Genomic DNA, 45,369 nt, shown 5'->3' with positions numbered 1-45,369 from the left:
TGTGGGGGGTTTATTTTTATCTCACCCCTGGGGCGGGGCGGGGGCGGGCCCGGGTATTCCACAAATTCCGGGGGCGCCCCCCCGGGGGGCCCGCGCCACGGGATTCGGGGACTTGCGGGAGCGGTCGCGTCAGCGCGTGCCGACCGCCGCCCGGACCGCCCTGCGGGCCATCCCGCAGTCGTCGTGAAGCCTGCGCAGCAGCAGGCGGTGCTCCTCACCGCTCGACAGCGCGCCCGACGGCAGCGGCTGGGCCGGGGCGGCCGCCAGGATCGACCGCTGGACCGCCGTCTCCGCCATCCGGATCTCCCGGGTCAGCACCAGCATCAGATTGACCAGGAAGGCGTCGCGGGACGCGGGACCCGCCGCCTGCGCCAGCCTGCTGATCTGCCCGCGGGCGGCCGGGGCGTCGCCCAGCACCGTCCAGAGCGTCGCCAGGTCGTAGCCGGGCAGGTACCAGCCCGCGTGCTCCCAGTCCAGCAGCACCGGCCCGGCCGGGGAGAGCAGCAGGTTCGACAACAGGGCGTCACCGTGGTTGAACTGCGGCTGCACCCCGCCCATCTTCAGCCCGTGCAGCAGCTTCTGCAGGTCGCCGAGGTCCCGGTCGGTCAGCAGCCCCAGCTCGTGGTAGCGCGAGATCCGGGAGGCGTACTCCAGCGGCCGGCCGAACAGCTCGCCCGGCGGACGCCACTGGTTGACCCGGCACACCGCGCCCAGCGCCGCCCGTACGTCCGGCCGCGGCGGGGCCTCGACCGGGTGCCGCTGCAGTGCGGCCACCCGCCCCGCCATCCGCTCCACGATCAGGACGCAGTTCTCGGGGTCGGCGGCGATCAGCCGCGGCACCCGGACCGGCGGGCGGTGCCGGACGAAGGCCCGGTACGACGCTATTTCGTGCCGGTACCGCTCGCGCCACTCGGGCGAATGGTCCAGTAAGACCTTCGCGACGGCCGTCATCCGTCCTGTGGTGCCCACCAGGAGGACCGACCGGCCGCTGCGGCGCAGCACCTGCACCGGAGCGAACTCCGGACAGATCCGCTGCACCGAGGCGAGCGCGGTGCGCAGTTGCGCGCCCTGCGGGCCGGAGAGGTCGATTCTTCCGCTGATCGGCTGGGCCCCGTTGCCCGGCATCCGCCGGGCCCGGACGGCGGCCTGGGCCGCGTTCGAGGGACGTCCGGCGTCGAGGTAGGGGCCGCCGCCCGCCTGGAAGGTGCGGTGCGGCCGGACGGGCGCGGACACGGAGGAGGTTGCTGCGTACATGATGATACGGATCCCTTCGTGCGCCGACGAGTTCGTACGCCGCCCCGCTCGATCCCGTACATCACCCTGGGGAGTTCCGCCGGTGACCGGGTCGGGGAGGCGCATTCCTACCTGACACCCGGGTGCGGGTGGCACACCATCTGGCGCACCCTGGCGAACCCTGGCGAATAGTCGCTCGGCATCTGACGGGGGGTTACTGTCAACTCAGCCGAGAACCTGGGGGCTTGACGTGAGCAAAGGACCCAACACCCGCCTGTCCGATCTGTTCGGGCTGGCCGGGTGGTCCAAAGGCGAACTCGCGAGGATGGTCAACCGGCAGGCGGCGGCCATGGGCCACCACCAGCTGGCCACCGACACCTCGCGGGTGCGGCGCTGGATCGACGTGGGGGAGACCCCGCGCGAACCGGTTCCCACCGTACTGGCAGCCCTGTTCACCGAGCGGCTCGGTCGTGTCGTGACCATCGAGGACCTCGGGTTCGTACGGCAGCGGCGCACATCGGCACGACAGCAGGACGGGTTGCAGGACAACCCCGACGGCCTGCCGTGGGCGCCCGAACGCACAGCCGCGGTCCTCACCGAATTCACGGGAATGGACCTCATGCTCAACCGTCGCGGTCTGATGGGCGCGGGCGCCGCGCTCACCGCCGGCTCCGCCCTCACCAACGCCATGCACGACTGGCTGCACTCCGACCCCCTGCCCGCCACCCCCGCGCCACGCTTCGGCGGCGACGGGTTCCAGGCCGACCCCGCGGGCTACGACCGCTACGAGGCCGCGCCCATCGGTTCCCAGGAGATCGAGGCGCTGGAGCGCTCCGTGGAGGTCTTCCGGGCCTGGGACGCCTCCCGGGGCGGCGGTCTCCAGCGCAAGGCGGTCGTGGGCCAGCTGAACGAGGTGGGCGGCATGCTCGCCTACCACCACCCCGACCACCTGCAGCGCAGGCTGTGGGGGGTGGCCGCCAACCTGGCGGTCCTGGCCGGCTGGATGTCCCATGACGTCGGCCTCGAACCCACCGCGCAGAAGTACTTCGTCATCGCAGCGCACGCGGCCCGGGAAGGCGGCGACCGGCCGCGGGCCGGCGAGGCGCTCTCGCGCGCGGCGCGCCAGATGGTGCACCTGGGCAAGCCCAACGAGGCCCTGGACCTGATGAAGCTCGCCCAGTCCGGCTCGGGCGAGGAGACCCTGCCGCGCACCCGCGCCATGCTCCACACCATCGAGGCGTGGGCGCAGGCCGCCATGGGCAAGGGGCAGGCGATGCGGCGCACCCTCGGAGAGGCCGAGGACCTCTTCGTCTCCGACAAGAGCGACGTCCCGCCGCCCAGCTGGATGCAGCACTTCGACGAGGCGGACCTGCACGGGATGCAGGCGCTCGCCTTCCGCACCCTGGCGGACCACGATCCGAGCGCCGCGCCGACCGCCCAGCGGCACGCACGCGAGGCGCTGCGGCTGCGCGCGGCCGGGCACCAGCGGTCGCAGATCTTCGACTACATCTCCATGGCCTCGGCGTGCTTCCTCGCCGACGACCCGGAGCAGGCGGACCGCTACGCGCGTCTCGCCCTGGTCTCCATGAACGAGACCTCCTCGCACCGCACGTGGGACCGGCTGCGCGAGATGTACCGGCTCACGGGCCAGTACGCCGGGTACGGACGGATCGAGGAACTGCGCCAGGAGCTCAAGACGGCTCTGCCGACGCGCACGGTGCGAGGTGGCCGGGGCGCCCAGGCCTGACCGTGATGCCGACGCACCCGCACGATGCCGACGCACCCGCACGCAGAGATCCGCGCCGGGACGGACACGGCCGCGCCCGCCGGCGCGGCCCCGAACTCACCGGAACCACCCGTACCGGGTGAAGCTCACGCACCGACCCTGGCGACCAGGACGCAGGCGTCGCCCTCGCGCCCGGTCTCGCCGAACTCCTCGATCACCGTCCGTACGCAGTCCTGGGCCGAGCGGGCCGCCGTGAACCGCGGCGCGAGGGCCAGCAGCCGCTCGCCGCCGTCCGCCCGGCCGAACTCGATGCTGCGCGGCGTCAGCCCGTCCGTGTGCAGGACGAGGACGTCGCCCACCTCAAGCGGTTCTTCGCGCTGCCCGTACACCGCTCCGGGGGTCGCGCCCAGCAGCACGCCCTCCGGCGGCCGCAGGGCGCGGCCGCGGCCGCCCCGGAAGAGCAGCGGGGCCGGATGGCCGGCCTGGGACCAGGTGAGCGTCCGGCGGGCCGGGTCGTAGCTGCAGCACACGGCGGAGCCGAGCGCGGGCTGTGCGGAGGTCTCCAGCAGCTGGTTCAGCCAGCCCATCAGGGGGCCCGGCTCGATCCCCGCCATCGCCATGCCGCGCAGCGCGCCGAGCGCCATCGCCATGCCGGAGGTGGCGGTGACGCCGTGCCCGGTGAGGTCCCCGACGGTCAGCATAGAGCGGCCGTCGGGGAGTTCCAGCGCGTCGTACCAGTCGCCGCCGATCAGCGCGCTCGTGTCCGAGGGCAGGTAGTGGGCGGCCACGTCCAGCGCGCCCGCGGCGGCGCGCGGCGAGCGCAGGGTGCCGCCCCACGGGGGGAGGACCGCCTCCTGGAGTTCCACCGCCAGCCGGTGCTCGGTCCGGGCGATCTGCCGCTGCTGCTGGAGGGAGTCCCGGGTCTCGCGCACCGCGCGCTCGCTGCGCCGCAGCTCGCTCACATCGCGCAGGACGGCCCACATGGACGCCGTACAGCCGTCGGACTCGTCCACGACGGGCTCGCCGCGCATGTGCAGGGTGCGGACCACGCCGTCGGGACGGACGATCCGGAACTCGCCGTCGATGGGCTTGCCGTCGACCAGACAGGCCGTCACCATCGCGGTGAGCAGGGGCTGGTCCTCCTCGCACAGGGTGGACCCCAGCTCGTCCAGGGAGAGCGGGCCGGCCTCGGGCGCGCGGCCGAAGATCGCGAACAGCTCGTCGGACCAGCTGACTTCGTCCGTGAGCAGGTTCCACTCGGCGCTGCCGATCCGGGTCTGCTGCGGCGCACCCGCGCCGGACTCCGCCGCGGGTCCGGGCGGTGCGGCCGGGAACAGTGCCTCGGCGGCGGACGCGGGCGAAGGGACGGCCGGGAGGCCTTCCTTGAGCTGCCCCAGCTGCTCGCCCAGGTCGTCGAGGTGATGCACGGCGAGGTCGCACAGCGCACGCTGCCAACGGGCCTGGGCGTCGTCGTCGTCCATGACCGCGTCACGGCGGACCGCGTCCACGTCGCCCCGCAACCGCCGGGTCTGCGTGATCAGCGCGTCCACCGACCCGGGCCGGGGGGGCTGCGCGGGGCGGTCCGCGAACAGGTGCGACGGCATGAGAACTCCGATACAGGCGCGGCACGGCCAAGTCTGAAGGAAGGACCGGTTACGACTGTTGCACAGACGGCAATGGGCTGTAAGCCGTTTGGCAACATCCGGGCCGTTCCTGCCGCCGTCATATGCCAAAGGCCTCCCGCCCCCCCTTGGGGTGTACGAACAGTTCCGGTCAGGGCGTCAGACGCTGACCGCGATCGGGTGGATCTCGCTGGCCGGATGCCCGGCGCGCTCGTGGATCCGCTGGACCGCTTCGGCCGAGGGGGCCTCGGAGAGGCAGTACACCGTGCCCGACTCGGGGTCGGCCCACGCGCGCTCGAAGTGCACCCCCTCTTCGGCCTCGATGGCCAGGTCCGCCTTGTGGGCCTCGGACAGCTGCTCCGCGGTGATGCCGTGCATGCCCTGGTGGACATCCATGAACATGGTCACCTCGGTCCACCTCCTTCTTCTTCTTCCCTTGGTTCCCGGGGGCTCCCGTGTGCTCCTTCCATGGTCCGCCCGAGCGGGCCGCGCTGCGCGGTGCGGCCGGAAACCGTCGGCGGGCGGGGCGGGGACCGTTCGTATGAGCGACGTGTGCGACCGGATGGCCGGTCGACGGCCCGCCGGGAGCCTCGGCACGGCGCGCGCCGCGCGCCCCCCGAACGAGTGACCCGGCGCCCCGCGCACGTCTTCCCAGCCCATCCGGTGATCGCTACTCTACGTGTCGGTAATGAGCCATGTGGGGTACGGCGAACAGGGTGGGGCGCGGCCATATGACGGGCACGGCAGGGCCGATGGACACCGGGGGGCCGACGGGAGCGCCAGGAGCGGCGGAGCCGACGGGAGCGCCGGGGCCGGCGGAAGCGGCAGGGCCGGCGGAAGCCCCGGAGCCGGGCCGGAGCCGGAGCCGGCGGAGCTTCCTCACCTACCTGGTCGCCGCGCCCACCCTCGCCCTCGTGACCCGCGCCGGCGCCGACGCCCTCGCCCCGCAGGACGCCCGGGCCGCCGTCCCCACCCTGCCCGCGCCCGCCGACCTGGTCGACCTCGGCGACCTCTTCATCCTGGCCGGGGCGCCGACGTCCGCGCTCCTGCTCCTCACCGTCGAAGCCGAGGGGACCATCCGGTTCCGGCTGCCCCGCGAAGAGGTCGGCCAGGGCCTCACCACGGCCGTGGCGATGCTGGTCGCCGAGGAACTCGACGCCCCGCTGGCCGCCGTCCGCGTGGAGCTGGACGACGCGCGCCCGGAGCTGCTCTTCAACCAGCTCACCGGCAGCTCCAACGCCATCCGCTCGCTGTACGGGCCGGTCCGCCAGTGCGCCGCGACCGCCCGAGCCCGCCTGGTCGCAGCCGCCGCCCGGCGCTGGAACACCCCCGCCGCGGGCCTGACCACGGCGAACGGCGCGGTCCGCGCGCCCGACGGCCGCACCCTCGGCTACGGCGCGCTCGCCGCGGCCGCCGCGGACCCTGGCCTGGTCGTCCTCGGCGCCGCCCCGAAGCCCGCCGCGCGGCAGACCCTGGTCGGCACCCCCACCAACCGGATCGACGCCCGCGCCATGGTGACGGGCGAGCAGCGCTACACCCTCGACCTGGACGTGCCCGGGGCCAAGCCGTGCGTCCTGCGCCGCCCGCCCACCCTCGGCGGCTCCGTCCGCTCCGTCGCCAACCTGGCCGCCGTCCGGGCCATGCCCGGCGTGCTGGACGTCGTCACCATCGCCACCGGGGTCGCCGTCGTCGCCGAGACCTTCGGTCAGGCCCTCGACGCGAAGGCCGCCCTCCAGGTCACCTGGGGCCCCGGCCCCGCCGACGCGCTCTCCGACGAGCAGGTGCGGGCCAGGCTGCGCACCGCCAACCCCGTGCCGCTGCTGCCGCCGCTGCTCACCCCGTACGTGGACGGCGAGTTCGACTTCGCCTTCGTCGGCCACGCTCCGATGGAGACGAACTCGGCGGTGGCCGACGTGCGCGAGGACCGCGCCGAGATCTGGTCCGGGCTCAAGTCCCCGATCGTCGCCCGCCAGACCATCGCCGCCGAGCTCGGCCTGCCGGTGGACAAGGTCACCGTCCACGTGGTCCAGGCCGGCGGCTCCTTCGGCCGCCGACTGTTCTTCGACGCGGCCCTGGAGGCGGCGCGCGTCTCGCGGGCCTGCCGCCGCCCGGTGCGGCTGATGTGGACCCGGGTGGACGACACCCGGCACGGGCGGATGCGCCCGGCCACCCACCACCGGATCCGCGCCACCTACGCGCTCGGCGAGGTGCTCAGCTTCGAACACCGGGTCGCGGCCGTCGAGACGGACTTCCGGCACGGCCTGGGCGAGATCCTCACCGCCACCGCCGCGAGCCTGCCGCCGGGCATCGGCAACGCCACCCTCGCGCAGACGCTGTTCCTCACCACCGTGAAGTCCCCCTACCACTTCGGGCTCACCACCCAGCTGCTCACCGAGGTGCCCACCGGCATCCCCACCGGATCCTGGCGCTCGGTGTACTCCGCGAACACGCGCGGCGCCGAGGAGATCATGGTGGACGAGCTGGCGGCGCGGCTCGGCAAGGACCCGTACGCGTTCCGGCGCGCCTTCCTCAAACACGCCGACCAGCGCGCGGTGCTCGACAAGGCCGCCGCCGAGGGGGAGTGGGGGCGGGCGCTGCCCGCCGGCTGCGCCCAGGGCATCGCCTTCCACGAGGAGTACAAGTCCCGCACGGCCTGCCTGGTCGAGATCGACACCCGCGACCGGGAGCACGTGCGGGTCACCAAGGCGGTCATCGCCGTGGACGTCGGCCGTCCGGTCAACCCGCGCGGGCTGGAGGCGCAGATGATCGGCGGGCTCACCGACGCGATCTCCACCACCCTGCGGGCCGGTCTGCACCTGGACAAGGGCCTGCCCCTGGAGGGCAGCTACAGCCAGTTCCACTGGGCGCTCCAGCGAGACAGCCCGCGGGACGTACGGGTCTTCGTGCTGCCCGCCACCGGGGAGCAGCCGGGCGGAGCGGGCGAACTGGGCGTACCGGCGGCCGTCGGGGCGATCGCGAACGCCTACGCCCGCGCCACCGGCACCAAGCCGCGCAGCTTCCCCCTCGACTTCGACGTCGACTTCACCCCCTACCCGCGCTAGCGCCAGGAGTACGCCGTGCCCTCGCACACCTTCACCGTCAACGGGCGGAGCGTCACCGTGGACGCGCCCGACGACCTGCCCCTGCTGTGGGTCCTGCGCGACCTGCTCGGCATCCGCGGCCCCAAGTACGGCTGCGGCGTCGACGTCTGCAAGGCCTGCACCAGCCACCTCGACGGAGCCGACATCCGGCCCTGCGTGGTGCCGGTCAAGGCCTGCGCCGGGCGGGAGGTCACCACGATCGAGGGGCTCGCGGACGGGGACGTCCTCCACCCGGTCCAGGAGGCCTGGCTCGAACAGGACGTCGCGCAGTGCGGCTTCTGCCAGCCGGGCCAGATCATGGCCGCCGTGGCCCTGCTGAAGCGGACCGCCGCCCCGACGGACGCGGACATCGACGCGATCGCCAACATCTGCCGGTGCGGGACGTACGTCCGCATCCGCGAAGCCATCAAGTCCGCGGCCGCCCGCATGTGAGCCGTGCGCCCGCCACCTCCCCGGGTGCACCGTAAAAAGCGACGAACCGTCACGAATCGCTGATCATGCTTGCATGAGGCGCATCAACGCGAAACGGGTGCTGGTCGGCGAACCGCTCGACTCCGCCCGGCTGGGCGAGACGCTGCTGCCCAAACGGCTCGCCCTGCCGATCTTCTGCAGCGACCCGCTCTCCTCGGTGGCCTACGCCACCGAGGAGATCCTGCTGATCCTCGCCCTCGGCGGCGTGACCCTGCTGCACCTCGCCTGGTACGCGGCCGCCGCCATCGTCTTCCTGATGGTGGTCGTCGTCGCCTCGTACCGGCAGACCTGCCACGCCTATCCGGGCGGCGGCGGGGCCTACGTCGTCAGCGCCGAGAACCTCGGGCCGGCCGCCGCGCTCACCGCCGCCAGCGCCCTGCTCGTCGACTACGTCCTCACCGTCGCCGTCTCCGTCGTCTCCGGAGTCGCCGCGATCACCTCGGCCGTCCCCGCCCTGCACGACCACATGGTGCTGCTGTCGGTCTGCTTCGTGGTGCTGCTGACCCTGATGAACCTGCGCGGCGTGCGCGAGTCCGGCCGCGTCTTCGCGATCCCCACCTACGGTTTCGTCCTCGTCATCTACCTGATGTTCGCGGTCGCGGCGGTCCGGCTCGGCACCGGCGCCACCCTCCGCGCGGAGTCCGCCGAGCTGCCGATCACCGCCTCCGGGACCTATACGGGGCTCGCCGTCGTCCTGCTCGCGCTGCGCGCCTTCGCCTCCGGCTGCACCGCCCTCACCGGAGTCGAGGCGATCAGCAACGGCGTCCCCGCCTTCCAGAAGCCCAAGGCCCGCAACGCCGCCACCACCCTCGCGGCCATGGGCGCCCTCTCGGTGACCATGTTCGTCGGGATCACGGTGCTCGCCATGTCCTACAAGGTGCACGTCGCCGCCGACCCGACCGAGCTGGGCCTGCCCGCCGGCACACCGACCTCCACCGCGCTCGCGCAGATCGGCCGCGCCACCTTCGGCAGCTGGGACTTCCTCTTCTACCTGCTGCAGGCCGTCACCGCGGGCGTCCTGGTCCTCGCCGCGAACACCGCATTCAACGGCTTCCCGATGCTCGCCTCGATCCTCGCCAAGGACCGCTACGCGCCGCGCCAGCTCTACAACCGCGGCGACCGGCTCGTCTACTCCAACGGCGTCGTGCTCCTCGCGCTCGCCGCCATCGCCCTCATCGTCGCCTTCGACGCCGAGCTGACCCGTCTCATCCAGCTCTACATCATCGGCGTCTTCGTCTCCTTCACCCTCTCCCAGGCCGGCATGGTCCGGCACTGGCGCCGCGCCCTCGCCTCCGCCGCGACCCCCCGCGAGGAGCGCGTCCACATCCACCGCCGCCTCGCCATCAACGCGGTCGGCGCCGTGATGACCGCGCTGGTCCTGGTCATCGTCCTGATCACCAAGTTCACGCACGGCGCCTGGCTCGTCGTCATCGCCATGCCGCTGCTCTTCCTCGGCATGAAGGGCGTACGCCGGCACTACGACCAGGTGGCCCGCCAGGTGGCCGTCGCCCCCGGCGTCAAACCCCGCCGACCCGCCCGCCACCACGTCGTCGTCCTGGTCGCCTCCGTGCACGCCCCCACGCTCAAGGCCCTCGGCTTCGCCCTGGGCCTGCGCCCCGACACCCTCACCGCGCTCAGCGTCGCCGCCGACGAGGAGGACGCCGATCGGCTGCGCGCGGCCTGGGCCGAGCACGACCCGGGGATCCCGCTCAAGATCCTGCACTCGCCGTACCGGGAGGTCGTCCGCCCGGTGCTGGCCCACATCCAGGAAGAGGCCGCCCGGGAGGGTACGGACATGCTGTCGGTGGTCATCCCGGAGTACGTGGTGGGCCACTGGTGGGAGCAGCCGCTGCACAACCAGAACGCGCTGCGGCTCAAGGCCCGGTTGCTGTTCACCCCGGGGGTCGCCGTGATCGACGTACCGTACCTGCTCGAATCGGCGCGGCACGACGAATCCGCCCCGTAGGCCGTCCGGGAGCGCCGCCGGGCGGCCTATCCGACGGCGGTGTCCACGATCACCGCGCCCCGGGCGGTGAGGTGGCGGTCGGGGGAGAAGTTCGGCGAGAAACCGAAGGGGAAGCCGTCGTTCTTGTCCGGGCTGTCGCACGGCACGTCGTACGTCCACTCCACCACGTACCGCCCCGAGTCCACGGGCAGGGTGAAGGACAGCTCGCCCCCGTACCCGCCCGTCGCGCACCGGCCGTGCGTGCGGGTCACGGTGTGGGGCGCGGTGCCCGGGGCGTAACGGGTCCGGTGCCCGGCCTCGGTGCGCACCTCCGCGGTGACGACGTAGCGGTGGTCGCGCCACTCCCAGAAGAGGCTCTCCCAGCTGAAGGTGTCCGCGCAGACGGCCACCTTCACCGTCCACTGCGCCGCGTCCCGCTCCGGCAGGTCCATGGTCACCCGGCACCGCGCGTTGACCTTCTCCCGGCCGCGGTAGGAGCGCTGCGTCCGGCACGAACCGTCGGCCGGGTCCATGGCCGTGCGCCGGACGACGACGTCGGCGAGCATGCCCGGACCGTCCTGCGCCTCCCCGCCGCCGAACACCTCGAAGTCCTCGTACGTCCCGTACTCCCCGTACCCGCCGTACACCGGCCACGGCTCCGACAGCCCCTGCGCGGGCGGCACGGTCTCGTCGTCGGACGGCAGCCGCCCGCCGTCGTCCGGGAGCACCCGGATCCCCGAGATGTCCTGGTCCTCGGAGAGCGCCAGCGTGGCGAAGTTGTCGCCGTCCTCCGCCGGGCGGGGCACCCCGCCCCGGCTGAACTCGTGGTCCGAGGGGCACCGGCGGAGCACGAAGAACTCCTCGCTCTCGTGCTTCTCCCAGAACAGGTTCGCGTAGCGGGTGTGGCGCCGGTCCGGCGCCGCCGCCGTCAGCTCCGTCGGCTGGGTCTCCACCAGGTCCCCGTACTCCGCGCGGACCACCGGCCGCCTGCCCTTGAGCAGATCCCGGCGCCGGGTGTCGTGGGTGAGCGCGCTGTAGTCGCGGTCGCCCCCCGCGACCAGCAGGCAGTGCTCGCGGGCCAGCCGGTAGAAGGGGTGGCCGCGCAGCTCCTCCAGGGCCGGGCCGTCCAGGCCCTGCGCGCCGTAGCGCTTCGCCTGCATCGCGACGTCGCTCAGCAGCATGTCCAGCTCGTACTGGAGCTGGCGGGCGCGGGCCTGCTCGCGCTCCGCCGCGTAGAACTCGTGGGCCGCCTTCAGCTCGGCGGTGCGGGCGGTGGCCGCCGTGAGCTCCGCCGCCAGTTCGTCGACCCGGCTCACGTCGGTGTCGTGATTGGCCAGGGTGACGAAGAAGTCGGTCGTCTCCCCGTACGGCTGGGCCGATTCCGCCCCGAAATGGGTCCAGTGCAGCAGCGTGAGACGGCCGCTGTAGAGGTCCTTGAACACCACGTACCGGTGGTCGTCCTCCCGCGGACTGGTCGGACCGTAGTACCGGGCCCGGATCTCCTTCTCGAACGTGATCCGCCGGGCGTCCGGGGTGATCCGCAGCTGGAACATCCGGCGGCCGTCGCCGCCCGGCCGCTCCAGCTCGCGCAGCAGCTCGGCGGTCGGCTCGTCGAAGGTGGGGGGAAGGAAGCCCTGGGGCATGGAGTCTCCCGGTGTGGGGGGTCGGTGCGGTGCCTCACCGAGCCTGACCGAAACACGGCCGCCCGCGGGAGCCGGTCGCAGGAGCCTGACCGGATCGCGTCCCCCGGTCAGGGGCGGGGACCACCCGGCTGATCACCCGGCCGGGCCGGACCGGCGCGGCGTGCGCGGCGGCGACTTTGGCGCGGATGCGCCCTGCCCGTCGGCCGCCCGCTGGACCACCGCCGCGTGGGCGAGCGCCAGCTCCACCACGTGCGCCGGGTCGGTCAGGGAACGGCCGGTCAGCTGTTCGAGACGGCGCAGCCGGTTGGAGACCGTGTTGCGGTGGCAGTACAGCCGCTGCGCCGCGTACGTCGTCGAACCCTGGCAGGCCAGCCAGGTGCCCAGCGTGGTCAGCAGCACCCGCCCGTCCTCGGGCGCCAGCGCCAGCACCGGACCCAGCACCACCTGCCGCAGCCGCCCCGCGAGTTCCCCCTGGCCCGCGACCAGCGCCGCCGGGAGCCGCTCGTCCAGCAGGGCGGTGCGCGGGCCGCCCGGACCGGTCGTGGTCCGCAGCGCGAGGAGGGCCAGCCTCCGGGCCCGGGCGCATTCGGCGGGCGCGGCCACCACCGGGCTCACCCCGGCCCGTACCCCCAGGGGCGCCAGCAGCGCGCGCACCGCCTCCAGCGGATGGTGGCCGAGCTCCACCAGGGCGCTCTCGCCGTCCGCCCGGATCCGCCACAGCACGCGCGGCCCGGCCGCGGAAACGGGCGGCCGGTCCACCGGGTCGGCGCCGGAAGCCAGCACGAGCACCGCGAAGCGGCCCTGGCCCGGCAGCCCGAGCTGAGCGGCCGCGGCCGCCGCCTCCTCGGCAGGACCGCCGTCCAGGAGGGAGTCGAGCAGGGCGGCCCGGCGCTCCCGGTCGCGGCCGCCGCGCGCGCTCTCCGCCTGCCGGTACGCCTCGGCGGTGGCGTCCGTCTGCTGGTCCAGCACGTCCCACAGCACGCTCGCACCGGGCAGCAACCGGGGCAGAGCCGCGCGGTCGTGCGCCGTCACCGCCTCGGTCAGGTGCTGCCACAGCAGTCGGCCGGCCTGCCGGTGGGACCGGATCAGCGGGGTGAGCGGCAGCCCTTGCTCGGCCCGCAGCGCTCCCACCGACCGCGCCTCCGTCAGGTCCACCGGCAGCCCGCGCGCGCTGCGGACCACCCCCTCGACGGTCTGGCGCAGCTGCCGGTGGGCGCGCTCGCGCAGCTCGGCCCGGCCGAGCGGAGCGGCGTACGCGGGATCCTCGGTCAGCGTCCGCTCGGCGAGCCGGTCCGCCGCCACGGCGATCCGCCGGTCCAGGTCCTCGCGTATCTCCTCGATGATCCGCTCCATCGGGGCAGCGTGACACGGGAACCGCTCCGGTGGGGAGGCCCTGGAGCTCCCGCGCTTCAGCGGGGTGCGGCGGACCGGGGGCTACGAAAGTTGGGCGGCGCGGGCCGCAGTTGTCCCCTAAAGTCGCGGAACGGGGCACCGGAAGCGGGACGCCCGGCCCCGGCCCCGCCGCCTACCGTCAGGGACATGACCACCTCGACCTCCCGCTCCCCGCTCGGCGACCTGCTCGCCCTCGTCGGGTTCGTCCTCCTCGTCGGCGGCGCGAGCGGCCTGCTCCACGAATGGTGGGGCTGGATCCGCATCCTCGGCTTCCTCGGCCACTTCATCCCCTCCGGGTACGAGATCCTCTCCTACGTCGTCATGCTCGCCCTCGGCACCGCCGCGAGCGTGGCCGCCTCCGTCGCGGGCGGCCGCCGGACGGACTGACCCGGGCGCAGGGCGCGGCAAACCGTTTTGCCCCCGGAGGGTCCCGCTTGGGAGACTGCCGGGGTGAATGCGACCGACTTGTTCCATCAGATGCTCCGCGAGCGCATAGCCCCGGCACTGCGCGAAGCGGGCTTCACCGGCGCAGGCCGGGAGTACCGGCTCGCGGTCGCCGTCCCCGATCACGCGCTGATCGGCTTCCAGCGCAGCGCCGCCTCCACCCCGGAGCGCTGCCGCTTCACCGTCAACCTCCGCGCCGTCGGCTACCAGGAGCACGAGGACCTGCGGCGGCTGCGCCCCGCCCTCGGCACCCGGCTCTCGGCCAACCGCGTCGGCCCCGTCGGCTGGCACGCCCGCATCGGAGCGCTCCTCGGCCACCCGCACGACCACTGGTGGACGATCACCGACGAGCGCAGCTCGCTCGCCGTCGCCGAGGACGTGGTCGACCTGGTCCAGCGCCACGCCGTGCCCGCGCTGTGGGGCAGGCTCACCGGCCACGCCCCGGTCCCCGGACCCCGCGTCGACCCGCTCGCCGAGTGCCTGGACACCGGGTGCGCGCACCACCCGGCCGCCGACGGCGGCGACGGCGCTGCCGATGGCGAGGAACCGGACGGATACGCGTTCGACGCCGCCGACCTCGTCGGCACCGTCGTCTACGAGGTGGGCGAGCGCCGGGCGCGGCCCTACCTCGTCTTCCACGACGAGGACGAGGAGGCGGAGGGCCGGATCACCCTCGACGCCTCATGGCGGCTGGAGCTGCCGGACTCCGGCTGGATCCGGGTGGGCCACGACCCCTCCGGCGGCGAGCGGATCGTCCGCTCCCCGGGCGCCACGCTGCCCGCGCACAAGACGGCCGTCCTCGGCGAACTGGGCCTGCGCCGCGTCTCGGACGCCGAGGTCACGCCCGACGGATCGCTGCACGTCCGCTTCGAGACGGGCACCCCGCGCGAGGCGAGCCTCACGGTCTCGGGCACCCCGCACGCCCGGACCGTCGCCGCGCCCTGGCACTTCGACGGCTGGACCAGGGCCTGAGCGCGCCCCGCCCCGGCCCCGGCCGATCCCGTCCCCGGGTTGACGCGAGTCAGCTGGTATTGGGGTGGGCGAGCGACTTTGATGGGTTTGCCAGGCCGCCTACCGGAGCAGGGGGACTACTCATGGGCACCGAGCAGACTCAGAACGACAGCGCGCACCACGGCGCACCCCACAGCGCACCCACCCTCATCGGCTCCGTCCAGCGCGCGCTGCGCCTGGTGGAAGCGATGTACGCGGAGGACGGCGCGACGGCGAAACGGCTCGCGCGGATCACCGGGATCCCCCTGCCGACCGTCTACCACCTCCTGCGCACCCTCACCCACGAGGGCTACGTCCGCCGCGAGGGCGGGACCTTCAGACTCGTCGACGGAATGCCCCTTCCCCTGGCTTCCTGATCACCTGTGAACGGGAACGACCGGTCCTGGTCGGCATCCGGCCAACCCTGCGCAGGCATCCGGCGCATGTTCCAGGAGAAAATGCCAGAACGCCCTTTCGCCGTGCGGAACTTCAGTAAGTTCCTCTCTGTCGCGCCGCACGACCGTGCACCACGCACGACCGGCCGGGAGGGGAACCCGCGTGCCCGGGATCGACGAATGCCTGCTCGAAGCCATGACGCTGCCCGGCGCGCGCGGGGCGGCGCTGGTGGACTGGAGCAGTGGACTGGCCCTCGGCACCGCGGGGGAATCACCGGTGGGGGACCACGAGACGACCGCCGCCGAGACCGCCGAGCTGGCCCGCGCCGCCGCCGAATACGAGTCCTTCGCCCCCGACGCCCCGTCCACCGGGACGGCGGACGCGGGCCCGGGCCCCGGTGCCGGTGACGAGGACGGGCCGCCCATCGAGGACCTCATCGTCACCACCCGGACGGGCTACCACGTCCTGCGCTTCGTCGAGACGAGCTTCGACAGCAGCGTCTTCCTGCACCTCTGGCTGGACCGCTCGCACGGCAACCTCGCGCTCGCCCGGATCAGACTCCGGGACCTCGCGGAAGGGCTGGTGCTCAGGTGACCACCGCGACCCCCGCCGCCGACCGCGTGCCCGGCCACGCCGCGGTCTCGCCGCTGCTCACCCGGCTCGCCGCCGAGCGGGCCACCGGAGCCCTCTTACGCGACCGCGGCACCCTCTTCCTGGAAGACGGCCGGATCGTGCACGCCGAGAGCCCGGCCACGCCCGGCCTGGAGGTGCTGCTCACCACCGGCGGCGGCCTCGCCCCCGAACGCTGGCGCGAGGCCGTGGACCGGGCCGGAGCCCGCCGCCAGGTCGCCCGGTTCCTCGTCGACAGCGGCGGCCTCGCCGGGGGCGAACTGGAGATATGCCACCTCGCCGCCATCTTCGACGCCGCGTTCTTCGCGCTCTCGCCCGGCAGCGGCCCCTCGCGCTTCCGGCGCGGCGCCACCCACTGGATCGGCTCCGTGCGCTCCGTACCCGCCGCCGCCGTCGAGCGCGAGACCCGGCGGCGGCGCGAGCTGCTGGACTCGGTGTGGCCGTACCCCCTGCTCGACACCGCGCCCGTGGTGCCCCGCACCGCCGCTCCCGGCCAGACGGTCACCAGCCGCCAGCGCCTCCTGCTGCGACAGGCAGACGGGGTGCGCACCCCGGCCGCGCTGGCCTGGGCGATGGGCCGCCCCGCCTTCCACACCCTGCTCGACGTACGGCGGCTCGCCGCGGCCGGACTCGTCGAGACCCCGCACGCACCGGTCCCCGCGCCCGCCGCGGCGCCGCTGCCGGACTGGCTCACCGACGCCCAGTCCCCGGATGTGGCCCTGCTGCGGCGGCTGCGCGACGCGCTGGAGGCAAGCCTGTGAGGCTCCCGCTGCGACCGCGCGCCGAGCGGCGCCAGGACGGGCGGGGGCGTCCCACCGAAAGGAAACCGCCCATGGTGCCCGCCGAAGCCGAAGCCGAGATCCTCGCCGAGCTGCGGCGGCTGCGGGCGCGGATCCCGCAGCTCACCGGCGCCCTCGCCGCCAGCGCTGACGGGCTGGTGCTCGCGCAGGACACGGCCGCCACCGAAGCGGAAGCCGTGGCGGCGCTGACCGCAGCCGCCCTCGGGGTGGCCCAGCGGCTCAGCGACAGCACCGGACAGGGCGACTTCCGGGAGCTGCTCGTCCGGGGCGAGCACGGGTACGTCGCCACCTACGCCGCGGGCGACGCGGCGGTCCTGACCCTGATCGCGGAACCGCGCGCGAACGTCGGCAGGCTCCACCTGGAGGCCCGTCGCTCCAGCCTGCGGATCGCCGAGCTCATAGACGGCGTCCTCGGCCGGCGCGGCCCCGAGGCCCCCGAAAGGCCCCGGTGACCCCGGGCGTCACCCCCCGTGCCACCCATGACCCATCACCCTCACCAGCAGGAACACCGGAAAGGAACTCCCATGGCCAACGTGGAGACCGCTCTCAAGGAGACCACCACCATCGACGGAGCCCTCGGCGCCGCCCTGGTCGACTACGGCAGCGGCATGGCCCTCGGTACCATCGGCGGCAGCAAGGAACTCGACCTCGCGGTGGCCGCGGCGGGCAACACCGACGTGGTCCGCGCCAAGGTCCGCACCATGGAACTGCTCGGTCTGAAGGAAGAGATCGAGGACATCCTCATCACCCTCGGTTCGCAGTACCACCTCATCCGGCTGCTGCGCGGCCGCAACTCCCAGGGTCTTTTCCTCTATCTGGCGCTGGACAAGGACCGGTCCAACCTCGCGATGGCACGTCACCAGCTGAAGCGGATCGAAGCCGAACTGGAGGTCTGACCGCACGAGCGGGCACAGTGGGGAGGCGGGCGGTTGAATTCTTTGCCGTTCGCCCCACCACTTGCGACGCTTTGTCCGGATTGGGTGGAGTTTATAAGCCCGTTACAGAGTAAGATGCTGTAATTAGCTGATCATTTGACTGATAAACCCGCTGGAGAATTCGTCACCCATGCCCCCGCGCCTGAGCATCGTCGTCCCCGTCTACAACGTCGAGCTCTACCTCGACGAGTGCCTGGAGTCTCTCGCCGCCCAGACGTTCGGCGACTTCGAAGTCGTCATGGTCGACGACGGTTCGACGGACACGAGTGCCGTCATAGCCAAGGCCTTCGCCGCACGGGACAGCCGTTTCCGGCTGGTCCTGCAGGAGAACGCCGGCCTCGGCGCCGCCCGCAACGCCGGAGCCCGGCACGTGTCCGAGGGCAGCGAGTACCTCGCCTTCGTCGACAGTGACGACACCCTGCCGGCCAACGCGTACCAGCTGATGGTCGACACCCTCGACGAGACCGGCTCGGACTTCGTCGGCGGCAACGTCCTGCGCTTCCGCTCCGTGGGCATGAACCAGTCCTGGGGGCACAAGGCGCCCTTCGCCAAGACCCGGCTGAAGACGCACATCTCCAAGTTCGCCCCGCTCGTCACCGACCGGACCGCCTGGAACAAGGTCTACCGGCGCACCTTCTGGGACGAGCACGGTTTCCAGTACCCGGAAGGCATCCTCTACGAGGACGCCCCCGTCAGCATCCCCGCGCACTACTTCGCGGCCAGCGTCGACGTCCTCAGCGACGTCGTCTACCACTGGCGCGTCCGCGAGACCGGCGAGCGCTCCATCACCCAGCGCTCCACCGACCCCGTCTCGCTCATCGACCGGGTCACCTCCGTCCGCCTGGTCCGCGACGCCCTCAAGGCCAAGACCGGCGCCAAGTACGCCCGTTACCTGCGCGAGTACGACCACAACGTGCTGAGCGAGGAACTCCCGCTCATCTACAAGTACGTGCCCGAGGGCGGCCAGGACTTCCGCGACGCGTTCGTCCGCGAAGTCGGCGGCCTCGTCCGCGAGATCGGCAGCGAGCCCTGGAGCGACCTCACCGTCGCCGACCGGCTCAAGGCGTACCTCGCCCGCGAAGGCCGCGTCGAGGACTTCATCGCCCTCCTCAAGCACCAGGGCGACTTCTCCTACAGCGTGCCCGTCAAGGGTCTCGCCCGTCCGCAGGCCGACTACCCCTTCCTCCAGGGCCGTCCGCCCGTCCCCGCCAAGGTGCTCACCCTCGGCCAGCGCGAGCTCCGCGTCGTCAGCCGGCTCGAACAGGCCGCGTGGAGCGGCGGCAAGCTGCTCCTGCGCGGCTACGCGCTGCCCGGCCACCTGGGCGCCGAGAGCCGCCTGGGCTCGCGCAAGATGCTGGTCTTCCGGGAGAAGGGCAAGCGCCGCCGCACGGTCGTCAACACCCGTACCGTCGCCGCGCCCATGGCCACCGTGAACGCCGCGCACCTCGCGCTGCGGCACGCCGACTGGGCCGGTTTCACCGCCGTCGTCGACCCCTCCGTCTTCCAGCAGGGCGGCAAGTGGCGCGACGGCACCTGGACCACCTCGGTCGCCGTCACCGGCGCCGGCGGCCTGCACCGCGCCCGCCTCAAGGGCGGCGACCACGACAGCGGCCTGACCCCGCCCGCCCACTGGGTGGCGCCGGACGTCCGGATCGTGCCCGCCGTCAGCGGTGCCTTCACCGTCACGGTCGAGGTCGTACGGGCCCGGGTCCTGGACGTCCGCCCGGCCGCCGACGGCAGCGGTTTCGACATCAGCGGCGAACTCGCCGCGGACTTCGGCCCCGGAGCCGCACTGCGCGCCCAGCACCAGAACACCGGCACCGTCCTGACCCTGCCGCTGGAGACCACCCCGGGCAGCCAGGGCGGCCGCGCCGCCTTCACCGTGCACGTGCCCCTCGCCGACCTGGCCGCCGTGCCCGACGCGGTGCCCGCCCCCGGCGAATGGCTCCCCGAGCCGTGGAACCTGTCCGTGACCCGCGCCGACGGCACCTCCGCCGACCTGGCGCACGACGAGCGCGGCGGTTTCACCGGACTCGTCATGCCGGTCCCCGGAGACGACACCGGCCGCTCCGTGTTCGTCAAGCGCACCCCCGCCGGGCACCTCTGCTTCTCGCTCCAGCCGTCGCCGCCGCTGGTGGACACCGTCAGCGCCGAGGACGGCACGCTGACCCTGGGCGGCACCTTCCTCCCGCCCGCGAGCGCCGCCGACGAGCCGTACGAGCTGGTCCTGCACAACTGGCACGGCGAGGAGTACACCTACCCCGTCACCCACGGGAACGGCCGCTTCCAGGCCGTCTTCACCCCGATGCTGCCCGAGCCCTTCGCCGGGAAGACCTCGCTCCCGCACGGCCGCTGGTGGCCGACGCTGCGCCCGGTCAGCCAGGGCGGAACGACCGCGAGCCTGCTCGGCGTCGACCGGGGCGCCCCGGTCCAGCTGATCGCCCCCGCGCTCGGCAAGGGCCCCGTGGCCCTGACCGTCGAGGGCCGCCGGATGCGCGTGGAAGCCCGCTTCTACGACCGCATGGCGCTGGTCACCGACCCGCTGCTGACCCCGCACGACCGCTCCCGGTACGCCCAGCGCATCGCCCGTGACGTGACCTACCCGACGCAGCGCCGCGCGCCGCTCAAGGACATGGTCGTCTACGACACCTTCCAGGGGAACGGCGCCGGTGACTCGCCGCGCGCCATCCACGAGGAGCTGCTGCGCCGGGGCGAGAAGCTGGAGCACGTCTGGCTGGTCCGCGACGGCCGCGCCGAGGTCCCCTCCACCGCTCGCGCGGTGCAGTACAGCAGCCTGGAATCGTGGGACGTGCTGGCCCGCGCCCGGTACTACGTCGTCAACGACAGCGTCCCCTCGCAGTTCTTCCGCCGCGAGGGCCAGGTCGTCGTCCAGACCTGGCACGGCACGCCGCTCAAGCAGATCGGTCACGACTTCATCCACGACTACTACTCGAGCCCCGAGGTGCTGGAGTCGCTGGCGCACGACAGCGCCCAGTGGTCCCTGCTCGCCTCCCCGAGCAGCTTCGCCACGCCCGTCCTCAAGCGGGCCCTCGGCTTCGACGGCGAGGTCCTGGAGGTCGGCAGTCCGCGCACGGACGCGCTGGTGCGTCCCGACGCCGACCGGATCGCCGAGGTCCGCCGCCGGCTCGGCCTGCCCGAGGGCAAGAAGGTCGTGCTGTACATGCCGACCTGGCGCGAGAACAACGAGGGCTGGAGCGGCGGCTACAAGCTCGACCTGCGGATCGACCTGGACGAGGCCCGGCGCGAGCTGGGCGAGGACCACGTGCTGCTGGTCCGCGGCCACTACCGGGTGACCGAGCAGGTCCGCGACGGGGTCCGCGACGGTTTCGTGGTGGACGTCTCCCGTTGGCCCGACACCACCGATCTGCTGCTGGTGGCCGACGTCCTCATCTCGGACTACTCGTCCGCGATGTGCGACTTCGCGCTCACCGACCGCCCGATCCTGCTGTTCACCTACGACCTGGCGCACTACCACGGCACGCTGCGCGGCCTCACCATCGACCTGGAGGCCAAGGGTCCCGGCCCGCTGCTGGAGGACTCGGCGAGCCTGATCGCGGCGGTGCGGAACGCGGACGCGGTGGGCGCGGAGTACGCCGCCCGGCGCGCGGCCTTCCGCGCCGAGTTCTGCGACCTGGACGACGGCCGGGCCGCCGAGCGCGTCGTCGACCGCATGCTGGAGATGTAGCCCGTACGGGTGCTTCGCGGACAGGTCCCGGGCCCACCGATGAGAATCGGGCCCGGGGCCGGTCTGTATGGGTGGACAACAGCCCGCACCCGATGGAGGCAGTCATGATCAGCAACGGTTTCACCACGTGCCTGTGGTTCGACGGCAACGCGGAGGAGGCCGCCGACTTCTACCTCTCCGTCTTCAAGGACGGCAAGCGCGGCCGGACCGGTCGCTACACCGACGCGGGTCCCGGCGAGGCCGGCTCGGTGATGGTCGTCGAGTTCGAGATCAACGGGCAGAAGTTCGTCGGCCTCAACGGCGGCCCCCAGTTCACCTTCAGCGAGGCCGTCTCCTTCCAGATCCACTGCGACGACCAGGCCGAGGTGGACCACTACTGGCAGGCGCTGACCGCGGGCGGCGGCGAGGAATCGGTCTGCGGCTGGCTCAAGGACCGCTTCGGCCTGTCCTGGCAGGTCGTTCCGGCCGAGGTGATCGACCTGATCAGCGACCCCGACCCGGAGAAGGCCGCCCGGGCCAGCGCCGCCGTGTACACGATGAAGAAGATCGACCTGGCGGCGGTGAAGAAGGCGCACGCGGGCGGCTGATCCGCGCGGTGCGGGGCGGTTCCGCCCGGCGGGCCGGACCTACACCTGGACGTCCTGGAGCCGGTCGAGGAGGCTGGGCAGCGCGCTCCCGATCGGCTCCCTGATCAGCTCGTCGGCGAGCGCGTCGTACGGGGTCTCCTCGGCGTTGACGATGATCAGACGGGCTCCGTGCTCCGCCGCGATCCCCGCCAGCGAGGCGGCGGGCTGCACCTGGAGCGTGCTGCCCACGGCGATGAAGACCTGGCAGCCCTTGGCGACCGCCACGGCCTGCGCCAGCACCTCCGGGTCCAGCCGCTCGCCGAACATCACCGTCGCCGCCTTGAGGATCCCGCCGCAGGTCAGACAGGCGGGGTCGGGCTCGCCCGCCGCGACCCGTTCCAGGGTCTCCGCCATCGGGGACCGGACGTGGCACCGGGTGCAGACGACCGCCCGGGCGGTGCCGTGCAGCTCGAAGACCTTGCGGTCGGGCATCCCCGCGAGCTGGTGCAGCCCGTCGACGTTCTGGGTGACGACCCGGACCGGGGTCCCGCCGCGCTCCAGGGCGGCCACGGCCAGGTGCGCCGCGTTGGGCCGCGCCCCGAGCGCCGCGATCTCGGCCCGCATCAGCCAGGAGCGCCGCCGGATCTCCGGATCCGCCATGTAGTACTCGTACGTCACCAGCTTCTCCGCGCCGGGCTCCCGGCGCCAGAGACCCTGCGGCCCCCGGTAGTCCGGAATCCCGGAATCGGTGGACATCCCGGCCCCACTGAACACGACGACAAGCGGCTTCCCCATGCCCCGACCCTACGCAGGCCGGGGGCGCCGGGGCGACCCATTACCCGGCGCGCCGGACAGCCGGGCGGGGCCGGGCCCGGCCGTCCGGCGCGCGCTCACTGCACGCAGAACTCGTTGCCCTCGGGGTCCGCCATCACCAGGTGCGCGCTGCCGTGCTCCTCCACCGACCGCAGCACCGCCGCCCCCAGGGCGGTCAGCCGCTCGCTCTCCGCCACCCGGCGCTCCGGGCCGAAGTGCAGGTCGATGTGCAGCCGGTTCTTGCCCTGCTTCGGCTCGGGGACGGCGTTGAACAGCACCCGCCGCCCCAGCCCGACCCCGGTCGTCGGATCGACCGGGTCGTCGGGGTGGCGGACGGCGGCCGCGCCGCGCCAGACCGTGCGGCCGTCCACCACCTTCCAGTCGGCTTCGGTGACGGCGCCGAAGCCGATCAGCCGGTCGATCAGTTCGCTGTGGTCCTCGCGTGCGTAGCCGAGCGCGGCGGACCAGAAGTGCGCGAGGCGCAGCGGATCGGCGCAGTCGACGACGAGCTTCCATTGCACCGGGGTCATGACAGCCTCCAGGGAACGCACGGACCGGATCTCGCTCCCGTTATAACCGGGCGCACTGACAACGGCCCTCCGGCGCCCGGCTGAGTACCCGTACTCAGGTGCCCGCGGGCCGCGGTGGTGATACTGGTCGCTCCAGCCCCGCCCCCGGGGGACCGCCCGCAGGACCTGGAGATGCCGTGACACCCCGCCGCGCTCGCGCCGCCGCCCTCTTCGTCTCCGCTCTGCTCGCGCTGACCGGCTGCGGAACCACGGTGACCACGGGGAGCGGCGGACCCGGCCCGTCGGGGTCGCCGTCCGCGTCCCCGTCCGTGGACTACGCCGCCCTGGCCAGGGAGGCCGCCGTCCGGCACGACCGGGACCACCCGGAGATCGCCGCCCGCTGCGCTGGCCGGGCCACCGCTCTGCCCCCGGCACCCGGAGCCACCACCGGGACCGATCCGGAGGCGAACAAGTACGCCGAGAACAACGCCTTCAAGCGGGAGCTGCCCGACACCCCCATGGAGGAGTGCAAGGGCGCGGCCCACGCCGAGCGCATCCGTGCCGCCCTGACCGGCGCCGGCAAGACCGTCCCGCACACCGAGGCGCAGCTGCGGACCGCCCTGGAGGGCCTCGGGTACACGGTGGGACCGGGCGCCATCGTCGCCGACGCCGCAACGCCCGACAGCGGCAGGCTCTGGTTCCAGCTGCGGGTCCACGAGGGGGGTCCTTGCGTCGGCGGCCAACTGCACGACCCGGTGCGGATCGAGACCCACGGTTCGTACATGGAGGGCGGCTGCTGGCAGCCCAAGGGCGGCCACTGACGGCCTGTCACCCCGCAAGCTCCCGTGGGCCGTCCGGATCGGCACCGTACCGGCCGGCGCCGTTCCTCTGGTAGAACACCGCTCATGACGGCATTCGAGATCGCCGGCGCGAGCGCCGCCGACATGGAACTGTTCCGGGCCTGGGCCGACGACGAGGGGTGGAACCCGGGCCACAGCGACCGGCTGGCCTTCGTCGTGGCCGACCCGGGCGGCTTCCTCGTGGGCCGCCTCGACGGGGAACCCGTGGCCTGCGTCTCCGCGGTCCGCTACGGCGCCGGGTTCGGGTTCATCGGGTTCTACATCGCCCGCCCCGCGGTGCGCGGCCAGGGGTACGGCATCCAGCTCTGGAACGCCGCGATGCAGCGGCTCGACGGGCGCCTCATCGGCCTCGACGGGGTCGTCGCCCAGCAGGACAACTACCGCAAGTCCGGGTTCCGTTCCGCGTGGAACAACGTCCGTCACGAGGGCGTTCCGAGCGCGGAGGCGGCGCGGGACGCCGCCTCGGGCAAGGAAGCCGAGGGCATCGAGGTGATCGACGCCCGCTCCCTGCCCTTCGCCCAACTGGCGGCCTACGACCGGCGGTTCTTCCCCGAGGCGCGCGACTCCTTCCTCGCCGCCTGGACCGGACTGCCCGGCCGCACCGCCCTCGCCGCCGTCCGCGACGGGCGGATCGAGGGCCTCGGCGTGATCCGGCCGTGCAGCGGGGCCTCGCGGATCGGGCCGCTGTACGCCGCCGGGCCGGCCGTCGCCGCCGCCCTGGTCCAGCGGCTGGCGGCGACGGTGCCCGGGGGCCCGGGCGGGGGAGCGGGAGCGGTGGCGGTGGACGTACCCGACACCCATCCCGACGCCCTCGCCCTGATGTCCGGACTCGGCCTCGTCCCCACCTTCGAGGCCGCCCGGATGTACACGGGCCCCGCGCCCGAGGTGGACCTCCCCGGTCTGTACGGGGTCACCAGCCTCGAACTGGGCTGAAATGGCTGCCGATCGCCATGCCGGGCCGGTCAGAAGGAGAAGACGACCCCGCTGCCGTTCCGCAGCGCGCAGCGGTTGGCGAAGGTGTGGTCGTAGGTGAACCGCTTGCCCTGCCAGACGCCGTCGGCCGTCACCGTCACCGGGTCCCACTCGCGGGTGCACATCGCCCCCGCGCCGCCCGACGTGATGAGATCCGGCTGACCGGCGGCCGACAGTAACTCCTTACACGCGCCGGCCGGGTCCGGGTGCGTCCCGCTCGGCCGGGGGGCGCAGCTGAGCGTCACGGCGCGCAGGACCGTACCGTCCCGGGCGTCGTCGCCCGCCGTGATCCCGAGCACCAGCGCGGACGGCGCGTAGAGGCTCTCGGTGCCGGAGGGCGCCGCGTCGGCCGCTCCCGAGCCGGCCAGCGACGTGAGCGCGGTGAGCGCCATGGCCGCCGTAGCGAGACCCATACCCCTTGCGATGGACCGCATTTCGAACACTCCCTTGGGTGGTTGTTTCGGATAACGGACACGAGTGTTGCCCACCCAGGGCATGGCCGCAGACCCGTACCCCGATTTCGCGTCACCCAAAGCGACCGGATGATCGCAGGTTGTGTCGGCGAGGTGGCCTGTGACCTGTAGGAAAACCTGTATAGAACCTGTATACGAAACGGCCGAAGATCGGTCCGTCGACATCGGGCCACCGGCGGCCCGCGAGGGGTCCGGTCGGCAGCGCTAGTGAGGGGCGTACAGGTCGAGCAGACGGGTGCGGGTCTGGTGCAGGCGGTGGGCCAGGACCCGGCCCACCCACTGGCCCACGGCGGAGCCGAAGGCGGGGTCGGCGTCCATCAGCATCCGGACGGTCATCCCGTCGAACTCGTACGCCCGCACCGGGGTCATCGCTTCGGCGCACAGCTGCCAGACGTACGGCGGGAACAGCCACGACCAGCCCACCAGCTCGCCGGGGCCGAGGCTCTCCACGGGAGCGGAGCGGTGTCCGGGCACCGGGATCTCCAGGGTGACGGTCCCGGAGCGCACGATCCAGAAGGTTTCGGCCCGGTTTCCTTCGTCGAAGATCCGGAAACCTTCGGGGAAGTTGACCTCACGCGCGTGGCTCATCAGCCGTCCACGGTGTTCGGTGGACAGGGCGGCAGCGAGTCGGATGGGGGAAGGATTGCTCACGACGGCCTCCGATCGGGACCCCCCTGTTCCACCAGTGTCGCCGACCGCGGGCCCGATGGCTGTCCTGCGTCGCGATCCGGGTCTCATTCGTCCGCGTCGGCCTCCAGGCAGGCCAGCTCCATCGCGTCGAGCACCGCCTCGTAACTGCGCTGGCTCAGCTCCGCGACGTTCTCGATCTGCGCGGTCGCCCACGCCGACAGCGTCATGACCAGGACGCGGAGCCCGTCCGTGCCGTGCTCGGCGAGGATCGCGTCCGCCAGGACCATCGCGTCCTCCGGCACCCGCTCCGGGGGCTCCAGCCCGGCCAGCTCGCGCAGCAGGGTGATGGTGCGGCGCGAGATCTCCGGGGTGATCCTCGCCAGCCGCATGTCTTCTTCCCTGTCCATCCGCCCCCGCTTTCCGCCGACCGAGCCGAGCGCCCTGCAGGCACCGTAGAGGGACCCGGCCCACGGCGTGGCGCTTTCGCCAGGGTGGCCGCCGCCCGGTGTCCCGCCCCGGGGCCGCACGCTCCTTCCCCCGGGGACGACCGGCCGGCAACTCGACCGCGCTCCATCGGGGCGACAACCGGCCACCGGGCGCACCGGGCGGAGAGTTCGCCGGCGGTGCCGTTCGGCATCCGATCGGTCAAGTGTGGTGAACGGCGACCGGATCCCCCCTAAGGTGCGCCCGTACGCATGGTTTCGGATCGGCTGTTTCCAGCCATGCGCTCACCCGCACCACCATCACCTCGCTCAATGAACTGGGGGGTTCATGCGTAGATCCACAAGCATGGCGACCGCGCTCGCCGTCGCCCTGTCCGGCGGCGCCGCAGCCATCGGACTCGGCCTCGTACCGCAAGCCGCGGCGCTCACGCCGCCCGTCGCCTTCACCGCCGACGCGCTGTCGACCTGGCAGCCCAACGGCGTCGTCTGGGCGCTAGCCGAGGCGAACGGCACCGTCTTCGCGGGAGGCACCTTCTCGGCCGTCCGGCCGCCCGAAGGCGGCGCCGGGGCCGAGCAGTCCGCGGTCAACTTCGTCGCCCTCGACGCGGCGACCGGCGCCCCGACCGCCTGCAAGCTCTCCTTCACCGTCGGCGGGGGCACCGCCACCGTCCGTGCGCTGGTCCTGTCGCCCGACAAGCAGACCCTGTACGCGGGCGGGTACTTCGGCGCCGTCAACGGCACCCCGGTCTCCAGCCTCGCCGCGATCGACGTGGCGACCTGCACCCCCAAGGCGTCCTTCCACCCGTCCTTCGCGGCCACGGTCCGCGCGCTCGCCGTCACCGGCGACACCGTCTACGCCGGCGGCGACTTCCTGACCGTCCAGGGCCAGCCCCGCCAGCGGTTCGCCGCCGTCGACGCGGACGACGGAGCCCTCAAGCCCTTCACGGCCGACGCTGACGAACCGGGGCGCGCCGTCGAGGTCACCCCCAACGGCCAGAACGTGCTGATCGGCGGCGACTTCTTCACCGTCAACGGCGCGAACACCCACGCGCTCGCCGTCGTGGACGCCACCAGCGGCGCGCTCACCAAGTCCTACCCGGGCTTCATCGACACCAACTCCGTCGTCAAGGACATCGCCACCGACGCCACCGGCTTCTACACCGGCAACGAAGGCACCGGCGGCGGGGTGTTCGACGGCCGCATCGCCCTCAACCTCGGCGACTTCAACCAGCGGTGGCGCGACACCTGCCTCGGCGCCACCCAGGCCGTCCTGCCTTACCAGAACGTCCTCTACAGCGCCTCGCACGCGCACGACTGCTCCAGCGTCGGCGAGTACCCCGACGGCCAGCGCCACCACCTGCTCGCCGAACCCACCAGCGGCACGGCGAAACTCGGCTGGGCACCCGACACCAACGACGGCATCGGCGAGGGCATCGGCCCGCGCGTGATGACCGTCGGATCCAAGGCCGGGGTCCAATACCTTTGGGTCGGCGGCGAGTTCACCGCCGTCAACGGCTCGGCCCAGCAGAGCCTGACCCGGTTCGCGTCCACCGGCGACACCGGGGCGCCGACCGTCCCGGTCGCGAGCGCGGTGAGCTACAAGCCGGGCCAGGTACAGGTCCGCTGGCGCACCAGCCTCGACCTCGACGACAGCACGCTCACCTACAAGGTGTACCGGAACGGCTCGGCCACCCCGATCGCCACGGTCGGCGCCGACTCGCTGTTCTTCCGGCGCCCCCAGGCCTCGTGGACCGACACCACCGTCTCGGCGGGCCAGACGTACAGCTACCGGGTGAGCGCCACCGACGGCGCGGGCAACACCAGCGCCCTCTCCGCGACGGCCTCGGTGACCGTCCCGGCCACCGTGGACGCCTACCCGAACCAAGTCCGCACGGACGGCGCCGCGCAGTACTGGCGCTACGACGAGAGCGCGCTGCCCTTCGTCGCCGACTCCTCCGACGGCGGCAACTCCGGCGGCGTCCACCTCAATGCCCCGGCGCTGCGCCAGAGCCCGGGCGCGGTCACCGGCGCCAGTACGGCGATCGGCTTCAACGGCGCGAACACCCAGGTCTACGGCGACCGCCGCTCGACCGTCGGGAACACCTACACGCTGGAAACCTGGTTCAGGACGAACACCACCCGCGGCGGCAAACTCCTCGGCTTCGGCAACAACCAGGCGAACAACAGCAGTCAGTACGACAAGCACCTCTACATGACCAACGACGGCCGCCTCGTCTACGGCGTCTACATCGGCAGCACCCGCACCATCACCACCGGCGGCAGCGCCCGTTACAACGACGACCAGTGGCACCACGTCGTCGCGACGCAGGGCGCCGGCGGCATGGTCCTGTACGTGGACGGAGCGCAGCAGGGCACCCTGAACGTCACCACCAACGAGAACTTCGCCGGTTACTGGCACGTGGGCGGCGACAACCTCAACGGCTGGCCGGATCGGCCCCTCAGCGACTACTGGGCGGGCCGGCTCGACGAGACCGCCGTCTACCCGACGGTCCTCACCCCCGCCCAGGTGCAGAACCACTTCGCCCTCGCCACGGCCCCGGCCGACTCGGTCGTGCAGGTCCAGGCCGCCGAGGACACCTACGCCAACGCGGGCGCGCCCGGCACCAACTTCGGCGCCTCCGGTTCGCTGGCGGTGGGCGGCAGCGCGCTCTACCAGAGCTACCTGCGCTTCAACCTGCCCGCCGCGCCCGCCGGTACGGTCCTGAAGTCGGCCACGCTGAGCGTCAAGACCAGCACCATGAGCGGGGCGGGCACCACCGACACGGTGTCCGTGGTTCCCGTCACCGGCGCGTGGACGGAGACGGGCACCACCTACACCAACCGTCCGGCCCTGGGCGCCACCGCCCTCGGCGCCTTCGCGGGGATCGCGGACGGCTCGGCGGTCGCCACGACCGCCCTGGACACGGCCACCGTCGCGGCGGCCCTGAACAGCGCCTACAGCCTGGCGCTGACCAACGGAGGCAGTGACCCGGCGTGGCTGTGGTCCTCCGAGGCCGGCGCGAACGAAGGGACGCCGCAGCTGTCCCTGACCTTCGGGCCCCAGTAGCACCGGGGCGGTACGGGGGTGCGGGCCCCGGCGATCCCGGGGGCCCGCACCCCCGCGTCCGGCGCGCTACCCGCCGGCCCGGGGCGCCGCCCGGAGCCGCCAGCGGACCTCGCCGTCCACCGCCTCGCGGGTGGGGGCGAGCCCGCAGGCGGCGGCCACGGCCGCCGAGGCGCGATGGTCCGGGTGGATGTGCGCGACGACCGTGTGCACGGCGGCGGCCCCCACCGGCTCCGTCAGCCGGGCCACCAGGGCGCGCGCGGCCTCCGTCGCATAACCGTGGCCCTGCCAGGCGGTGCCGATGACCCAGGCCACCTCCGCGACGCCGTCCTCGACGGTGGCCTGTACGGTCCCCACCAGCCGGCCCGTGGCACGCGGTCGCAGCACCCAGTTCCCCCACAGCACCGCCGGGTCGGGGGAGCCCGCGCTCTGCCGGGCGTAGCGGGCGCGCAGCGCGTCGAGGTCCGGGGGAACGCCGCCGATGAAGCGGTGCAGCGCGGGGTCGGCCAGTACCCCGGCCATCTCCTCGGCGTGCGCGACGGCCAGCGGCACCAGCTCCAGCCGCGCCGCCGGGATCAGCCCGGGCAGCGCGGCGGGACCGGCGGCCGGCCCGGGCTCCGGACGGATCCGGTCCGCGGCGCCGGGCCGCGGGACGCCCCCCACCGCCACGCAGATGCCGTAGACCCGCTCGCGGCCCGTCCACCCGTTGTCGTGGCCGCGGTTGTTGCCGATCCGCACCCGTCCGCGCGGTGCGTCCACCGCCGAGACCAGGTGCAGGTACACCCCGCCGCCGACCCGGGCGAGGACGATGTCGCCCACCTCGATCCGCGCCGGATCCACCGGCGCGACGACGACCGGCTGCCGGTCCTGGACGAGCGGGACCATCGAGGTCCCCCGGGGCCGGAACTCCACCGTCTCGCCGCCGCCGACCCGGGCCGCGACCGCGTCCATCATGCTCATCCGACGAGCCTGCACCACCCCGGGCGCGCACGACACCGGATTTCCCGGCGGCGGCGCGACCCCGATGGCGGACGCCCCACCGCCCAGCGGGCGCTCAGCGGCGCGGTTCCACCTCCAGGAAACGGCGTCGGCGCGGGCCCCGGTACAGCAGGCACTCCCAGCCGTGGCTCCGGAGCACCCGGGCGCAGGCCGTCAGCCGCTCCTCTTCCTCCCCGGCGGCCCCACCGCCCGGCGGGCCCACCCAGCTCACCTCGACCCGTTCCGGGTCCCCGGCCGCCCGCACCCGGTAGCCGGTGGCGGCGCGCCCGCCCGCCGCGTCCAGCGCCGACGGCGCGAAACCCGACGCCTCCAGGACGAGCGCCACCGCGCGCGGCATCCGCCGCAGCTCCCAGGGGGCCGGGACGGCCTCCGGGCCCTCGCCGTCCACCGGGTCGGTCGCCCCGGTGCCCGAGGGGCCGCCGGCCACGATCCGGCGCACGGCGAGCAGCCCCTCGTAGGCCGTACGCACCTCCGCGGCCCGGGCCTTCGCCGCCGCCGGCCCGCCCGTGGGCGCCGGTCCGTCGCCCGTCGCGGGCTCGAACCCGCCGCCGTCCGCCACGTCCGCCATGCCGTTCCCGCCCTTCCGGTCCGCGGCGTCCGGATACCGCGCCGCCTGGATGGCGCACCGCCCGAGCGCCGTACCCCATGAGTACCGCACACCCCGGGACCTGAGTACGCCGCCCGATGTCCCGCACGGCTGTCCCTGGTCGAATGAGGCCATGACACCCGACGCCGCTCCCCGTACCCGCCACCCCCGCCTGCGGAACGCCACCACCGCCGGGTCCGCCCTCGCCGTGGCCCTGCTCCCGCTGGTCGTCGGCGTCCTGGTGGCCAAGGGGATGGCCGCCGACCCGCACGCCCCGGTGAACGCCCTGATCACCGGGGGCGGGCCGCGCGCGGGGATCCCGCGCGCCGAATGGCGGCGCCGCGGGCAGCACGCCCGTAGCGCCCTGCGCCGGCTGCGCCCCGCCCCGCGGGCGGCCCGCCTCCCCGCCTCCGGCGCCGCGTCCGCCCGGACGCCCCTCGCGACGATCCGGCCGCTCCGCCGGAGCCGGTCCGTCTAAGGGGTGTCCGGTGGGTCCCCTCCCGCCGCTCCCCGGCGGGCCTCGTCCGATCGCCCCAGCCAGGCCGTCACCGCGTCCTGGTCGCGCAGCCGGACGAGCCGCAGCGGGGCGAAGCGGGGGTCGGCGGCGCGGCGGGCGATCTCGGCGCGCCGGGCGCCGTACTGCGACCAGGCCCACCACGCCGGGTGGTCGGCGCGCAGCCAGCCGCGCCAGCCCTCGACGTTCCCGCCGAAGATCCGTTCGCGCCGCACGGTCCTGCGCAGGGAGCGCCGCACCACCCGCCACATGATCACGCGACGGGGATGGTCCAGCCAGACGACGGTGTCGGCCCGCTCCCACAGCAGGTCCCGCACCGCGGGATAGCCGAGCGAGTCGAAGATCCAGCCGTTCCCCGCCGCAAGGCGGGCCGTATCGCGCACGAAGGAGTCGTTGACGGCCCACCCCGGACCGGTGAAGTGCAGTGCGTCCATCTCGTGGTGCGGCACCCCGAGCCGCCGGCTCAGCTCCGCCGCCAGCGTCGACTTGCCGGCGCCACTGATCCCGACCACCAGAACGCGTCTCATCGGAGCAGCCTACGCACCGGCGGGGCGGAACTCCGGCCGGGCGGCGGTCGATCGGTCGACCGGTCTCCGCGAACCGCCCGGCAGCGCCCGGGGCGTTCAGTCGGCGGACCGGCCCACGCACAGGTCCATGACCGAGGGAGGGACGGTCCCCTCGGCCGCTTCCGCAACCGAGCACAGGTCGTCCATGTCCTGCTGCCCGGGGACGCGGGCGGGCGGCGGGGCCGCGTGCCGGCGCGGATGGGACGGCGCGGGCTTGTGGGGGGACGTGCGCCGGGGCGCCGACGGCTTCCCGGCGCGCTCCGCGGCCCGGCGCGGCGGCGTGGGCCCGGACGCGTCGGGGCCCACGCCCGCATCGGTCCCGGGGGAGTGCCGGACGGTCGGCGCCGGCCCCGTCTCCCCGAACAGCGCACCCGTGGGTTCCCCGGCGCGGGCGGGCGGGGTGATCCCGCCGGAAGGGGGCGCGGGAGTCTCGGCGGTACGGGAGGGAGCCGGTTGCGGGGCCCCTCCCGTACCGCCGGAGACGCATCCGGTGCCGGCGAGGAGGACGGCGAGGGACAGGGGGACGGCCCGGCGCAACTGCATCCCACCACCATGCCGCATGCGGGCCCCGGACGACGGGGTCCGTACCGCTTACGGGTGACGGCGGGACGGTCGGGCCATAGCCCGGCACCCGGCTCACGGTCGGCCACCGCACCACCGCACGGGCGGTGACACCCCTCCGGTTGTCTTCCCTGTGACGGGCCGCCACCAACACACCACTGGTCAGCGGGTCGCGAAGGGGAAAACCGCAGTAGATCTCGGATTCCGGACAACGGGCTTGACCCGGGTGCCTCCCGGGAGAAAGAGTGCGGCCGATCACCCGCCCCCCAGGCACGCGGAGGTCGGCGAGGGAGCCCGGCCGATGTGAACGAAACGTTCCGGCCCCGCCGTCGGGGCCGCGCCGGGTGCGCGCTACGTTGACCCCAGGGGCCGGCCCCTGACCGCTGTCCCTGCCTGGAGACGACCGTGCCCCACCACCCCGACGAGGACGGTTCCGTCGTCGACGACCGGCTGCTCGTACGCCCCTACGTCGCCCCCGGTGGCCGGCCGGGCCGCCGGCCGGCCCCGCGCCGTACGGGCGACCCGCTGTGGCCGCAGCACGACCCGGCCGCCGTCCCCCTCGACCGGGGGACGGCCGGGGACCTGACGCCCGGTGACGGCACGGCGGCCGCCCCCGCCTTCGCCCCCGACCGGGCCCCCGGCATGCGCCCGCTCCCCGGCGCAGCCCTCCCCTACGTCCCGCCCGGGGGCAGCGCACGGTCCGGCACGCCCGGGGCCGCCCGCCGCGAACGCGGTACGCGCAACGCCCTGCTGGCCCTCGGCCTCCTCGCGCTGCTCACCACCGGCACCCTGCTGACCCTGCTCCACTCCCCGCCCGAGGACCCGCCGAGCCCGGTCGGACCGCCCGGGGTGAGCGCCCCGGGACTGCTGGCCCGCAGCCCGGGGGCCGGGGAACCCGCCGCGTCCCCGACCCGGTCCGTGCGTCCTTCCGCGTCCGCCCCGTCGGCCGGCACCGGTTCCGCCGCCCCGGCACCAAGCCGCTCGGCGCACCCCGTCGCCCCGGCCTCCGCGACCCCGACCCCGAACCCGGCCGCGTCCGAATCCGCCGGCGACGGCACCCTGCGGCCCGGCGACTCCGGGGCCGCCGTGCGCGCCCTGCAGGAACGGCTCTTCGGGCAGGGGTTCACGTACGTCTCCGCCACCGGCGTCTACGACAACCGGACCCGGCGCGGAGTCGCCCAGTTCCAGAGGGACCGCGGCCTGACCGGCGACCCCATGGGCGTCTACGGACCCCGGACCCGTGCCGCGCTGGAAGGGCGCTGACCGTGCTCGCCGGTGCCCGGCCGGCACCTCACCCCACGGGAGAAGACCCCACATGACCACGTCACCAGGGACCACCGGAGCGGTACGGGCCGAAGGGGACGGTTCGCCCGTCCGGATCGGCGCCCTCGTTCCGCTCACGCGGCCCGGCTGGACTGCCGCGGGCCGCCACCTGCTCGCGGGACTGGAACTCGCCGTCCGGGAGGTCAACGACGCCGGCGGCATCGCCGGACGGCCGCTCGAACTGGTGGTCCGGGACACCGCCGCCGATCCGCTGCGCGCCGCGGCGGCCGTGGACGAGCTGGTGGACCTGGGCGCGGCCGCCCTGGCCGGCGAGTACCACAGCGTCGTGGCGCGCGCCGTCGCGGCCAGGGCCGACGCCCTCGGCGTGCCGTTCCTCTGCTCCTCGGCGGTCATCGACGCGCTCACCGACGGGCCGACGCGGTGGGTCGCCCGCCTCGCCCCGGTGCAGTCCCGCGGCTGGCGGACGTACGCGGACTTCCTCCTCGGCGCGGGCCACCGCCGCATCGCCGTGGCAGCCGATCCGGGCGCGTACTGGACGTCCGGGAGGCGGATCCTGCGCGAGCACCTGGCGCCGCGCGGCGCCACCGTCATGGAACTCGATGCGCGCGAGCGCACCCCCGCGGCGGTGTGCGACGCACTCGTCGACCACGGCGCGACCGCCCTGCTGCTGCTCGCCGGCCACCCGGAACCGGCCGTACCGCTGGTCCGGGCCGTCCGAGCCGACCGGCGCCTCGCGGACGTGCTGATCGGGGCTCCGGCCGGGCAGCCGGAGTTCGCCGACTGGGCGGAGCTGCTGGGCGGCGCCGGGGCCGCGGTCCCGTTCCTGCGCTACCTGCCCGACCGGCTCGGCCCGACGGGCGCACACGTGGCGTCGGCCCTGCGCGAACGGCTCGGCGAGGCGCCCTCGTTCGTCGCCTTCGAGGGCTACGACACGGTCGCCGTCCTCGCCGGTCTGCTGCGCACCCACGGCGCGGACCGCGCGAGCGTCGCCGCGTCCTGGCCGCACGTCGACGTCGAGGGCACCCGGGGGCGGATCCGCTTCGCGCGCACCGCGGACACCGGCGTGTGGCAGTGGGAGTGGGCGCCCGTCCAGGTAGTCGACCGGGATCCGGCGGACCCGGAGCGCTTCCGGATCCTGCACACGGGCTGAGCGGGCGGGGTGGCCGGGCGGCGGGGAGGTGGACCCACCGGACCCGCCCGGTGCGCCGGGTCAGCGCCCGCCGGAGACGCGCAGCACGGTACCGGTCGTGTACGAGGCGTCGGCGGACAGCAGCCGGGCGACCGCCGCCGCGACCTCCTCGGGCCGCCCCCGCCGCCCGAGCGGGATGCCGGGGCCGGAGCGGGCCGCGCGGTCCGGGTCGCCCATGGCCGCATGCATGTCGGTGTCGATGATGCCGGGCGCCACGGCGTTCACCCGGATCCCGTCCGGCCCGAGTTCCTTGGACAGGCCCACCGTCAGCGCGTCGGTGCCCGCTTTGGAGGCGGCGTAGTGGATGGACGTAGTCCCCGGGCGCCCCGAGGGTGGCGGCTGCCGAGGAGACGTTCACGATCGCCCCGCCGCCCGAGGCCGCCAGATCGCGGGCCGCCCGGCGGCAGCACAGCAGGTAGCCGAGCAGGTTCACGTCCAGCACGCGCCGCAGGTCCGCGGTACGGGCGTCCGCGAGACGGCCGAGGGGGCCCGTCACCCCGGCGTTGTTGACCAGCCCGGTCACCGGGCCCAGTTCGGCCCGCGCGACGTCGAAGAGGCGGTCCACGTCCTCCTCGACGGAGGTGTCCCCGCGTACGGTCACGCACCGCACGCCGGCCGCCCGTACCGCCGCCGCGGTCGCCTCCGCGGCCGCGGCGTCACCGACGTAGCCCAGTGCCACGTGGTGCCCCTCGGCGGCCAGCCGCCGGCAGACCGCCGCGCCGATGCCCCTGCCGCCCCCGGTGACGACGGTGACCGGAGCGGTGCCCGCTGCGGGGGCCGGAGCCGGGACCGTACCTGCCATCTGCTGCCTCCCACGGGACGGTGTGCGCGGGACCCGCCGCCGCGGCCCGGGCGGCCATGATCACCCGTCGAGCGCCGGCGGCACACCGCGGGCCCCGTCAACGGGGCCGCGTCAACGGGGGCCGCGTTTCGTCACGTCGGGTTCACTCCATAGGGTGAAGCCATGTCCGACGAGTCCCACGAGTCCCCCCTGATCCGGAGCCTGCGCGCGGCGGTGGCCGCCGCGCCCGAGGACGTCCCGCTGCGCCTGCACCTCGCCGAGCTGCTGCTCGCGGCGGGCCGCGCCGACGCCGCCGTGGCCGAGGCCGCGGTGGCCCTCCAGCACGCCCCCGGCGACGCCGACGCCCGCGCCCTGATGGCCCGTGCGATGGGCCTGCCCCCGGCCGGACCCGCGGCCGCGCCCGCCGCCCCCGCGAACACCCCCGCACCGGCCCCCGCGCCGACGGAGACCGCCGCTCCGGCCGTGCCCCCCGCCGGACCGGCCCCCGCGCCCCGCTTCGACTGGGCCGCCGCGGAACAGGAACTCGGCGGGGTCGTCGGCCCCCGCTTCGTCGCGGACCCCACCGGCGACGCCCCCGAACGCCCCCTCACCAGCGACGGCCAGGACGACAGCGACGGGGACGACTCGCCCTGGGACATCGACGCGCCCGGGACCGTGCGCCTCGCCGACGTCGGCGGCATGCAGGAGGTCAAGGACCGCCTCGAAGCGGCCTTCCTCGCCCCCATGCGCAACCCGGAACTGCGCAAGCTCTACGGCAAGAGCCTGCGCGGCGGCCTGCTGCTCTACGGTCCGCCCGGCTGCGGCAAGACCTTCATCGCACGTGCCGTCGCGGGTGAACTCGGCGCGAGCTTCATGTCCATCTCGCTCTCCGACATCCTCGACATGTGGATCGGCCGGTCCGAGAAGAACGTCCACGACATCTTCGAGACCGCCCGCCGACAGGCGCCCTGCGTGGTCTTCCTCGACGAACTGGACGCCCTCGGCGCCAAGCGCAGCCGTACCGCCCACAGCGGCCTGCGCAACGTCGTGAACCAGCTGCTCACCGAACTGGACGGGGTCGGCAGCGGCGCCCACGAGGGCGTCTTCGTCCTCGCCGCCACCAACGTCCCCTGGGACGTCGACATCGCGCTGCGCCGCCCCGGACGGCTCGACCGGACGCTGCTCGTCCTGCCGCCCGACGCCGCCGCCCGCGAGGCGATCCTCCGCTACCACCTGCGCGAACGCCCCATCGAAGCCGTCGATCTCGGCAAACTCGCCAAGGCCACCGAGGACTTCTCCGGCGCGGACCTCGCCCACGTCTGCGAGACGGCCGCCGAGACGGCCCTGCTCGACTCCGCCCGCACCGGCACCGTCCGCATGATCGGCATGAAGGACCTGCTCTCCGCCGCGAAGCAGATCCGCCCCTCCAGCGAGCCCTGGTTCGCCTCCGCCCGCAACGTGGCCATGTTCGCCAACGACGGCGGCATGTACGACGACCTGCTCGCCTACCTGAAGAAGAAGCGCAAACTGTGACCGGACAGCGCACCGTGCCACCGCGGCCGGGGCGGGACCCGCTCGCCGAGCAGGGCGTGGCCCTCGTCGAGGCGGGCCGCGCCGACCGGGCCCTGGAGGTGCTCGGGCGCCGCCTGGCCGAGGATCCCGAAGACCTGTTCGCCCGGGTCTGGTTCGCCCGCGCCCACTTCCAGCTCCGGGACTACCAGCAGGCGTACGACGCCACCGCCGAGGTGCTCGTCCGCGACCCCGAGCACTACGACGCCTACTTCGTCCGCTCCTTCTGCCTGCGCCGCGTCGGCCGCTACGCGGACGCCCTGGACATGATGGAACGGGCCGTCCGGATCAACCCGGACAACTGGCTCGCCCGCGCCGGACGCGCCGAGATCCTGATGCTCGTCGAACCCAAGCGCCCCGACGAGGCCTGGGAGGAGGCGCTCGCCGCCGCCCGCCTCGGACCCGAGGAGACCTGGGTCTGCGAAGTGCTGCTCTACGTCGCCACCGAGACGGGACGCGAGGAAGCCGCCGCCAAGGCCCGCGCCACCCTGCTCGGCATGGACCCCTCCAACACCTTCGCCGTGCCCTACCTCGCCCGCCGCGAGGCCGACAAGCCGGGCACCAGCGCCGCGCGGGCCGCCGACACCTTCGCCGCCGCGCTGGCCGCCGTACCCGGCTCGGCCGACCTGCGCTCCGGGCTCGACGCCGCCGTCTACCGGATGCTGCGCGGCACGCGCTGGCTCGCCCTCGCCTGTCTGGCCATCGCCGCGGCCGCCCTGGACGTCTTCCCGACCGAGGGCGAGACGCCCAAGGCGCTGCCGCTGCCGATCGGCATGCGGCTGTGGGCGCTCGTCCTCATGAGCGCGGTCTGGGGTTTCGGCGCCTGGCGCCGCTACCGGCGGATGCGGCTCGGCGCACGGCTGAGCGTGCGCCCGCTGATCGCACGCGAACCCTGGGCCCGCGTCGTCCTGGCGCAGGCGGCCTGGGCCACGCTCGCCGGCGTCCTGCTCGCCGTCGTCCCCTGGACCCAGCGCGGCGTGCCGCAAGTGGTGTTCTGGACCGGACTCGTCCCGGCGCTGGTGACCGTCCTCCATGACCGGAAGAAGATCGCATGACCGCCGAACCGCCCCGCGCGGACCCGGTCGACGACGGCGGCCTCGACCGCGCCGACGCGCTGCACGACCTCGGCCGCTTCGCCCAGGCCGCGGCGCTCGCCGGTGCCCGTCTGGCCCAGCATCCCGACGATGCGCGGGCGTTGATCCTGCTGGCCCGCTGCCGGCGCTCCCTCGGCGACCTGCCCGGCGCGCTGGCATGCGTCGACGACGCCCTGCGCGTCGCCCCCGACGACACCTACGCCTGGCTCGTGCGGGTCGACACCCTCGTCCGACTGGGCCGGTTCGCCGAGGCCGAAGAGGCCGCGCACCGCTGCATCGCCCTCAGCCCGCACTTCTGGGGCGGCCACCACTGCCTCGCCGTCGTCCTGGAGCAGAGCCGTCAGCGCGGCCGCCGCCACGAGGCCTACCTCGCCGCGCGCCGGGCCACCGAACTCGAACCCCAGGCCGCGAGCGCCCACTTCATGGTCGGGCTGCTCGCCCACCGCCTCGGCGACCGCGCCACCGCCCGGCTCGCCTACGAGACCACCCTGCGCCTGGATCCGGAGAACAGCGAGGCCCACAACAACCTGGCCACGCTCGACATGCGGCGCAGCTGGTTCAGCCGGGCCGCCTGGACCCGCGCCGCCGAGGGCTTCGTCGCATCGGCCGCCCTCGACGTGGAGGACCGGCACGCCCGGTTCAACCTGGAGGCCATGGCCTGGGGCATCGCGGCGGGCGGGCGCTGGCCCGCCCTGCTGGGCTTCGTCGTCTCCCTCGTCGGCCGCGCACCGCAGAGCGCCGGTGGCGGGGCCCGGGCCGCCGCCACCGTGACCGGTGCGGTGCTGTTGCTCGCGTTGTGGTCGGGCTGGGCGCTGTGGCAGCGCGGCAAGCTCTCCCCGAGGCTGCGGCGGCCCCTCCTGCTCACCGCGCGCGGCTGCCCGCCGGTCGTCGCGATGGCGGTGGCCGTGGCGGTGATGGCGGCCTACTCGGTGGTCGTCATGGCCCTGCCGTCGCTCGGTGCCGGGGTGGTCGGCGCACTGGCCGTCCCGCTGTTCTGGGGGCTGATCCTGACCTACTGGATCAGCCGCGCGGCACTGAACCGGCGCTCACCGGACCGGCGCGGGCGGTAAAGCCCGAGCCTGCTGGGCGGACGAAGCCGCGGATCCCTGGGGGAGGCGGATCCGGCCATGATCGAGTCGACACGCGCCGATGGGGGTCCGTAGCATCGGAGCCGCGTCAATCGCCGCATGGCGGTGGTTTTCGCTCCACATGGGGGAGTCCGTCACGACGGGAGTCCGATGTGAACACCACACCGACCGACCTGCGCCCTCCGTACGACCCGCGAACGCCGTGCGCGCCGCACGGCCCGGGCGCGCGACGGCTGCGGATGGCCGCCGTCGCCGCCCTGTCGGCGGCCCTGCTGGCGGCCGGAGGGGCGGGTACCTTCGCCTCCGCCGCGGCGACCCCCAAGCCGACCGCCTCCTCGTCGCAGTCGGCCACCGCGGCAGTGACGCTCACGGCGACCCCCGCCACGGTGAAGAGGGGCGAGAAGGTCAGCTTCACGGGCCGCACCAAGGGAGTGCCGGTCGGCACCAAGGTGGTGCTCCAGCACAAGTACGGCGCCAAGTGGACGACGCTGCGGGCGAGTACGGCCGTCAAGCAGGGGAGCAGCTTCGCGTTCGACAACACCTTCCGCGACAAGGGCAAGGAGCAACTGCGGGTGATGGTCGGCGATGCCGTGTCGCCCACCGTGACCGTCACGGTCAACTGAGCGTCGCGCGCTGCGCGTTCGCCGCCATTGACAGTGCCTGCGGAGCCGCGGATGATCTGGGAGAGCGCTCTCCCAGATCATCCGACGTGAAGGGGCCCGCATGCGCGGCGGTGGCGACGACGAGGAACGGCTCGCCGGTAAACCGGATCTGCATCGGCAGGTCCGGCTGCTGACCGGCGCGGACACCTGGCGGACCGCCGCCGAACCGGAATTCGGGCTGCGGCAGATGGTCTTCTCGGACGGGCCGGCCGGGGTGCGCGGACCCGGTTGGGAGGAGCGCGACACCTCGGCCCTGCTGCCCTCGGCCACCGCGCTCGCCGCCCTCTGGGACGAGGACCGGGTACGCCGCCTCGGCGCGCTCCTCGGTGACGAGGCCCGGAGCAAGGGCGTGGACGTCCTGCTCGCGCCCACCCTCAACCTGCACCGCAGCCCCCTCGCCGGACGGCACTTCGAGTGCTTCTCCGAAGACCCCCTGCTCGCCGGGCGCACGGGCGCGGCGCTGATCCGGGGCATCCAGTCCCGGGGGGTCGCGGCGACCGCGAAGCACTACGTGGCCAACGACTCGGAGACCGACCGGCTGACCCTGGACGCCCGGATCGGCGAACGGGTGCTGCGCGAGCTGTACCTCGCCCCCTTCGAAGCGGCCGTGCGGGCCGGGGTCTGGCTGGTGATGTCGGCGTACAACGGGGTCAACGGCGCCACCATGAGCGAGAGTTCGCTCCTCGCCGACCCGCTCAAGGGGGAGTGGGGCTTCGACGGGGTCGTGGTCTCCGACTGGGGCGCGGTCCGCTCCACGGCTGCCGCCGGATCGGCGGCCCAGGACCTCGCGATGCCGGGGCCCCGCGGGCCGTGGGGCGAGGAACTGGTCCGGGCCGTCCGCTCGGGCCTGGTCCCGCGGGAAGCCGTGGCGGACAAGACCCGCCGCCTGCTCCGCCTGGCGACGCGCGTGGGCGCGGTGGGCGGTCCCGGCGGGGAGGGGGAACGCGACCCGGGGGCGCCCGGGTCCGGCCCTTGCGCGGCGGTGGCGACAGCGGGCGCGCGCGCCGGGGTCGCCGGAGTCGCGGGGGGAACTGCCGGCGTCCCGAGGTGCGCCGAGGCCCAGGTCCCCGCTCCCGGCGCGTCCGGCGGGGCCGAGGCGGATGCCGTGGCGGCGGTGTTGCGGGATGCCGTGGCGGCCAGTGCCGTGCTGCTGGAGAACCTGGGGGTGCTGCCGTTCGACGCGGGGCGGCTGCGGAGCGTGGCGGTCATCGGGGTGCACGCCGCGGCGCCCCGGGCGCAGGGCGGCGGCAGCGCCGAGGTGTTCCCGCACCGCGTGGTGAGCCCGCTGGACGGGATCAGGGAGGCGCTGCCCCCGCACGTGCGGGTCCTGCACGCGCCGGGCCCGGTCCTGCGGGGAGCCGGTCCGGTGCCCGTGGGGCGGGGGCTCGCACGCGATCCGGAGACGGGCGAGCCGGGAGTGCGGTTGCGCGTCCTCGATGCCCGGGGAGCCGTCCTGTACTCGGTGTGCCGGCCCTTCGGCCGGGTGCTGGAGCCCGAACTGCCTCCCGGAGCCGACACGATCGAGCTGGCCGTCGTACTCCGTCCCTCCGTGAGCGGCGACTGGGCGCTCGGCCTGGGCGGCTTCGGGAGGATGCGGCTGACCGTGGACGGCGGGACCCTGCTCGACGGGGTGTTCCCGCCCGAGACGGACGATCCGGCCGTCGTGCACGTGCGGCCCCCGCTGCGCACCGCCCGGGTCCACCTCACCCGGGGCCGGGAGGTGCGCGTGTGCGCCCGTCGGCACCTCGCGCCCGGCACGGGACGGGCCACGGTACTGGCCGCCGCACCGCCCGCGCCTGACCCGGCCGCCGCGCTCGCCGAAGCGGAGGCGGCGGCCCGGACGGCGGACGCGGTCGTCGTGGTCGTCGGCACCACCGACGACACCGAGTGCGAGGGCCGCGACCGCGAGAGCCTGCGACTTCCCTCCCCGCAGGACGAGTTGGTGCGGACGGTGCTGCGCGCCAACCCGCGCACGGCGGTCGTGGTCAACGCGGGCGGCCCCGTCGAGCTGCCCTGGCGCGCGGAGGCCGGCGCCGTCCTGCTGACCTGGTTCCCCGGCCAGGAGGCGGGCGGCGGGATCGCCGACGTCCTCTTCGGCCACCGCGAACCCGGTGGGCGCCTCCCGACCACCTGGCCGGCCGCCCTCGCCGACGCCCCCGTCCGGGACACCCGCCCCGGCCCCGATGGCCGACTGGCGTACGCCGAGGGCCTGCACATCGGCCACCGCGCGTGGCTGCGCACCGGCCGCAGTCCCGCCTACTGGTTCGGCCACGGACTCGGCTACACGGACTGGGAATTCGAGTGCTTGAGCAGACTGCCCGCCCAAGGGGCTCCGGACGAGGTGGGGTTCACGGTTGTCGTGCGCAACACCGGTGCCCGGCGCGGCCGTCAGGTGGTCCAGCTGTACCTGTCCCGTCCGGACTCGGCGGTGGAACGGCCCGTGCGCTGGCTCGCGGGCTGGACTGCGGTCGAGGCGGAGCCGGGGGAGCGGGTGGCGGCGGTGGTACGGATCCCCGCGCGGGCCCTCCAGTACTGGTCCCCGGCGGCCGGTACCTGGGTGACGGAACCCGGCGGGTACGAGGTGTTCGCCGGGCCGACGGCGGGAGACCTCCCGCTCCGGACGCGGCTGGAGGTGTAGCGCGCCCGGCTGCGGGACCGGGGGATACAGTGCCGCCATGGACACGGGGCGGCACACGGGCGGGAGCGGCGGCACGGGATCCGGGGCGGGCGCGGCGCCGACCCTGGAGGACGTCGCCCGGGCCGCCGGGGTGTCCCGCGCCACGGTGTCCCGCGTGGTCAACGGCATCCGCAACGTGGACCCCGCGATCCGCCGGGCCGTCGAGCGCGCGGTGGACGCCACGGGGTACGTGCCGAACCGGGCCGCCCGCTCGCTGGTGACCCGGCGGGCCGGCGCGGTCGCGCTGGTGGTGTCGGGGGCGGGCACGGACGCGCCGGACGACTTCGCCGCGCGGGTCTTCCAGGACCCGTTCTTCGGCCGGGTGGTCAGCGGGGTGGTGCGCGCGCTGCGACCGCGCGGGGTGCATCCGGTACTGATGTGTGCGGAAACCGGTGCCGACCGGGCGCAGTTGGTCGCTTACCTCGCCCAAGGCGGCGCGGACGGCGCGCTGTTGGTCTCCACCCATCCGCGCGACCCGCTGCCGGGCCTGCTGGCGGGGGCCGGACTGCCGGCGGTCCTCTTCGCCCGGCCGGAGCCGGATGTGCCCCTGCCCTCGGTGGACCTGCGGCACCGGGACGGCGGCGCGCTCGCCGCTCGGCACCTGATCGCGGGCGGTCACCGCCGCATCGCCGTCGTCTCGGGCCCCTCCGACGTACCCGCGAGCCGGGAACGGGTGGCGGGCTGCGCGGACGCCCTCCGCGAGGCGGGACGGCGGTCGATCGCCGTCGCCGAGGCCGACTTCACGGTCGAGGGGGGCGAGCGCGCGATGCTGCGGCTGCTCGCCGAACACCCCGACCTGGACGCCGTGTTCGCGGCCAACGACCTGATGGCCCAGGGGGCGTGCCTGGTGCTGCGGGAGCACGGCCGCCGGATCCCGGACGACGTGGCGGTCGTCGGCTTCGACGACTCCAGCGCCGCCACCGCCTGCCGCCCCCGGCTGACGACCGTACGCCAGCCGGTGGAGGACATGGCGGCCGAGATGGTCCGGCTGCTGCTCGACGAATCCCCGGCGCCGGGTGGTCCGGGGGGCCCGCCCGGACCACCCGGAGCGCCCGGGCTCGCGGTGGATGCCGCCGTGCCGGTGGGGTGCGCGCCGGTGCTGTTCGCGCCGCGGCTGGTCGTCCGCGATTCCGCCTGACCCGGCCGGGTCGCTGGACCCGTCCCGGGAAGCCGGTGGATACGATTCCGGCAGGCCGTTGCGGCACAGGTCCGGCTTTCCACCGTGACCCCGGCCCGCCGCGCCGGGGCGCATCGGCGCTGACCCCGAGGGAGCGTGCGCATGGAGTCCGGTCCGTCCTCATGCGCACGGCCGGCCCCCCGCGGGGCCGCCCGGCACGAGGCGCGCCCGCCGCGCCGCGCCCAGGGGGACCGTACGGGCCGGGAGCGCCGCGGATGAGCGCGCCCGGCCGCGGAGTGCTGCGCGTGCTGACTTGGCTCGGCGGGTTGCTCTTCCCGGCGCGCGCCGGGGAGGCCGGGTCGGCGGCGGGAAACCCGCACGGGGTGCTGCCGCCGCTGCTGATCGCGCTGACCTTCGTCAGCGGCCTGGTCGACGCGGTCAGCTTCCTGGGCCTCGACCACGTCTTCGTCGCCAACATGACGGGGAACGTCGTCTTCCTCGGCTTCGCCCTCGCCGGTGACCGCGAACTGTCCGCCGGAGCCTCGGCGGTGGCCCTGGGCGCCTTCGTGGTCGGCGCGCTGGCGGCCGGGAGGCTGGGCCGCACCCGGGAACCGGCGGCCCTCGCCGGTCCGCTGGTGGCCGTGCAGGCCGCGCTGGTGGGCGCCGCGTTCGCCACCCGGCAGGGCGGCGGCGGGCAGCTCGCGCTCGTCGTGCTGCTGGCGCTCGGCATGGGCCTGCAGAACGGCGTCGTGCACCGCCTCGCCGTGCCCGACCTGACCACCACGGTCGTCACCCGCGCGCTGACCGGGCTCGCCGCGGACCGCTGGGGCCCGGCCTCGGCGCGCCGCCTGATCACCGTACTGACCCTGCTCGCCGGGGCCCTGACGGGCGGCGCGCTCACCCTCGACCGCGACCCGCGCGGCGCCCTGGCCCTGGCGACCGCCCTCCTGCTCGCCGTGGCCCTGACCGCCACCCTGGCCAGCCGAACGGCCGCCCGCCCCACGGGATGAGGGGCGGGCCCCTGTCCGTCAGGGACGCGGGGAGACTGGAACGCGCAAACGCCGCGTCTCGACACCTGCCCTGCCCGCGACGCACCACCGGGAGCCGGAATGAGCCGCACCACCCCGCCGCGACCGCTCGACATCACCGCGGTCTTCGCCGAACTGGCGCCGCTGGCACGCCCGGCGATCCGGTTGCACCCCCGCTCCGGGTCTCCGGCACCACAGGACAGCTCCGTCGGGGGGGGCCCGGGGGGGGCCCCCCCCCCGACCCCCAGGCCCCACCGCGCCGGGGGCCCGCACACGGGGGGCGCCGGCGC

39 protein-coding genes and 2 pseudogenes are annotated in these 45,369 nt (G+C 74.4%); 26 read left to right on the top strand and 15 right to left on the bottom strand.

Annotated features, from left to right (window positions below; genetic code table 11):
* Positions 1-129 precede the first annotated feature (129 nt).
* Positions 130-1,254: an aminoglycoside phosphotransferase family protein gene (locus ABZY31_RS26735; protein ID WP_356414937.1), complete on the bottom strand. Its 1,125-nt coding sequence runs from the start codon at positions 1,252-1,254 to the stop codon at positions 130-132.
* A gap of 229 nt (positions 1,255-1,483) precedes the next feature.
* Between ABZY31_RS26735 and ABZY31_RS26730 the strand changes: the two genes are divergently transcribed.
* Positions 1,484-2,980, top strand: a complete 1,497-nt coding sequence (locus ABZY31_RS26730) for a hypothetical protein (protein ID WP_356414934.1) — start codon at positions 1,484-1,486, stop codon at positions 2,978-2,980.
* A gap of 125 nt (positions 2,981-3,105) precedes the next feature.
* On the opposite strand, the gene ABZY31_RS26725 is transcribed toward ABZY31_RS26730, so the two are convergent.
* On the bottom strand, positions 3,106-4,563 hold the full coding sequence (locus tag ABZY31_RS26725; RefSeq protein ID WP_356414931.1) for a SpoIIE family protein phosphatase: 1,458 nt from the start codon (positions 4,561-4,563) through the stop codon (positions 3,106-3,108).
* A 177-nt stretch (positions 4,564-4,740) separates the two neighbouring features.
* The gene (locus ABZY31_RS26720; protein ID WP_356414929.1) at positions 4,741-4,989 is read right to left on the bottom strand and encodes an SCO4226 family nickel-binding protein; all 249 of its coding nucleotides are present in this window, start codon (positions 4,987-4,989) and stop codon (positions 4,741-4,743) included.
* A gap of 506 nt (positions 4,990-5,495) precedes the next feature.
* Between ABZY31_RS26720 and ABZY31_RS26715 the strand changes: the two genes are divergently transcribed.
* The 3 genes from ABZY31_RS26715 to ABZY31_RS26705 all read left to right on the top strand — a co-directional run bounded on the left by ABZY31_RS26715 (position 5,496) and on the right by ABZY31_RS26705 (position 10,119).
* Positions 5,496-7,643, top strand: a complete 2,148-nt coding sequence (locus ABZY31_RS26715; protein WP_356414926.1) for a molybdopterin cofactor-binding domain-containing protein — start codon at positions 5,496-5,498, stop codon at positions 7,641-7,643.
* A 15-nt stretch (positions 7,644-7,658) separates the two neighbouring features.
* Positions 7,659-8,114, top strand: a complete 456-nt coding sequence (locus tag ABZY31_RS26710; RefSeq protein WP_356414923.1) for a (2Fe-2S)-binding protein — start codon at positions 7,659-7,661, stop codon at positions 8,112-8,114.
* Between the two features lie 73 nt (positions 8,115-8,187).
* A complete protein-coding gene (locus tag ABZY31_RS26705) occupies positions 8,188-10,119 on the top strand; it encodes an APC family permease (RefSeq protein WP_356414920.1) in 1,932 nt (643 codons plus the stop codon).
* A 26-nt stretch (positions 10,120-10,145) separates the two neighbouring features.
* Here ABZY31_RS26705 and ABZY31_RS26700 read toward each other — a convergent pair whose 3' ends face one another.
* Together ABZY31_RS26700 and ABZY31_RS26695 are read right to left on the bottom strand one after the other, a co-directional pair.
* The gene (locus ABZY31_RS26700) at positions 10,146-11,741 is read right to left on the bottom strand and encodes a hypothetical protein (RefSeq protein WP_356414917.1); all 1,596 of its coding nucleotides are present in this window, start codon (positions 11,739-11,741) and stop codon (positions 10,146-10,148) included.
* 132 nt (positions 11,742-11,873) lie between these two features.
* Positions 11,874-13,094, bottom strand: coding sequence for a helix-turn-helix domain-containing protein (locus ABZY31_RS26695; protein ID WP_356414915.1), 1,221 nt, complete (start codon positions 13,092-13,094; stop codon positions 11,874-11,876).
* Positions 13,095-13,280: 186 nt separating this feature from the next.
* On the opposite strand from ABZY31_RS26695, the gene ABZY31_RS26690 reads away from it, so the two are divergent.
* The 9 genes and pseudogenes from ABZY31_RS26690 (at position 13,281) to ABZY31_RS26650 (ending at position 21,621) form a co-directional block, all read left to right on the top strand.
* A complete protein-coding gene (locus ABZY31_RS26690; protein ID WP_356414913.1) occupies positions 13,281-13,520 on the top strand; it encodes a hypothetical protein in 240 nt (79 codons plus the stop codon).
* Between the two features lie 63 nt (positions 13,521-13,583).
* A complete protein-coding gene (locus ABZY31_RS26685; RefSeq protein WP_356414911.1) occupies positions 13,584-14,549 on the top strand; it encodes a DUF4304 domain-containing protein in 966 nt (321 codons plus the stop codon).
* A gap of 122 nt (positions 14,550-14,671) precedes the next feature.
* Positions 14,672-14,911 (top strand): annotated as a pseudogene (locus tag ABZY31_RS26680) (helix-turn-helix domain-containing protein); the annotation flags it as partial.
* A gap of 214 nt (positions 14,912-15,125) precedes the next feature.
* Positions 15,126-15,557 carry a hypothetical protein gene (locus ABZY31_RS26675; protein WP_356414908.1) on the top strand — a complete coding sequence of 144 codons (432 nt, stop codon included), beginning with the start codon at positions 15,126-15,128 and terminating at the stop codon, positions 15,555-15,557.
* A complete protein-coding gene (locus ABZY31_RS26670) occupies positions 15,554-16,354 on the top strand; it encodes a transcriptional regulator (RefSeq protein WP_356414906.1) in 801 nt (266 codons plus the stop codon). Before ABZY31_RS26675 ends, ABZY31_RS26670 begins: the two co-directional genes overlap by 4 nt.
* 71 nt (positions 16,355-16,425) lie before the next feature.
* Positions 16,426-16,845: a roadblock/LC7 domain-containing protein gene (locus ABZY31_RS26665; RefSeq protein ID WP_356414903.1), complete on the top strand. Its 420-nt coding sequence runs from the start codon at positions 16,426-16,428 to the stop codon at positions 16,843-16,845.
* A 72-nt stretch (positions 16,846-16,917) separates the two neighbouring features.
* Positions 16,918-17,289, top strand: a complete 372-nt coding sequence (locus ABZY31_RS26660) for a hypothetical protein (RefSeq protein ID WP_356414900.1) — start codon at positions 16,918-16,920, stop codon at positions 17,287-17,289.
* A gap of 169 nt (positions 17,290-17,458) precedes the next feature.
* Positions 17,459-21,034, top strand: coding sequence for a bifunctional glycosyltransferase family 2 protein/CDP-glycerol:glycerophosphate glycerophosphotransferase (locus ABZY31_RS26655; protein WP_356414897.1), 3,576 nt, complete (start codon positions 17,459-17,461; stop codon positions 21,032-21,034).
* Between the two features lie 104 nt (positions 21,035-21,138).
* Complete coding sequence (locus ABZY31_RS26650; RefSeq protein WP_356414894.1) at positions 21,139-21,621, top strand: VOC family protein; 483 nt, start codon at positions 21,139-21,141, stop codon at positions 21,619-21,621.
* A gap of 39 nt (positions 21,622-21,660) precedes the next feature.
* Here ABZY31_RS26650 and ABZY31_RS26645 read toward each other — a convergent pair whose 3' ends face one another.
* Together ABZY31_RS26645 and ABZY31_RS26640 are read right to left on the bottom strand one after the other, a co-directional pair.
* Positions 21,661-22,395, bottom strand: coding sequence for a Sir2 family NAD-dependent protein deacetylase (locus ABZY31_RS26645; RefSeq protein ID WP_356414891.1), 735 nt, complete (start codon positions 22,393-22,395; stop codon positions 21,661-21,663).
* 95 nt (positions 22,396-22,490) lie between these two features.
* Positions 22,491-22,943 carry a VOC family protein gene (locus ABZY31_RS26640; protein ID WP_356414888.1) on the bottom strand — a complete coding sequence of 151 codons (453 nt, stop codon included), beginning with the start codon at positions 22,941-22,943 and terminating at the stop codon, positions 22,491-22,493.
* A 176-nt stretch (positions 22,944-23,119) separates the two neighbouring features.
* On the opposite strand from ABZY31_RS26640, the gene ABZY31_RS26635 reads away from it, so the two are divergent.
* Positions 23,120-23,743, top strand: a complete 624-nt coding sequence (locus tag ABZY31_RS26635) for a hypothetical protein (RefSeq protein WP_356414885.1) — start codon at positions 23,120-23,122, stop codon at positions 23,741-23,743.
* A gap of 84 nt (positions 23,744-23,827) precedes the next feature.
* Complete coding sequence (locus ABZY31_RS26630; RefSeq protein WP_356414882.1) at positions 23,828-24,715, top strand: GNAT family N-acetyltransferase; 888 nt, start codon at positions 23,828-23,830, stop codon at positions 24,713-24,715.
* Between the two features lie 29 nt (positions 24,716-24,744).
* On the opposite strand, the gene ABZY31_RS26625 is transcribed toward ABZY31_RS26630, so the two are convergent.
* From ABZY31_RS26625 to ABZY31_RS26615, 3 genes are all read right to left on the bottom strand, one after another.
* Positions 24,745-25,167: a subtilase-type protease inhibitor gene (locus tag ABZY31_RS26625; RefSeq protein WP_356414879.1), complete on the bottom strand. Its 423-nt coding sequence runs from the start codon at positions 25,165-25,167 to the stop codon at positions 24,745-24,747.
* A gap of 264 nt (positions 25,168-25,431) precedes the next feature.
* Entirely contained in the window at positions 25,432-25,815 is a 384-nt protein-coding gene (locus ABZY31_RS26620; RefSeq protein ID WP_356414877.1) for a Crp/Fnr family transcriptional regulator, read from the bottom strand.
* 146 nt (positions 25,816-25,961) lie between these two features.
* Entirely contained in the window at positions 25,962-26,246 is a 285-nt protein-coding gene (locus ABZY31_RS26615) for a hypothetical protein (RefSeq protein ID WP_356414874.1), read from the bottom strand.
* A gap of 400 nt (positions 26,247-26,646) precedes the next feature.
* Between ABZY31_RS26615 and ABZY31_RS26610 the strand changes: the two genes are divergently transcribed.
* Complete coding sequence (locus ABZY31_RS26610; RefSeq protein ID WP_356414871.1) at positions 26,647-29,367, top strand: DNRLRE domain-containing protein; 2,721 nt, start codon at positions 26,647-26,649, stop codon at positions 29,365-29,367.
* A gap of 66 nt (positions 29,368-29,433) precedes the next feature.
* On the opposite strand, the gene ABZY31_RS26605 is transcribed toward ABZY31_RS26610, so the two are convergent.
* A complete protein-coding gene (locus ABZY31_RS26605) occupies positions 29,434-29,952 on the bottom strand; it encodes a GNAT family N-acetyltransferase (RefSeq protein ID WP_356414942.1) in 519 nt (172 codons plus the stop codon).
* A 466-nt stretch (positions 29,953-30,418) separates the two neighbouring features.
* Positions 30,419-30,931, bottom strand: a complete 513-nt coding sequence (locus tag ABZY31_RS26600) for a hypothetical protein (protein WP_356414940.1) — start codon at positions 30,929-30,931, stop codon at positions 30,419-30,421.
* Positions 30,932-31,082: 151 nt separating this feature from the next.
* Here ABZY31_RS26600 and ABZY31_RS26595 point away from each other — a divergent pair, with 151 nt between their 5' ends.
* Positions 31,083-31,427 carry a hypothetical protein gene (locus tag ABZY31_RS26595; RefSeq protein WP_356414868.1) on the top strand — a complete coding sequence of 115 codons (345 nt, stop codon included), beginning with the start codon at positions 31,083-31,085 and terminating at the stop codon, positions 31,425-31,427.
* On the opposite strand, the gene ABZY31_RS26590 is transcribed toward ABZY31_RS26595, so the two are convergent.
* Both ABZY31_RS26590 and ABZY31_RS26585 read right to left on the bottom strand, forming a co-directional pair.
* Positions 31,424-31,990, bottom strand: coding sequence for an adenylate kinase (locus ABZY31_RS26590; RefSeq protein WP_356414866.1), 567 nt, complete (start codon positions 31,988-31,990; stop codon positions 31,424-31,426). The two genes, ABZY31_RS26595 and ABZY31_RS26590, sit on opposite strands and share 4 nt — an antisense overlap.
* A gap of 96 nt (positions 31,991-32,086) precedes the next feature.
* Complete coding sequence (locus tag ABZY31_RS26585; protein ID WP_356414863.1) at positions 32,087-32,572, bottom strand: hypothetical protein; 486 nt, start codon at positions 32,570-32,572, stop codon at positions 32,087-32,089.
* A 423-nt stretch (positions 32,573-32,995) separates the two neighbouring features.
* Between ABZY31_RS26585 and ABZY31_RS26580 the strand changes: the two genes are divergently transcribed.
* Entirely contained in the window at positions 32,996-33,853 is an 858-nt protein-coding gene (locus ABZY31_RS26580; RefSeq protein ID WP_356414861.1) for a peptidoglycan-binding protein, read from the top strand.
* A gap of 52 nt (positions 33,854-33,905) precedes the next feature.
* The gene (locus tag ABZY31_RS26575; protein ID WP_356414858.1) at positions 33,906-35,024 is read left to right on the top strand and encodes an ABC transporter substrate-binding protein; all 1,119 of its coding nucleotides are present in this window, start codon (positions 33,906-33,908) and stop codon (positions 35,022-35,024) included.
* Positions 35,025-35,084: 60 nt separating this feature from the next.
* Here ABZY31_RS26575 and ABZY31_RS26570 read toward each other — a convergent pair.
* Positions 35,085-35,865: pseudogene (locus tag ABZY31_RS26570) on the bottom strand (SDR family oxidoreductase).
* A gap of 162 nt (positions 35,866-36,027) precedes the next feature.
* Between ABZY31_RS26570 and ABZY31_RS26565 the strand changes: the two are divergent.
* The 7 genes from ABZY31_RS26565 to ABZY31_RS26535 all read left to right on the top strand — a co-directional run bounded on the left by ABZY31_RS26565 (position 36,028) and on the right by ABZY31_RS26535 (position 45,061).
* Positions 36,028-37,377: an ATP-binding protein gene (locus tag ABZY31_RS26565; RefSeq protein ID WP_356414856.1), complete on the top strand. Its 1,350-nt coding sequence runs from the start codon at positions 36,028-36,030 to the stop codon at positions 37,375-37,377.
* Positions 37,374-38,468, top strand: coding sequence for a tetratricopeptide repeat protein (locus ABZY31_RS26560; protein WP_356414853.1), 1,095 nt, complete (start codon positions 37,374-37,376; stop codon positions 38,466-38,468). Before ABZY31_RS26565 ends, ABZY31_RS26560 begins: the two co-directional genes overlap by 4 nt.
* Complete coding sequence (locus tag ABZY31_RS26555; RefSeq protein ID WP_356414850.1) at positions 38,465-39,577, top strand: tetratricopeptide repeat protein; 1,113 nt, start codon at positions 38,465-38,467, stop codon at positions 39,575-39,577. The genes ABZY31_RS26560 and ABZY31_RS26555 overlap by 4 nt, the downstream gene beginning before the upstream one ends.
* 170 nt (positions 39,578-39,747) lie before the next feature.
* Positions 39,748-40,218, top strand: a complete 471-nt coding sequence (locus ABZY31_RS26550) for a hypothetical protein (protein WP_356414847.1) — start codon at positions 39,748-39,750, stop codon at positions 40,216-40,218.
* A gap of 100 nt (positions 40,219-40,318) precedes the next feature.
* Positions 40,319-42,895: a glycoside hydrolase family 3 C-terminal domain-containing protein gene (locus tag ABZY31_RS26545; protein WP_356414844.1), complete on the top strand. Its 2,577-nt coding sequence runs from the start codon at positions 40,319-40,321 to the stop codon at positions 42,893-42,895.
* A gap of 37 nt (positions 42,896-42,932) precedes the next feature.
* Positions 42,933-44,072 carry a LacI family DNA-binding transcriptional regulator gene (locus ABZY31_RS26540; protein WP_356414841.1) on the top strand — a complete coding sequence of 380 codons (1,140 nt, stop codon included), beginning with the start codon at positions 42,933-42,935 and terminating at the stop codon, positions 44,070-44,072.
* A gap of 254 nt (positions 44,073-44,326) precedes the next feature.
* Positions 44,327-45,061, top strand: a complete 735-nt coding sequence (locus ABZY31_RS26535) for a YoaK family protein (protein WP_356414838.1) — start codon at positions 44,327-44,329, stop codon at positions 45,059-45,061.
* Positions 45,062-45,369 lie beyond the last annotated feature (308 nt).

The sequence above is a fragment of the Streptomyces sp. NPDC006529 genome, from assembly GCF_040611795.1.
In the GTDB taxonomy this organism is placed as follows: domain Bacteria; phylum Actinomycetota; class Actinomycetes; order Streptomycetales; family Streptomycetaceae; genus Streptomyces.
Note: the sequence above shows the minus strand (reverse complement) of the source record. Positions and strands in the feature narration are given on the sequence as shown.

Excerpts from the sequence above, each read along its gene's own strand:
- ABZY31_RS26585 (WP_356414863.1), bottom strand. The coding sequence starts at position 32,572 with ATGCAGTTGCGCCGGGCCGTCCCCCTGTCCCTCGCCGTCCTCCTCGCC.
- ABZY31_RS26620 (WP_356414877.1), bottom strand. The coding sequence starts at position 25,815 with ATGAGCCACGCGCGTGAGGTCAACTTCCCCGAAGGTTTCCGGATCTTC.
- ABZY31_RS26535 (WP_356414838.1), top strand. The coding sequence starts at position 44,327 with ATGAGCGCGCCCGGCCGCGGAGTGCTGCGCGTGCTGACTTGGCTCGGC.
- ABZY31_RS26650 (WP_356414894.1), top strand. The coding sequence starts at position 21,139 with ATGATCAGCAACGGTTTCACCACGTGCCTGTGGTTCGACGGCAACGCG.
- ABZY31_RS26640 (WP_356414888.1), bottom strand. The coding sequence starts at position 22,943 with ATGACCCCGGTGCAATGGAAGCTCGTCGTCGACTGCGCCGATCCGCTG.
- ABZY31_RS26600 (WP_356414940.1), bottom strand. The coding sequence starts at position 30,931 with ATGGCGGACGTGGCGGACGGCGGCGGGTTCGAGCCCGCGACGGGCGAC.
- ABZY31_RS26655 (WP_356414897.1), top strand. The coding sequence starts at position 17,459 with ATGCCCCCGCGCCTGAGCATCGTCGTCCCCGTCTACAACGTCGAGCTC.
- ABZY31_RS26625 (WP_356414879.1), bottom strand. The coding sequence starts at position 25,167 with ATGGGTCTCGCTACGGCGGCCATGGCGCTCACCGCGCTCACGTCGCTG.
- ABZY31_RS26645 (WP_356414891.1), bottom strand. The coding sequence starts at position 22,395 with ATGGGGAAGCCGCTTGTCGTCGTGTTCAGTGGGGCCGGGATGTCCACC.
- ABZY31_RS26660 (WP_356414900.1), top strand. The coding sequence starts at position 16,918 with ATGGCCAACGTGGAGACCGCTCTCAAGGAGACCACCACCATCGACGGA.
- ABZY31_RS26565 (WP_356414856.1), top strand. The coding sequence starts at position 36,028 with ATGTCCGACGAGTCCCACGAGTCCCCCCTGATCCGGAGCCTGCGCGCG.
- ABZY31_RS26575 (WP_356414858.1), top strand. The coding sequence starts at position 33,906 with ATGACCACGTCACCAGGGACCACCGGAGCGGTACGGGCCGAAGGGGAC.
- ABZY31_RS26695 (WP_356414915.1), bottom strand. The coding sequence starts at position 13,094 with ATGGAGCGGATCATCGAGGAGATACGCGAGGACCTGGACCGGCGGATC.
- ABZY31_RS26595 (WP_356414868.1), top strand. The coding sequence starts at position 31,083 with ATGACACCCGACGCCGCTCCCCGTACCCGCCACCCCCGCCTGCGGAAC.
- ABZY31_RS26630 (WP_356414882.1), top strand. The coding sequence starts at position 23,828 with ATGACGGCATTCGAGATCGCCGGCGCGAGCGCCGCCGACATGGAACTG.
- ABZY31_RS26690 (WP_356414913.1), top strand. The coding sequence starts at position 13,281 with ATGACCACCTCGACCTCCCGCTCCCCGCTCGGCGACCTGCTCGCCCTC.
- ABZY31_RS26610 (WP_356414871.1), top strand. The coding sequence starts at position 26,647 with ATGGCGACCGCGCTCGCCGTCGCCCTGTCCGGCGGCGCCGCAGCCATC.
- ABZY31_RS26555 (WP_356414850.1), top strand. The coding sequence starts at position 38,465 with ATGACCGCCGAACCGCCCCGCGCGGACCCGGTCGACGACGGCGGCCTC.
- ABZY31_RS26665 (WP_356414903.1), top strand. The coding sequence starts at position 16,426 with ATGGTGCCCGCCGAAGCCGAAGCCGAGATCCTCGCCGAGCTGCGGCGG.
- ABZY31_RS26725 (WP_356414931.1), bottom strand. The coding sequence starts at position 4,563 with ATGCCGTCGCACCTGTTCGCGGACCGCCCCGCGCAGCCCCCCCGGCCC.
- ABZY31_RS26540 (WP_356414841.1), top strand. The coding sequence starts at position 42,933 with ATGGACACGGGGCGGCACACGGGCGGGAGCGGCGGCACGGGATCCGGG.
- ABZY31_RS26590 (WP_356414866.1), bottom strand. The coding sequence starts at position 31,990 with ATGAGACGCGTTCTGGTGGTCGGGATCAGTGGCGCCGGCAAGTCGACG.
- ABZY31_RS26735 (WP_356414937.1), bottom strand. The coding sequence starts at position 1,254 with ATGTACGCAGCAACCTCCTCCGTGTCCGCGCCCGTCCGGCCGCACCGC.
- ABZY31_RS26545 (WP_356414844.1), top strand. The coding sequence starts at position 40,319 with ATGCGCGGCGGTGGCGACGACGAGGAACGGCTCGCCGGTAAACCGGAT.
- ABZY31_RS26700 (WP_356414917.1), bottom strand. The coding sequence starts at position 11,741 with ATGCCCCAGGGCTTCCTTCCCCCCACCTTCGACGAGCCGACCGCCGAG.
- ABZY31_RS26615 (WP_356414874.1), bottom strand. The coding sequence starts at position 26,246 with ATGCGGCTGGCGAGGATCACCCCGGAGATCTCGCGCCGCACCATCACC.
- ABZY31_RS26705 (WP_356414920.1), top strand. The coding sequence starts at position 8,188 with ATGAGGCGCATCAACGCGAAACGGGTGCTGGTCGGCGAACCGCTCGAC.